At 70.7% G+C, this 57,382-nt stretch carries 45 protein-coding genes and 5 pseudogenes (1 of these 50 cut by a window edge); 27 read left to right on the plus strand and 23 right to left on the minus strand.

Annotation, left to right across the window (positions count from 1 at the left end; translation table 11 throughout):
• Nucleotides 1–98: 98 nt before the first annotated feature.
• Complete coding sequence (locus AB0D57_RS26930; RefSeq protein WP_362078214.1) at nt 99–518, plus strand: hypothetical protein; 420 nt, start codon at nt 99–101, stop codon at nt 516–518.
• Nucleotides 519–688: 170 nt separating this feature from the next.
• On the opposite strand, the gene AB0D57_RS26935 is transcribed toward AB0D57_RS26930, so the two are convergent.
• Complete coding sequence (locus AB0D57_RS26935) at nt 689–1,438, minus strand: methyltransferase domain-containing protein (RefSeq protein WP_362078082.1); 750 nt, start codon at nt 1,436–1,438, stop codon at nt 689–691.
• Between the two features lie 184 nt (nt 1,439–1,622).
• Between AB0D57_RS26935 and AB0D57_RS26940 the strand changes: the two genes are divergently transcribed.
• From AB0D57_RS26940 to AB0D57_RS26950, 3 genes are all read left to right on the plus strand, one after another.
• Complete coding sequence (locus AB0D57_RS26940) at nt 1,623–2,555, plus strand: glutaminase (RefSeq protein ID WP_362078217.1); 933 nt, start codon at nt 1,623–1,625, stop codon at nt 2,553–2,555.
• 199 nt (nt 2,556–2,754) lie between these two features.
• Entirely contained in the window at nt 2,755–4,143 is a 1,389-nt protein-coding gene (gene mptB, locus AB0D57_RS26945) for a polyprenol phosphomannose-dependent alpha 1,6 mannosyltransferase MptB (RefSeq protein ID WP_362078085.1), read from the plus strand.
• On the plus strand, nt 4,140–5,522 hold the full coding sequence (locus AB0D57_RS26950) for a glycosyltransferase 87 family protein (protein WP_362078088.1): 1,383 nt from the start codon (nt 4,140–4,142) through the stop codon (nt 5,520–5,522). The genes mptB and AB0D57_RS26950 overlap by 4 nt, the downstream gene beginning before the upstream one ends.
• 11 nt (nt 5,523–5,533) lie before the next feature.
• Here the strand turns inward: AB0D57_RS26950 and AB0D57_RS26955 are convergent.
• Together AB0D57_RS26955 and rho are read right to left on the minus strand one after the other, a co-directional pair.
• A pseudogene (locus AB0D57_RS26955) lies at nt 5,534–6,421 on the minus strand (serine hydrolase); the annotation flags it as partial.
• A 114-nt stretch (nt 6,422–6,535) separates the two neighbouring features.
• On the minus strand, nt 6,536–7,681 hold the full coding sequence (rho, locus tag AB0D57_RS26960; protein WP_362078091.1) for a transcription termination factor Rho: 1,146 nt from the start codon (nt 7,679–7,681) through the stop codon (nt 6,536–6,538).
• 578 nt (nt 7,682–8,259) lie between these two features.
• On the opposite strand from rho, the gene AB0D57_RS26965 reads away from it, so the two are divergent.
• Nucleotides 8,260–8,688: a hypothetical protein gene (locus AB0D57_RS26965; protein ID WP_362078094.1), complete on the plus strand. Its 429-nt coding sequence runs from the start codon at nt 8,260–8,262 to the stop codon at nt 8,686–8,688.
• 46 nt (nt 8,689–8,734) lie between these two features.
• Here AB0D57_RS26965 and AB0D57_RS26970 read toward each other — a convergent pair whose 3' ends face one another.
• Nucleotides 8,735–9,145, minus strand: a complete 411-nt coding sequence (locus tag AB0D57_RS26970; protein WP_362078097.1) for a Fur family transcriptional regulator — start codon at nt 9,143–9,145, stop codon at nt 8,735–8,737.
• A gap of 247 nt (nt 9,146–9,392) precedes the next feature.
• Here AB0D57_RS26970 and katG point away from each other — a divergent pair, with 247 nt between their 5' ends.
• The 6 genes and pseudogenes from katG (at nt 9,393) to AB0D57_RS27000 (ending at nt 18,137) form a co-directional block, all read left to right on the plus strand.
• Entirely contained in the window at nt 9,393–11,606 is a 2,214-nt protein-coding gene (katG, locus tag AB0D57_RS26975; RefSeq protein WP_362078100.1) for a catalase/peroxidase HPI, read from the plus strand.
• 142 nt (nt 11,607–11,748) lie between these two features.
• Nucleotides 11,749–12,027, plus strand: a pseudogene (locus AB0D57_RS26980) (cytochrome P450); the annotation flags it as partial.
• Between the two features lie 127 nt (nt 12,028–12,154).
• Complete coding sequence (locus AB0D57_RS26985; protein ID WP_362078104.1) at nt 12,155–12,925, plus strand: SDR family NAD(P)-dependent oxidoreductase; 771 nt, start codon at nt 12,155–12,157, stop codon at nt 12,923–12,925.
• Between the two features lie 6 nt (nt 12,926–12,931).
• Entirely contained in the window at nt 12,932–13,345 is a 414-nt protein-coding gene (locus AB0D57_RS26990) for a VOC family protein (protein ID WP_362078106.1), read from the plus strand.
• 11 nt (nt 13,346–13,356) lie between these two features.
• Nucleotides 13,357–15,147 (plus strand): MFS transporter, encoded by a 1,791-nt coding sequence (locus tag AB0D57_RS26995; protein ID WP_362078108.1) that lies wholly within the window; start codon nt 13,357–13,359, stop codon nt 15,145–15,147.
• A 185-nt stretch (nt 15,148–15,332) separates the two neighbouring features.
• On the plus strand, nt 15,333–18,137 hold the full coding sequence (locus AB0D57_RS27000) for a SpoIIE family protein phosphatase (RefSeq protein WP_362078110.1): 2,805 nt from the start codon (nt 15,333–15,335) through the stop codon (nt 18,135–18,137).
• 15 nt (nt 18,138–18,152) lie between these two features.
• On the opposite strand, the pseudogene AB0D57_RS27005 reads toward AB0D57_RS27000, so the two are convergent.
• Both AB0D57_RS27005 and AB0D57_RS27010 read right to left on the minus strand, forming a co-directional pair.
• A pseudogene (locus AB0D57_RS27005) lies at nt 18,153–18,921 on the minus strand (SDR family oxidoreductase).
• A gap of 36 nt (nt 18,922–18,957) precedes the next feature.
• Nucleotides 18,958–19,122 carry a hypothetical protein gene (locus AB0D57_RS27010; protein WP_362078113.1) on the minus strand — a complete coding sequence of 55 codons (165 nt, stop codon included), beginning with the start codon at nt 19,120–19,122 and terminating at the stop codon, nt 18,958–18,960.
• Here AB0D57_RS27010 and AB0D57_RS27015 point away from each other — a divergent pair.
• From AB0D57_RS27015 to AB0D57_RS27025, 3 genes and pseudogenes are all read left to right on the plus strand, one after another.
• Entirely contained in the window at nt 19,121–20,878 is a 1,758-nt protein-coding gene (locus AB0D57_RS27015; RefSeq protein ID WP_362078116.1) for a hypothetical protein, read from the plus strand. The two genes, AB0D57_RS27010 and AB0D57_RS27015, sit on opposite strands and share 2 nt — an antisense overlap.
• A 209-nt stretch (nt 20,879–21,087) precedes the next feature.
• Nucleotides 21,088–21,858: a class I SAM-dependent methyltransferase gene (locus tag AB0D57_RS27020; RefSeq protein WP_362078118.1), complete on the plus strand. Its 771-nt coding sequence runs from the start codon at nt 21,088–21,090 to the stop codon at nt 21,856–21,858.
• A gap of 8 nt (nt 21,859–21,866) precedes the next feature.
• A pseudogene (locus AB0D57_RS27025) lies at nt 21,867–22,149 on the plus strand (hypothetical protein); the annotation flags it as partial.
• A 12-nt stretch (nt 22,150–22,161) separates the two neighbouring features.
• Here the strand turns inward: AB0D57_RS27025 and AB0D57_RS27030 are convergent.
• The 6 genes from AB0D57_RS27030 to AB0D57_RS27055 form a co-directional block, all read right to left on the minus strand.
• A complete protein-coding gene (locus AB0D57_RS27030) occupies nt 22,162–23,328 on the minus strand; it encodes a serine hydrolase domain-containing protein (RefSeq protein WP_362078121.1) in 1,167 nt (388 codons plus the stop codon).
• A gap of 91 nt (nt 23,329–23,419) precedes the next feature.
• Nucleotides 23,420–24,385, minus strand: coding sequence for an acetylxylan esterase (locus tag AB0D57_RS27035; RefSeq protein WP_362078124.1), 966 nt, complete (start codon nt 24,383–24,385; stop codon nt 23,420–23,422).
• 356 nt (nt 24,386–24,741) lie between these two features.
• Nucleotides 24,742–26,613 carry a helix-turn-helix domain-containing protein gene (locus tag AB0D57_RS27040; protein ID WP_362078127.1) on the minus strand — a complete coding sequence of 624 codons (1,872 nt, stop codon included), beginning with the start codon at nt 26,611–26,613 and terminating at the stop codon, nt 24,742–24,744.
• 145 nt (nt 26,614–26,758) lie between these two features.
• On the minus strand, nt 26,759–27,385 hold the full coding sequence (locus tag AB0D57_RS27045; protein ID WP_362078130.1) for a hypothetical protein: 627 nt from the start codon (nt 27,383–27,385) through the stop codon (nt 26,759–26,761).
• A gap of 188 nt (nt 27,386–27,573) precedes the next feature.
• Nucleotides 27,574–28,341 (minus strand): ferredoxin reductase, encoded by a 768-nt coding sequence (locus AB0D57_RS27050; protein WP_362078133.1) that lies wholly within the window; start codon nt 28,339–28,341, stop codon nt 27,574–27,576.
• Nucleotides 28,342–28,345: 4 nt separating this feature from the next.
• Nucleotides 28,346–28,951 carry a sulfite oxidase-like oxidoreductase gene (locus AB0D57_RS27055; protein ID WP_362078136.1) on the minus strand — a complete coding sequence of 202 codons (606 nt, stop codon included), beginning with the start codon at nt 28,949–28,951 and terminating at the stop codon, nt 28,346–28,348.
• A gap of 194 nt (nt 28,952–29,145) precedes the next feature.
• Here AB0D57_RS27055 and AB0D57_RS27060 point away from each other — a divergent pair, with 194 nt between their 5' ends.
• Together AB0D57_RS27060 and AB0D57_RS27065 are read left to right on the plus strand one after the other, a co-directional pair.
• On the plus strand, nt 29,146–30,066 hold the full coding sequence (locus tag AB0D57_RS27060; protein WP_362078139.1) for an NADP-dependent oxidoreductase: 921 nt from the start codon (nt 29,146–29,148) through the stop codon (nt 30,064–30,066).
• Nucleotides 30,067–30,077: 11 nt separating this feature from the next.
• Nucleotides 30,078–30,824, plus strand: coding sequence for a GNAT family N-acetyltransferase (locus AB0D57_RS27065; RefSeq protein ID WP_362078220.1), 747 nt, complete (start codon nt 30,078–30,080; stop codon nt 30,822–30,824).
• Nucleotides 30,825–30,836: 12 nt separating this feature from the next.
• On the opposite strand, the gene AB0D57_RS27070 is transcribed toward AB0D57_RS27065, so the two are convergent.
• The gene (locus AB0D57_RS27070) at nt 30,837–31,304 is read right to left on the minus strand and encodes a MarR family winged helix-turn-helix transcriptional regulator (protein WP_362078223.1); all 468 of its coding nucleotides are present in this window, start codon (nt 31,302–31,304) and stop codon (nt 30,837–30,839) included.
• Between the two features lie 274 nt (nt 31,305–31,578).
• Between AB0D57_RS27070 and AB0D57_RS27075 the strand changes: the two genes are divergently transcribed.
• The 3 genes from AB0D57_RS27075 (at nt 31,579) to AB0D57_RS27085 (ending at nt 35,241) form a co-directional block, all read left to right on the plus strand.
• Nucleotides 31,579–32,358: a putative protein N(5)-glutamine methyltransferase gene (locus AB0D57_RS27075; protein ID WP_362078142.1), complete on the plus strand. Its 780-nt coding sequence runs from the start codon at nt 31,579–31,581 to the stop codon at nt 32,356–32,358.
• A 207-nt stretch (nt 32,359–32,565) separates the two neighbouring features.
• Nucleotides 32,566–34,581 (plus strand): NADPH-dependent 2,4-dienoyl-CoA reductase, encoded by a 2,016-nt coding sequence (locus tag AB0D57_RS27080; RefSeq protein ID WP_362078145.1) that lies wholly within the window; start codon nt 32,566–32,568, stop codon nt 34,579–34,581.
• Nucleotides 34,582–34,671: 90 nt separating this feature from the next.
• Nucleotides 34,672–35,241: a helix-turn-helix transcriptional regulator gene (locus AB0D57_RS27085; RefSeq protein WP_362078148.1), complete on the plus strand. Its 570-nt coding sequence runs from the start codon at nt 34,672–34,674 to the stop codon at nt 35,239–35,241.
• Between the two features lie 64 nt (nt 35,242–35,305).
• Here the strand turns inward: AB0D57_RS27085 and AB0D57_RS27090 are convergent, their stop codons facing one another.
• From AB0D57_RS27090 to AB0D57_RS27100, 3 genes are all read right to left on the minus strand, one after another.
• Nucleotides 35,306–35,845, minus strand: a complete 540-nt coding sequence (locus tag AB0D57_RS27090) for a hypothetical protein (RefSeq protein ID WP_362078151.1) — start codon at nt 35,843–35,845, stop codon at nt 35,306–35,308.
• A 177-nt stretch (nt 35,846–36,022) separates the two neighbouring features.
• Nucleotides 36,023–36,952, minus strand: a complete 930-nt coding sequence (locus tag AB0D57_RS27095) for a LysR family transcriptional regulator (protein ID WP_362078154.1) — start codon at nt 36,950–36,952, stop codon at nt 36,023–36,025.
• 21 nt (nt 36,953–36,973) lie between these two features.
• Complete coding sequence (locus AB0D57_RS27100; protein ID WP_362078226.1) at nt 36,974–37,927, minus strand: fibronectin type III domain-containing protein; 954 nt, start codon at nt 37,925–37,927, stop codon at nt 36,974–36,976.
• 391 nt (nt 37,928–38,318) lie between these two features.
• Between AB0D57_RS27100 and AB0D57_RS27105 the strand changes: the two genes are divergently transcribed.
• Nucleotides 38,319–39,077: a glycoside hydrolase family 75 protein gene (locus AB0D57_RS27105; RefSeq protein ID WP_362078229.1), complete on the plus strand. Its 759-nt coding sequence runs from the start codon at nt 38,319–38,321 to the stop codon at nt 39,075–39,077.
• Between the two features lie 12 nt (nt 39,078–39,089).
• Here the strand turns inward: AB0D57_RS27105 and AB0D57_RS27110 are convergent, their stop codons facing one another.
• On the minus strand, nt 39,090–39,854 hold the full coding sequence (locus AB0D57_RS27110; RefSeq protein WP_362078157.1) for a glucose 1-dehydrogenase: 765 nt from the start codon (nt 39,852–39,854) through the stop codon (nt 39,090–39,092).
• 159 nt (nt 39,855–40,013) lie between these two features.
• Between AB0D57_RS27110 and AB0D57_RS27115 the strand changes: the two genes are divergently transcribed.
• Nucleotides 40,014–40,709 carry a helix-turn-helix domain-containing protein gene (locus tag AB0D57_RS27115; RefSeq protein WP_362078160.1) on the plus strand — a complete coding sequence of 232 codons (696 nt, stop codon included), beginning with the start codon at nt 40,014–40,016 and terminating at the stop codon, nt 40,707–40,709.
• A 67-nt stretch (nt 40,710–40,776) separates the two neighbouring features.
• On the opposite strand, the gene AB0D57_RS27120 is transcribed toward AB0D57_RS27115, so the two are convergent.
• From AB0D57_RS27120 to AB0D57_RS27135, 4 genes are all read right to left on the minus strand, one after another.
• Nucleotides 40,777–41,217: a PTS fructose transporter subunit IIA gene (locus tag AB0D57_RS27120; protein ID WP_362078163.1), complete on the minus strand. Its 441-nt coding sequence runs from the start codon at nt 41,215–41,217 to the stop codon at nt 40,777–40,779.
• Entirely contained in the window at nt 41,210–41,809 is a 600-nt protein-coding gene (gene dhaL / locus AB0D57_RS27125) for a dihydroxyacetone kinase subunit DhaL (protein WP_362078166.1), read from the minus strand. The genes AB0D57_RS27120 and dhaL overlap by 8 nt, the downstream gene beginning before the upstream one ends.
• A 99-nt stretch (nt 41,810–41,908) precedes the next feature.
• A complete protein-coding gene (dhaK, locus tag AB0D57_RS27130; protein ID WP_362078169.1) occupies nt 41,909–42,901 on the minus strand; it encodes a dihydroxyacetone kinase subunit DhaK in 993 nt (330 codons plus the stop codon).
• A gap of 1,220 nt (nt 42,902–44,121) precedes the next feature.
• Nucleotides 44,122–45,159 (minus strand): LacI family DNA-binding transcriptional regulator, encoded by a 1,038-nt coding sequence (locus AB0D57_RS27135; protein WP_362078172.1) that lies wholly within the window; start codon nt 45,157–45,159, stop codon nt 44,122–44,124.
• 320 nt (nt 45,160–45,479) lie between these two features.
• On the opposite strand from AB0D57_RS27135, the gene AB0D57_RS27140 reads away from it, so the two are divergent.
• From AB0D57_RS27140 to AB0D57_RS27160, 5 genes are read left to right on the plus strand one after another with little or no spacing between them, the layout of a single operon-like run.
• Nucleotides 45,480–46,427, plus strand: coding sequence for a sugar ABC transporter permease (locus AB0D57_RS27140; protein ID WP_362078175.1), 948 nt, complete (start codon nt 45,480–45,482; stop codon nt 46,425–46,427).
• A complete protein-coding gene (locus tag AB0D57_RS27145) occupies nt 46,424–47,245 on the plus strand; it encodes a carbohydrate ABC transporter permease (protein ID WP_362078178.1) in 822 nt (273 codons plus the stop codon). Before AB0D57_RS27140 ends, AB0D57_RS27145 begins: the two co-directional genes overlap by 4 nt.
• Before the next feature lie 54 nt (nt 47,246–47,299).
• Nucleotides 47,300–48,565, plus strand: a complete 1,266-nt coding sequence (locus AB0D57_RS27150; protein ID WP_362078181.1) for an extracellular solute-binding protein — start codon at nt 47,300–47,302, stop codon at nt 48,563–48,565.
• Nucleotides 48,566–48,567: 2 nt separating this feature from the next.
• Entirely contained in the window at nt 48,568–51,690 is a 3,123-nt protein-coding gene (locus AB0D57_RS27155; protein ID WP_362078184.1) for a family 78 glycoside hydrolase catalytic domain, read from the plus strand.
• 44 nt (nt 51,691–51,734) lie between these two features.
• A complete protein-coding gene (locus tag AB0D57_RS27160; RefSeq protein WP_362078231.1) occupies nt 51,735–54,794 on the plus strand; it encodes a family 78 glycoside hydrolase catalytic domain in 3,060 nt (1,019 codons plus the stop codon).
• Nucleotides 54,795–54,880: 86 nt separating this feature from the next.
• On the opposite strand, the gene AB0D57_RS27165 is transcribed toward AB0D57_RS27160, so the two are convergent.
• Nucleotides 54,881–55,210 (minus strand): helix-turn-helix domain-containing protein, encoded by a 330-nt coding sequence (locus AB0D57_RS27165; protein WP_362078187.1) that lies wholly within the window; start codon nt 55,208–55,210, stop codon nt 54,881–54,883.
• 209 nt (nt 55,211–55,419) lie between these two features.
• Between AB0D57_RS27165 and AB0D57_RS27170 the strand changes: the two genes are divergently transcribed.
• On the plus strand, nt 55,420–56,418 hold the full coding sequence (locus AB0D57_RS27170) for a zinc-binding dehydrogenase (RefSeq protein ID WP_362078190.1): 999 nt from the start codon (nt 55,420–55,422) through the stop codon (nt 56,416–56,418).
• 439 nt (nt 56,419–56,857) lie between these two features.
• On the opposite strand, the pseudogene AB0D57_RS27175 reads toward AB0D57_RS27170, so the two are convergent.
• Nucleotides 56,858–57,382: pseudogene (locus tag AB0D57_RS27175) on the minus strand (metallophosphoesterase) (its annotated part continues 309 nt past the right edge of the window); the annotation flags it as partial.

The following is a 57,382-nucleotide window of genomic DNA, read 5'->3' on the forward strand; positions in this document are numbered from 1 at the left end:
CGTGCCGGCGAGTGCGTTGTTGCCGTCCGGCTCCAGGGCGAGTGGCGGGACCCGGTCCGGATCGGTGTCGATCAGCGCCTTCTCGCGACCCGGCCGCGCTGCGCCGGCACGTCGCGGGACACGTGCAGCGCGGGCTGGTCGGCAGCCTGGGCGACCACACCACGCTGGCGGTCGGCATCACGGGCGAGGACGGCCGCACCCTGGTGCTGCGGGACGGGGCGGACGTGCAGGTCGATCCGGGGGTGGTCCGGCTGTTCCTCGACACCGGCCGCATCCCGGTGGTGTCGAGCGTCGCATACGACTCCGGCGGGGGCATCCAGTACCTCGGTGCGGTCCCCGCGGCCGTCGCACTCGCCGCCGCGCTGCAGGCCGACCTGGTGCTCCCGGCGGGAGCCGAGGGCACATTCCCCGCGACCGCGGCCGTCGTCGACATGTCGGTTCCGCACGCCGTGCTGAGGCATCTCTACCGCCTGGACGACTCCGGCGAGTCCGGCCCCGGGACGGCGCTCGGCGGGTGACGCGGAGGCGGTCGGCCCGCCTCACGCGGTGCGCCGGTCCCGCGGCTGCGGGGGCCGGCCCACCGACCCGTCCTCGTCGCCCTACGACGGGCCGGAGGCCGGCAGGTCCCGCAAGACCGCGTAGGGCGGCCTGGGCTCCCTGCCGCTCGCCCGGTCCCGGCGGTGGGCCCTCAGGGCCGGGGCTCCCTGCCCAGGAGGAGGGTGACGAACCCGAGCGTGCCCCGGTAGCCGTGGAGCCAGGCGGCGCGGTGCTCGGCCGCGGCCTTGAGGGCCTGGACGTGGTCCGGGTCACCGGGGTGGTCCAGGGCCCACCGGGAGAGGGAGCCGGTCCAGGACCACTCGTAGTCGTCCCACTCCTGGAGGGTGCTCACGTGTCCGTACAGGGGCACCCAGCCCTCGGCCACCACCTGGTCGACGGTCGTCGCGAGGTCGTCGTACTCGTCCGCGGCGAAACCGGCGTCGAGGGTGCCGCGGTCGGGCTCGTGCTCCCAGAAGCAGTCGCCGACCAGCACGCTGCCGCCCGGGACGAGGTGGCTCTCGGCTGCCTTCAAGGTGGGCAGCAGGCCGCCGAAGGCGTGGCTGGCACCGATGCTCAAGACCAGGTCGTAGCGGTGCGGTGAGCTGAACTCGGCGGCGTCCTGCGCGTAGAAGGCGACCCGGTCGCCGAGTCCGGCCGCGTCGGCCGCGGCACGGGCCGCCGCGAGGGCGTCGGCGTCGCTGTCGACGCCGTCGGCACGCAGGTCCGGGCGACCGGCCTGCGCGCGCAGCAGCCAGGCGCCCGATCCGCAGCCGAGATCGAGGAGCCGGGCGTCGCCGTCGGGGACGGCCCGGTCGAGCAGTGTCCGCACGGACGCATCGCTCAGCGGCGCGGCGATGGGGTGACGGGTGTGGGCGATGGAACTGATCTGTCGACGGTGCATGGCAGCATCCTGCCTGCCGCCCGCCCCGGGGCTGCCGAGGCCGCCCGCGGACGCGCGTCGGTCGACCCGATGGAGGCTCGAGGCTCTGCTGCGCCCCGAGGTGCTCGCCGGCAGCGGCACCCCGCAGGCGGTCCGAACCCAGGAGGTCCGAACCGATGAGCACCGGGGCCGGACGGGCGGCAGAATGATGATCATGTCCCCGTCCCTGCCCTTCGAGCCGGTCCTGGAGCGCATCGCCACCGAGATCGAGCAGACACCCGGCCGCGGGCGGCCCGCCGACTACATCCCGGCGCTGGCCGCCTGCGACCCGCGCCGCTTCGGCATGGCCGTGGCCGAACTCGACGGCACGGTGTACGGCGTGGGGGACTGGCGGCAACCGTTCTCCACGCAGTCCATCACCAAGGTCTTCACCCTCGCCCTCGACCTGGCCCGCGAGGGCGACGAGCTGTGGGAGCACGTCGGCCGCGAGCCCTCCGGCAACCCCTTCAACTCGCTGGTCCAACTGGAGTACGAGAACGGCATCCCGCGCAATCCCTTCATCAACGCGGGCGCCCTCGTCGTCACCGACCGACTGCAGACCCGTACCGGGGACGCGGCCGGCACGCTGCTGGAGTTCCTGCGTGCCGAGAGCGGCAACCCTTCGCTGACGTTCGACAAGGACGTCGCCGCCTCCGAGGCCTTGCACGGCGACCGCAACGCGGCCCTCGGCCATTTCATGGCGTCGTACGGCAACATCGACAACCCGGTGCCGGTGCTCCTCGACCAGTACTTCCGCCAGTGCTCGATAGCGGCGTCCTGCGCCGACCTCGCGCTCGCCACCGGTTTCCTGGCCCGGCACGGCATCCGCGCCGACGGCTCCCGGCTGCTCACCCGCAGCCAGGCCAAGCAGGTCAACGCGGTCATGCTGACCTGCGGCACATACGACGCGGCGGGCGACTTCGCCTACCGGGTCGGCCTGCCCGGCAAGAGCGGCGTCGGCGGCGGCATCATCGCCGTCGTACCGGGCCGCTGCACGCTGTGCGTATGGAGCCCCGGCCTCGACGAACGCGGCAACTCGGTCACGGGGGTGACGGCCTTGGACCGCTTCACGACACTGACGGGGCTGTCGGTGTTCTAGCCGGTGTTCCAGTGGGGCTCGTCCGTGCCCCGCCAGGGACACGGGGCTGTGCCATGGGCGGCTCCCCCGCGTGGGCGCGAGCAGCTACGACGATCCCGCATCCGACGCCCCACCCGCAGGTCACCCCACAGCCCCCGCCCGGAGGGCATCGCGTCGCTTTCCGGCCACCCGTCGTTGACACACTTCCCGAGTGTTGGCCATGGCTTTTCCCATCGATCTCCGTCGTTGCCAGGCCCTGGGCCTGGCCGGCACGGCCTTCCTCGCACTCGGCGGCGAGACGGCCGGAGCCCTGCCCGCGCGGGACGTCCTCGCCCCCGGCTCCGGCCGCGCCGTACTCGGCCTGGTCGGCGTGTACTTCGGCGTCGTCCTGCTGATCGCCGCGTGGGCGCTGCTCGGCACCGTCGTACGGGGTCCCGAGCCGCCCACCCCGCGCGCCCTGCTCCTGGTGCTGGCCGCGTGGGCGGCGCCGCTGCTGCTCGCGCCGCCGTTGTTCAGCCGGGACGTGTACAGCTATCTCGCGCAGGGCGCCATGGTCGACGCGCACATCGACGTGTACGCGTACGGGCCCGCCCAGTTGGGCGGGCCACTCGCCGACGAGGTGGCGCCCGTGTGGCAACAGACCACCACGCCGTACGGACCGGTCTTCCTCGCCGTCGCCTCCGCGCTGTCCGGGCTGACGCGCGGGGAGATCCCGGCCGGGCTGCTCGGCATGCGGCTGGTCGCCCTGCTCGGCGTCGCGTTGATGGCGGCGGCGCTGCCCCGCCTCGCTCGGCACAGCGGCGCCGATCCGGCCGCCGCGCTGTGGCTGGGGGTGCTCAATCCCCTCGTCCTCCTGCACCTGGTGGCCGGTGCGCACAATGACGCCATCATGCTCGGGCTGCTCGGCGTCGGCCTGGTCGCCGCGCGCGGCCGCCTGCACCTGCTGGGCGTCGTCCTCATCACCCTCGCCGCGCTGGTCAAGGCGCCCGCCGTGCTCGGTCTGCTGGCGGTCGTGGCGCTGCGCGGACGCCGCGGGGCGGTGCGGACCGTCCTGACCACGACCGCGGTCGCGCTCGCCACCACCGTCGCGGCCACCGCGGCGGCGGGCACCGGCTACGGCTGGATGGCGGCTCTGAAGACCCCCATCTCCCCGCACAACTGGTCGCCCACCAGCGTGCTCGGCCGCGTCACAGGCTCCCTGCTCAAGGAACTCGGCAGCGGCCTCGCCCCGCTCGCGCTGCCCGTCTGGCACGCGACCGGGCTGGTGGTGACCGTGATCGTCGTCCTGTTCATATGGCTGCGCCTGAAGCCCGGCCCGATCTACGCGCTGGGCCTGAGCCTGGCGGCGGTCGCCGTGTTCGGTCCGGCGATCCGCCCCTGGTACGCCCTGTGGGGCCTGTTCCTCATCGCCGCGGCGGCGCCGAGCGGTTCGGTGCGCCACCGGGTCGCGGCCGCCAGCGGAGTCCTCGCCCTCGCCGTGCTGCCGAGTGGAGCCCCACCGGACGCCGATCAGGTGATCCTGGCTGTCTCCGGGGGAGTGCTCGCCCTCGTCGTGCTCTGGCAGGCACATCAGGCGGCGCAGGCACCGGTACTGGGGCGGACGGCGTGAAGGGGCCCGCCACGAATGGCCGACGCCTGCTCCTCGTGTGCGGACTGGCCGTCGCCATCGGTGTGTTCACCGCCACCGTGCCGCTGCTCCGTGACTGGTTCGACCTGCGCGTCTACTACGGCACCGTCGACGCCTGGGCCCATCACGACGGCCGGATCTACGACTATCAGCTGCCGGGAACGACGTACGGCTTCACATACCCGCCGTTCGCCGCCGTCGGCATGCTGCCGATGACGCTGGTCGGGCTGCACACCGCGATCGCCATCGCGCTGCTGCTCAACCTCGCTGCGCTGGCCGCCGTGGTGTGGATCCTGGTCGGGCCCGCGCTGCGCCGCTACGGGTGGTTCGGTTTCGCGCTCGCGGGCTGTCTGCCGGCCCTGCTCGAACCGGTCCGTGACACCTTCAGCTTCGGGCAGGTCAACCTCCTGCTGCTGGCCCTCGTGCTGAGCGACGCGTGGCTGCTGTCGACCGGCCGGAGCCGCTGGGCGGGCGTCGGCATCGGCCTGGCCGCCGCGATCAAGCTGACTCCCGCGATCTTCATCGCCCTGCTGCTGCTCGCCGGCCGCCGACGCGCCGCGGGGGTCGCCACGGCCGTCGTCGCGGCGGCCACCGCGCTGGCGGCCTGGGTGGCACCGGAGGCGTCGCGCTTCTACTGGACCGAGGCGTTGTGGGACACGGACCGCATCGGACGCCTGGCCTATGTCTCCAACCAGTCCTTGCAGGGCGTCCTGGCCCGGCTCGCGGCACCGGGTGAGCCGAGCAGGGCAGCCTGGGCGTCGGCTGCCGTGGTGGTCCTGGGCGTGTGGGCGTGGCGGACGTCCCGTGCCCTGGCCGACGAGGACTGGACGGCCGCGTTCGCCCTGACCGGACTCGCCGCCTGCCTGGTCAGCCCGATCACCTGGGTGCATCACCTGGTCTGGCTGCTGCCGTCCTTCGCCGTGCTGCTGCACCGGCACCGGCTGCGCGTCGCCGCCGCCCTGTACGCGGTGCTGTGCAGCAGCGTGGTGTGGCTGTGGTTCGACGACTCGTCCGGCCTCGACGGATTCCTCGGCAGCAACACGTATACGTGGATCACGCTGGGGCTGCTGCTGTGGCTGCCGGCCGGTCAGTCGCGCGTGAACCGCCCGGCCTTGAGGCGCAGAGCGAGGGCCACTCCTGCCGCTCCCAGAGCGGCCGCGCCCACGATGCCGGCAGCCTCGGGCCAGCCGGGGGCGTCGCTCTTGGAGGGCGGGGCCACGGGCTCGCCGCCGGGTCCCGCTGCCGGTACGGCCCGGGTATCGAGGATCGACCCGACGGGATGGACGCGCCCGGCCGCCGCGAAGCCCCAGTCGAGCAGCTCGCGCGCCTCCTCGTACACCGTGACTCCGCCGCCCGCCTGAGGGTTCATCACCGTGACGATGAGGGTGCGCCCGTCTCGCCGCGCGGCGGCGACGAGCGTGTTGCCGGCCTCGGTGGTGTAGCCGTTCTTGACGCCGATCAGGCCCGGGTACTCCTCCACTCCGTCGGCGCCGGTCAGCAGTCGGTTGGTGTTGTGGATCTCGTAGGCGTAGCCGTCGCCGGGGAAGGTGGACACGGCGGTCGAGCAGTACCGCGCGAATTCCGGGTTGCGCAGCCCGGCCCGCGCGAAGACCGCGAGGTCGTACGCCGACGAGACCTGGCCGGGTGCGTCGTATCCGTCGGGTGAGACGACATGGGTGTCGAGGGCGCCGAGTGCACGGGCCTTGGCCTGCATCCGGGTGGCCGTGGACTTCCAGCCGCCGTTCATCGCGGCCAGTACGTGCACGGCGTCGTTGCCGGAGTTGAGGAAGACACCGCGCCACAGGTCGGCCACGCGGTAGGTGTGCCCCTCGCGGACGCCCACCAGGCTGCTGCCTTCGCCGATCCCTTCGAGCTCCTCCTCGGTGACGGTGTGGGGGATGCCGCCGGGCAGCGCCGGGAGCACCGTGAGCGCGAACAGGGTCTTCAGGGTACTGGCGGGCGGCAGCTCGCGGTGTGCGTTGTGCGCGGCGAGCACCGCGCCGGTGCGGGCATCGGCCACCAGCCACGACAGCGCGGAGAGGTCCGGGACCTCGGGCGCCTCGGTGCGTGGCCGTACCTGTGTCCCGGGCCGATGGAGCGACGGCTCCTGGGAGGTCACGGGTCTCGGCAGATCCGGGTCCGCGCTGATACGGGCGACGGCCGCACCTGGCGCGAGGGCCAGGGCGCCGACCACGCAGACGGCGGAGCAGGAGAGGGTGACGCGGGAGACTGCGACGCGGGATGAGAATCCGATAGTCATACCGCAAACGTAGGAACGGAGTCGCTGTATGGCGGGGTGCCAGGCCCGGGTGAGGGGATCGAGCACCCGGATGCCACACGCGAAAGGGGTGCCGACAGGGGTTCCTGGGAGGGTTCAGGCGGCCGGCAGGGTCGGCTGGACCTGGCGCAGGAAGGTCGCGTTGTCCCGCGTGGTGCGCATCCGCTCCAGGAGGGGTTCCAGGTTCGCCTGGCCGTCCCGCGTCTGCAGGGCACGACGCAGACCTCGTACGGCGGCCAACTCGGTGGTGGGCAGGAGAAGTTCCTCGCGGCGGGTGCCCGACGGGGTGATGTCGACGGCCGGGAACACCCGGCGGGAGGCGAGGGTCCGGTCGAGGCGGAGTTCCATGTTGCCGGTGCTTTTGAGCTCCTCGAAGAAGAAGTCGTCGGCGCGGGAGCCGGTGTCCACCAGGGCGGTGGCGAGGATGGTGAGCGAGCCGCCCTCCTCGGCGAGGCGCGCGGCACCGAAGAACCGCTTGGGGCCGTGCAGCGCGGCGGCGTCGACGCCGCCGCTGAGGGTGCGGCCACCGGCGGCGGCGGCGTTGTTGTGCGCCCGGCACAGCCGGGTGAGGGAGTCCATCAGGATGACGACGTCCTCGCCCTGCTCGACGAGCCGCTTGGCGCGCTCGATGACGAGGTCGGCGAGCGCGATGTGCTGCTTCGGCGTCTTGTCGAAGGTCGAGGCGAAGACCTCGCCCCGGACGGAGCGCCGCATGTCGGTGACTTCTTCGGGCCGCTCGTCGAGCAGCACCACCATCAGGTGGCATTCCGGGTGGTTGCCCGCGACGGCGGCGGCGATCTGCTGGAGCAGCACCGTCTTGCCGGTCTTGGGCGGGGCGACGATCAGGCCACGCTGGCCCTTGCCGACGGGCGAGACCAGGTCGACGACGCGTCCGGCCATGCCGCTCGCCGGGTGTTCCAGGCGGAGCCGGTCGCGAGGGTGCAGCGGGGTGAGGTCGCGGAAGTGCGGGCGGCGGCGCAGCTCTTCGGGCGTACGTCCGTTGATCCGCTCGACATCGGCGAGGGCGCGCGGCCCGCCGCGTACACCTTCGACGATGTCGCCCTTGCGCAGGCCGTGACGGCGGATCAGCGCGGCGGAGACCTGGACGTCGGCCGGTGTGGGCAACAGGCTCTCGGCGGCACGCAGGTACCCCTGCCCGTTGTGCGCGATGTCGAGGACACCGGTGGCGGCCTGGGCCGGGAGCTTCTGCTGTACGGGAGGGTGTTCGAGTGTGGTGGTCATGAGAGGGGTCCTTTCGAGGACGGTTTCATGAAGTCATGAGGAGGGGGATGTGCCGGGGGAGGCGGCGTGCTCACGCCTCGCTGCGGCGGGGAACATCACTTCGGGTACGGCGGAGACCGCACTCGATCTCGAGAGGTGATGTGGAGAAGCTGGTCCACCGGTCGGACAACGACGGGCGTATCAGCGAAAAGAGGTGGAAACCGCACCGGCGCCCGAGACCGGGCGTACACAAGTGCTGACCGCAGCATACCACCCGACGGGCGGGCCGGGCTGTGATGTGCGCCTCAGCGGCGAGACGCGGGGTGGTGGCTCGCCGGGGCGGGAAGAACCTGGGAGGACTCGGACCGTTGAAACGGTTCCCCCGTGGAACGATGCCGCAGGTGTCCGGCAACGCCACCGCCTCCGGCCGGTGCGGCCGACAGGGCGAACATCGCAAGGTGGTGCTGCCGAGATGTGCGGGTCATGGGAATCTCTCCCCAGTAGGGGTGCATGCGTGTCTCAAGTAGGCCCTTGGAGGTGAGGCGCGGCAGGCCCCGATATTTCGTGACTTGGCAGAAAGGTCCTAGGGGGTCTTGAGTGTGAGCGGCGGCTACGGGACGCATCCCGAGGCGATCGCGGAGGTTGTGGCCGCGGTGGGTGATGCGGCGGTCGTGCTCTCGTACGAGGAAGACCGAGCGTTTGCCGCAGTCAGCTTGAGCCGGTTCGGTGCGGTGGGGTCGACTCGGCTGGACTGGCACGGTGTTGAAGTTCTTGAGCGATCCACTGCGTTCGACGGTGCGCAGCTGCGCAGGATGGTGCACGACCACGGGGACGGGACCGAGCTCGCAGTCGTGTTCTGGAGCAATCTCGCAGTGCCCTCCGTCGCTCTGGAGGCCGGCACGGTGGCGACCCACGCCGAGACGCTGTTGGACTGCTCTCCGGAATGCTGGGTCTACCTGGCTGACAGTCGGATGCTGATCGAGTTCCAGGACGGTGAGGGAGCCACCGTGGGCCGAGTGCCGGACTGACCCACCCGCCCGATCGTGGACGCCGGCGTCGGTGCTCGGCGATTGCCTAGGCGCAGGAGCGGCACAGTCCGCGGTACGTGACCTCGACCTCGGACACCGTGAAGCCGAACCGCTCCTCCGGTGGGAGGTCGGCCAGCGGGTTGCCGGTCGGGTGGACGTCGCGGATGGTGCCGCAGCTGGAGCACACCAGGTGCTGGTGCGGGTGGTGTGCGTTGGGGTCGTAGCGCTTGGCGCGGCCTTCGGTGGAGACCTCTATGACCTCACCGAGGGAGACCAGCTCGCCCAGGGTGTTGTAGACGGTCGCCCGGGAGATCTCGGGCAGCCGCTGTGCCGCGCGGGCGTGTACCTCGTCGGCCGTGAGATGCACGTGGTCGCCGTCGAGGACCTCCGCAACGACACGCCGCTGGGAGGTCATCCGCCAGCCACGCCCTCGCAGTCGCTCCAGCAGGTCACTCATATCGGTTCACCTATTCGGGTTCGGCGGGGTGTACGAAGTTTACCAGCGGATGTCCGAGTTCCGATTGAGTGTGGGTATGGCGCGCTTCTTGACTTGGACTCTGTCCATCGTAGGATCAGTTCCGGCGATAGCCAAGGGACAGGAAGACTCCAGTACGGCATGAAACAGAGACGTGACCCGTGTGTGAGGCCCTCCCGCCGCCCGCAGTGCCTGAGCACCGTGATCCACCAAATCCAGAAGGATTGCCATGTCTGAGAACCCCGATGCAATCGTCACAGACGCGAAAACGGAGGGCGCGGGTGGCTGCCCCGTCGCGCACGGGCGCGCTTCGCACCCGACTCAGGGCGGCGGAAACCGCCAGTGGTGGCCCGAGCGGCTCAACCTGAAGATCCTCGCCAAGGACCCCGCCGTGGCGAACCCGCTCGGTGAGCAGTTCGACTACGCCGAGGCCTTCAAGAACCTCGACCTCGCGGCCGTCAAACAGGACATCGCCGAGGTGCTGACGACCTCGCAGGACTGGTGGCCCGCCGACTTCGGCAACTACGGCCCGCTGATGATCCGTATGGCCTGGCACAGCGCGGGCACCTACCGCATCAGCGACGGCCGCGGCGGTGGCGGCCGCGGGCAGCAGCGCTTCGCGCCGCTGAACAGCTGGCCGGACAACGGCAACCTCGACAAGGCCCGCCGTCTGCTGTGGCCGGTCAAGAAGAAGTACGGCCAGTCCATCTCCTGGGCCGACCTCATGATCCTCACCGGCAATGTCGCCCTGGAGCAGATGGGCTTCGAGACCTTCGGCTTCGGCGGCGGCCGCGCCGACGTCTGGGAGGCCGACGAGGACGTCTACTGGGGTCCCGAGACCACCTGGCTCGACGACCAGCGCTACACCGGCGACCGAGAGCTGGAGAACCCGCTCGGCGCCGTCCAGATGGGCCTCATCTACGTCAACCCCGAGGGCCCCAACGGCAACCCGGACCCGATCGCCGCGGCCCGTGACATCCGTGAGACGTTCCGCCGCATGGCGATGAACGACGAGGAGACCGTCGCCCTCATCGCCGGTGGCCACACCTTCGGCAAGACCCACGGCGCCGGCCCGGCGGAGAGCGTCGGCAACGACCCCGAGGCCGCCACCATGGAGGAACAGGGCCTGGGCTGGAAGTCCACCTACGGCACCGGCAAGGGCGGCGACGCCATCACCTCCGGTCTCGAGGTCACCTGGACCACCAAGCCCACCCAGTGGAGCAACGACTTCTTCGACATCCTCTTCGGCTACGAGTGGGAGCTGACCCAGAGCCCTGCCGGCGCCAACCAGTGGGTGGCCAAGGACGCCGAGGCGATCATCCCCGACGCGCACGACCCGTCGAAGAAGCGTCTGCCCACGATGCTCACCACCGACCTCTCGCTTCGCTTCGACCCGATCTACGGTCCGATCTCGCGCCGCTTCCACGAGAACCCGGCCGAGTTCGCGGACGCGTTCGCCCGCGCCTGGTACAAGCTGACCCACCGTGACCTGGGCCCGAAGTCCCTGTACCTCGGCCCGGAGATCCCGCAGGAGACGCTGCTGTGGCAGGACCCGCTGCCGGCCGCCGAGGGCGAGGCCATCGACGCCGCCGACGTCGCGGCTCTGAAGGCCAAGCTGCTCGACTCGAGCCTGACGGTCTCGCAGCTGGTCTCCACCGCGTGGGCCTCGGCGTCCACCTTCCGCGGCAGCGACAAGCGCGGCGGCGCCAACGGTGCCCGCATCCGCCTGGAGCCGCAGCGCGGCTGGGAGGTCAACAACCCCGACGAGCTCGCCCAGGTCCTGCGCGTCCTGGAGAGCGTCCGGTCGGAGTTCAACTCCGGTGCCAAGAAGGTCTCCCTGGCCGACCTGATCGTCCTGGGCGGTGCCGCCGCGGTCGAGAAGGCCGCCAAGGACGCCGGCTTCGACGTGGAGGTCCCCTTCACGCCGGGCCGGGTGGACGCGACCGAGGAGCACACCGACGCGGAGTCCTTCGCCGCGCTGGAGCCGACCTCGGACGGCTTCCGCAACTACCTGGGCAAGGGCAACCGCCTGCCGGCCGAGTACCTGCTGCTCGACCGCGCCAACCTGCTCACCCTGAGCGCCCCCGAGCTGACCGTCCTCGTCGGCGGCCTGCGCGTCCTGGGCGCCAACCAGGGCGGCTCGTCGCACGGCGTCTTCACCGACACCCCGGGCACGCTGAGCAACGACTTCTTCGTCAACCTGCTCGACCTGGGCACGACGTGGAAGTCGACCTCCGAGGACCAGACCACCTTCGAGGGCCGCGACGCCTCGGGCGGAGTCAAGTGGACCGGCACCCGTGCCGACCTCGTCTTCGGCTCCAACTCCGAGCTGCGCGCGCTCGCGGAGGTCTACGCGAGCGACGACGCGAAGGCGAAGTTCGTGAACGACTTCGTCGCGGCGTGGAACAAGGTCATGGACCTGGACCGGTTCGACCTCGTCTGATCATGACGGTCTGATCAGGACGTCCAGGCCGGCCCACGTGGGCCGGCCTGGACGTCTTCTCGTTTCTGTGCTGTGCCCATGGCGGATCTGATCCAGCTGTGAGTAGGCGGAAACGATCGTCGTACGGCCTTCAACTCGGCCCGGCAGCAACGCCGTGCACGGGCCGGACGCCGACCACTTCGACGTCACCCGGCCCGGCAGGCCCGACACCGCCCGACACCTCTCGCTCGGGCACGGCGCCCATTACTGCCTCGGCGCCCCGCTGGCGCGCATGGAGTCGACCATCGCCCTGGAGCGGCTGTTCACCCGCTTCCCCGACCTCGACCTCGCCGTGCCCGAGGCGGAACTCTCCCGTCACTCCGGCTTCGTGGGCAACAGCGTGCGGGCGCTTCCGGTACGGCCGGGGGCCGCCCGCGGCTGACTTGGCGCATACCAGCCATACGACACCGCGATGGCCCTGAGCTGACCCTTTTCTTGTTCTCGCCTAACGCCGTACCTACGCTTCCACCACCGCACACCGGCGGTACGGGACAAGGGGTGCGGAAATCATGGGTCGACTGGCCGGGAAAATCGCTTTCATCAGCGGCACGGGTGCTGGAATAGGGCGGGCCGCGGCTCAGATATTCGCGGCGGAGGGCGCCACCGTATTCGGCAGCGACATTGATTCCGAAGCCGCCGCCGAAACGGTCGAACTCGTCGAGAAGGCCGGCGGCGTCATGCGGTCCCTGGCTCCGGTGGACCTGTCCACCGAGGCGGGCGCCCGGGAGTGGATCGACGCGGGGATCGCGGCGTTCGGTGGGCTCGACATCCTCTACAACAACGCCTCCGCCCTGCGGAACGGGCCGTTCGAGACCATGCCGGCCGAGGACTGGTACTTCACCATCAAGAACGAGCTCGACATCCCGTACTTCTGTACGCAGGCGGCCTGGCCGCATCTGATCGCCCGCGGCGGCGGAGCCGTCCTCAACGTCGCCTCGGTGGCCGCCGTTCGGGGCGCACCCTTCATGCCGATGGTGCCGCACGGCGCCGCCAAGGGCGGGGTGCTGGCGATGAGCAAGCACCTGTGCGCGGCCGGCGCCCCGCACCGCATCCGCGTCAACACCATCGCCCCCGGCATGACCCGTACGTCCGCGACCGCGCCCTTCCTCGACGATCCCGACGGGCCGAAGGCGCAGTTGGAGGCACGCATCCCGGTCGGCCGGGTGGGCGAGCCCGAGGACATCGCGCGCGCCGCGGTCTTCCTGTGCTCCGACGAGGCCGCGTTCGTCAACGGCGCCAACCTCATGGTCGACGGCGGCGACAGCGCGATGGCCGGCTGAGCGCCGGTGAACACACGACTCGACCACGTGGGCGTCAACGTACGCGATCTGCCCGCGCTCACCGCCTGGTACAAGGACGCCTTCGGGCTGACGGAGGTCTTCGCGTTCACCCTCGACGGGCCCGGGCTGAGCGCCGTGGTCCTGGAGCATCCGCACGGCTGGCGGATCGAACTCCTCGCCCGGGCCGGGTCCGGGCCCGGGCTGCGGGCGCCGGACCCGCTGACCGCCGCCCTCACCGAGGGATACGGGCACTTCGCGGTCACCACCCCCGAGTTCGACCCCGTCTACGCGGCCCTGGTGGCCCACGGAGCGGGCGAGGCCATGAAGCCGGGGCCGTCCCCCGAGCCCGGCGTTCGCATGGCCTGGGTCACCGACCCCGAGGGAAATCTCATCGAACTCATAGAGAAAAACGCAGAGTGAGGGCACGCACGATGACGGATTCGATCTCCACGAAATCCTTGAAAAGGCTGGACCTCGGAACACTCATAGCCTGCTGTCTCGCCGTGGCCGCGGCGCAGTTGTGCATTACCGTCCCCTCGCCCATCAACGGCGAAATTCAGGCCGCTTTCGGGGCATCGGGTTCCCAGGTGGCCTGGGTGACCTCCGCCTTCATTCTGCCCACCGCGATTCTCGAGCTGAATTTCGGTGTGGTGGGAGACCTGTTCGGCCGCAAGCGCCTGCTGGTGCTCGGCGGACTGGTCCTGGCGCTCGGTGAACTCCTCAATGCCACCTCGCAGAACATCACCATGATGTGGACCGGTCAGGCCCTCGCGGGCATCGGTGCCGCCGCGCTCTTCCCCAGCTCCCTCGCGGTCATCGCGGCCGCCACGCCCGACGGGAAGGACCGCGCCAAGGCGGTCTCCACCTGGGCGCTCAGCATCTCCCTCGCCTCCGCCGTGGGGCCGCTGTCCTCCGGAGTGCTCGCCACGGTCGCCGACTTCCGCTGGGCGTTCGTGCCGCCGGTCGTCCTCGGTCTGGTGGTCGCGGTCACGTCCTGGAAGCTGGTCACCGACTCCGAGGCTCCCGAAGGGCGCAGCCTGGACTGGCCCGGCCAGATCACCATCGCCGTCGGCCTCACCGCGCTGCTCTGGGGCATCATCGAGGGTGGCGAACGCGGCTGGAGCAGCGCGGCGATCGTGGGCTCGCTGGCCCTGGCGGCGGTGGCCCTCGTCGGATTCATCGTCGCGGAGACCCGCTCCGCCTCGCCCATGTTCAACCTGGACCTGCTGAAGATCCCGTCGTTCGCGGCGGCGGCCGTCGTTGCCCTGGCCGGCATGTTCGGCTTCATCGGCACCGCGTACTGCGTCTCGATCCGCCTCGGTGCCGTGATGCACCTGAGTGCGCTGCGGGCCAGCATGCCCTTTGTGATCCTGCAGCTGATCCCGCTGCTGCTGGCACCGGTGCTGAGCAAGATGCTCACCCGCGTCGACGCCCGCTGGCTCCTGATGGGCGGTCTGCTGCCGATGGCCGCGGGACAGTTCTGGATCGCTGCGCTCCCCATCACCACGACCTCCCTCGCCGCCTTCATCGGGCCCGGTGCTGCTGCTCGGCATCGGCTTCATCTGCGTGGTGTCCTCGCTGACCTCGGCGGCCGTGAACGCCGTGCCGATCCACATGACGGGTATGGCCAGCGGCGCCACCAGCCTGGTCCGCGAGTTCGGCCAGGGGCTCGGCCCGGCCGTGATCAGCACGATCGCGATGAGCGCCGCGTCCTCGGCGCTGGTGGGCAAGCTCAGCGGAGCGGACGCGGGCATGGAGGCCGCGGCCGGTCCCCTCGCCGTCGTGAACGCGGGCAGCGACAGCGCCAGGGCGGCGGCCCAGACCGCCCTCGGCCACGGCATGGCCCTGGGTGTGGTGATCTGCGGCTGCGCCTCGCTGCTCGGCGCGGTGGTCACCCTGCTGCTGGTACGGAAGAACACCGCCCGGTCGGCGGTCGGCGCGACGGACGAGGCGGCCGCGCAGACCGCGACCGCGTAGCGCGTACCTCGCGACGGAGAGGCCGGGGGCGAAAGCCCCGGCCTTGTCGCGTACCGGATGTCGTACGCGGCGGCGAGGTGCTGCGGACGGACGGGTCGTTCACGGAGACGAAGGAGTACGTCGCCGGCCTCGACATCCTGGAGCGCGACAGCCTGGAGGGGGGGCGATCGAGGCGGCCCGGGAGCAGGACGTCGAGCGGGCGCTCGCCTGCTACGCGCCGGGCGCCGAGGTTGTTCGTCCCGTGAACAGCCCGGCGCCCCGGACGTCCGGCTCGCGGGCCTTCGCCTGGCCGACGGGCGGCCGCCCTGGCCCCGGAGGGCCCGATGTTGTGACGTGTGTCACGGAAGGTCTAGGGTGAAGTGTCTGGAGGTCGCCGCCGGTCGGCGAGCCGACGGCGGCGCGCGATCGGGCCGGTCTCCGGGCGAGGGAAGTGATCCGGTTGTCCGTCGCCTGGGACGACATCGGCGGGCTCGTCGATGCACATGAGCGCTTCCTGACCGGTGCGCTGGTAGACACCGATGTCCGGGACTCCGTGCTCGACTCCTGGAAGCGATGCCGGTACGCCGGGCTGGAGCCGCGCGGGCTGCTGCTCCCGCATGCGCCGGACCTGGCACTGGACGACCACTTCCTGCTCGCGGCCGAGCCGGTGCTGAAGGACCTGACCGCCTCACTCGCCGAAGTGGGCATGACGATCGCGCTCTGCGACGCCCAGGGCCGCATGGTCCAGCGGCTCGGCGGTGACCGGCAGCTGCGCGAGCGCCTCGACGAGGTGCGGTTCGCCCCCGGATTCGACGCCTCCGAACCCGTCGCCGGCACCAATGGCGTCGGCACCGCCCTGGCCGAGCGCAGGCCGATCTACATCGTCGGCCGTGAGCACTTCGCCGACTGCATGCAGCCGTTCGCCTGTGCCGGCGCACCCGTCCGCGACCCCCTCAGCGGCCGGATCGAAGCCGTCCTCGATCTGACCTGCCTGCGCGACGACGGCGACCCCGCGATGCTGCGGCTGGTCCGCGAGGCCGCCCATGCCGTGGAGGCGCGGTTGCTGGAGCAGTCCACGGAACGGGAGCGGGCCCTGCTCGCCGCGTACCGGCGGGCCGACCGTGACACGGGTGGATGGCCGTGGCAGCGCGAGTCCGCGGCGCCGGGCCGCGGGAACGCCCACAGTGGCGGCGACCTGGGCCGGATCGACCTTGCCGTGCTGCGGGAGAAGGCCGAGGAGCTTCTCGCCTCGCCGCGGCGTACGTTCGACGAGGTACTCCTTTCCGGCGGTCGGATCGCCACCCTGTTGCGCCGCCCGGTCATCGGCGCGGCCGGCGAGACCGGCGTGGCCGTCGAGGCCCGTGTCTTCGGCGGCCCCCGGCTGCACCATGTCGTACCGGCCGTGGCTGCGGCGCCGGTCGCCGTACGGGCCGTGACCATGCCGTCCGCGCCGGTACCACCGTCCACCGCGACCGGGCCGCAGCCGGCGGCGCCGACCGGAACCGACGAGGGTGACGGCGAGGCCGGTGCCCGCGACTGGCTGCTGCTCGTGGGCGAGCCCGGTGTCGGCCGACTGGCCGTGCTGGCCCGCAGGCGCCTGGAGCTGCTGCACGACGCCGGCGTCAGGATCGGCACCACCCTGGACGTCACTCGCACCGCCGAGGAACTGGCGGAGGTGACCGTCCCCCGGTTCGCCGACTTCACCGCCGTCGACCTGCCCGATCCGGTGCTGCACGGCGACGAGCCGGGCCCGCTCGGCGGGGGCTCCCCGCTGCGCAGGGTCGCGATGGGCGCCGTTCATGAGGGCTCCCACCTGTACGGCGTCGGAGATCTGGTCCAGTTTGTGCCGTCCACGCCGCAGGCCCGCAGCCTGGAGAGCACGCGGTCCGTGCTCGAACCCGTGCTGATCGAGGCCGGCGGCTGGCTCGCCCAGGATCCGGAACGCCGCGAACGGGTGCTCGCGGCCGGGATCCATTCCCTGATCACGGTGCCCCTGCGGGCCCGAGGCACGACCCTCGGCGTGGTGAGCTTCTACCGCTCCCGCAAGCCCGCCCCCTTCGAGGACGACGACCTGTCGCTGGCCCAGGAGCTGGCCGGGCGCGCGGCGATCTGCGTCGACAACGCCCGGCGCTACACGCGTGAGCACGAGACCGCCCTCGCCCTGCAGCGCAGCCTGCTGCCGCGGGGCCGGTCCGAGCAGAACGCCGTCGAGGTGGCCTACCGCTATCTGCCCGCGCAGGCCGGCGTGGGCGGCGACTGGTTCGACGTCATCCCGCTGTCCGGCGCCCGGGTGGCGCTGGTCGTCGGCGACGTGGTGGGCCACGGTCTGCACGCCGCCGCCACCATGGGCCGACTGCGCACCGCCGTGCACAACTTCTGCTCCCTGGACCTGCCGCCCGAAGACCTCCTGACCCACCTCGACGACCTGGTCGGACGGCTCGACCGGGGCGAGGGCTGGGCGGTGGAGAACACCCAGACGGACTCCGGAATCGTCGGAGCCACCTGCTTGTACGCCGTCTACGACCCGGTGTCCCGACACTGCACCCTCACCCGCGCCGGGCACCCCCTGCCCGCGATCGTGGGACCCGACGCAACGGTGGACTTCGTCGATCTGCCCCCGGGGCCCCCGCTCGGCCTCGGTGGGATGCCCTTCGAGACCGTCGAACTGGAGCTGGCCGAGGGCAGCCAGCTGGTCCTCTACACCGACGGACTGATCGAGGACCGGCACCGGGACATCGACTCCGGCCTGGACAAGCTCCGCACCGTCCTGGCCCGCGCAGACCGGGCACCGGAGGACACCTGCGAGGCGGTTCTCGACGCACTGCTGCCGACCCGGAAGAGCGACGACGTGGCCCTGCTCGTGGCCCGTACGCACACGCTGGGACCCGAACGGGTCGCGCAGTGGGACCTGCCCAGTGACCCGGCGGTCGTCTCCCGGTCCCGAGCGGCGGTCATCGGTCAGCTGGCCGCCTGGGGCCTGGACGAACTCGCTTTCACCACCGAGCTGATCGCCAGCGAGCTGGTCACCAACGCCATTCGGCACGCGACCGGCCCGGTCCAGCTGCGGCTGCTTCGCGACCGTGCGCTGATCTGCGAGGTGTCCGACGGCAGCAGCACCTCGCCCCGGCTGCGCCGCGCCAGGAACGAGGACGAGGGCGGCCGCGGCCTCTTCCTCGTAGCCCAGCTCACCGAGCGCTGGGGGACCCGCTACACACCCCATGGAAAGATCATCTGGACCGAGCAGCCGCTCCCGTGACCGCCGCGCGGGTCGTCACGGCGCGTCGAGCGCGTTCGTGATCGCCTTCACCCCGCCGTGCGCCGCGTAACCGCCGTCGACCGTGATCTCCGCGCCGTTGACGTACGACGCCTCGTCGGAGAGGAGGTAGACGACCAGCGGCGCCACCTCGTCGACCGTGCCCGCGCGGCCCTGCGGGGTCATCGCCAGATGTGCCGCGACGAACACCGGGTCGGCGGTCGCCATCAGAGGGGTCTCGATGTAGCCGGGGTGGATGACGTTCGTACGGATGCCGCGGGGGGCCAGCTCCAGGGAGGCCACCTTCGACAGGCCCCGCAACGCCCACTTGCTCGCCGTGTAGGCGACGGCGTGGTGGGCGGTGAGGCCGGCGACCGAGCCGACGTTCACGATCGAGGCACCGGAGGGCATGAGCGGGGAGAGAGCCTGGATGCCCAGCATCGGGCCGGTGGTGTTCACGGCGAACGCCCGGTTCCAGTCGGTGAGTTCGACCGAGCCGAGGCGGGCGCGCAGGGGGATTCCGGCGTTGTTGACGAGCCCGTGCACTGCGCAGAGCGACGACGCCAGTTTCGCCCAGTCCTCCGGGGACGACACGTCCAGGTGCTGGAAGCGCACGTCCAGGCCTTCGGCGCGCAGGGAGGCGGCCAGCTTCTCGCCCAGTTCGTCGAGGACGTCCGTCGCGACGACGGCGGCGCTCGCGGGCCGCGGCCGCCACCTCGGCGGCTCCCTGGCCCTGCGCGGCTCCGGTGATGACGACGGTGCGACCGGTCAGGCGTGTGCGGCTCACGGCTTCCTCCATGGGGGCGTGGGTTCGCTCCCCACGCTAGGAAGCCGGGGCCAGCTCCGGAAACGCGCGTTCCTCATGGGTGGCATCCACGCCGGTGATCTCCAGGGGCACGGGTTCGTCCAGCGACGCGCCCACCTTCCGCACGGTCTCGCGCAGCCATCGGTGCGCCGGGTCGGCGTGCCGGTTGTGGTGCCAGTACATGGCCTCCACCAGGGGTACGTCGGGGAACGGCGCCGGCACAGTCACACAGCGGGCGAAGCCCTCGTACCGCCGGGCGAGCCGCTCCGACGGGGTCGAGACGGGCCAACTCCTCACCGAGACAGGAGGAACGGCGACCCTGATCTCCGCCGGCGTCTACCGGGGCGACGTCGTCCTCACCGTGGCGCAGGCCAACGCGGTGACGTACGAGACCCTCACCTTCCCGTTCCGGCAGGCGCTGTACGTCGACTCCGACGGTGTCGTGACCGCGAAGTCGGTCCTCGCGGGCGTGCTCGGCGGCAAGGTCACCCACACCCTCGCCAAGAACGTCGCGATCACCTCCACCGGCGAGTGCTTCGACGGCGTCTATGTGCGGGACGGCAGCTACACGCTCCAGCGGCCGACCATCTCCCTGACCGGCAACGGCCGTTGTGACTTCGCCGGCTACGGCGCGGCCGTCGTGGGCGACGGGGCATCGACCACACTGGTGGTGGACGGCGCCCGGATCGCGACCAAGGGTGTCGTACGCACCGGCGTCATCTCCAACGGCGGCGCGAACGTCATCGTCAAGAACTCCTCCGTCCACACACGCAACGGAGTCCTGCCCGCCGACTACCATGCCACCGTCGAGACGCCCTACATGGAGTCGGTGCCCTGGATGCTCGGCCTCGACGGAAACGTCCGCGCCGCCAACCTCATCGGCGAGAAAAGCAGGGCGACGTACCTCAACTCCACGGTCTTCTCCGAGACATGGGGCGCGTTGTCGGTCGAGGGCGGCAGCGGACTCAAGCTGACGACGATCAACAGCCAGGTCGGGAACACGGGGGAGTACGGCTACGGCACCTACGCCATCGGTGACGCGGTCGTGCGCGTGCTCGGCTCGCAGTTCGACGTCGGCAGCTACGCGACCATCATCGCGGGCCCGGCCGCCTCGGTGCACTACGGCGACAGCACGCGGGAGGCGGTGGCCGCGCTCAACACCGAGCTGGAACTCGGGCTGAGCGACACCGAGTTGGCGGCGGTACCGGTCCGGAACACGGTCGTCGACTCCGGCCACTTCGGCTACATGTTCTTCGGCGCCGGGACCCTGAAGCTCGACGGCGGCACGGTCGTCAACTCCGAGAGGTCGACCTTCCTCAACAAGGGTCAGCAGACGTCGATCACCGTGGACGGCTCCCAGGGCGTCCGACTCAATCCGCGCAACGGGGTCATCCTGCAGATGATCGAGCTGGACGACCCGGGCCCGGTGAACGTCGACGGCAAGATGATGAACGTCGGCGTCTACACCGAGCCCACGGACGACCCGGCCAAGGACACGGCCTTCGACCCGACCGCCGTCCACCCGGCCGACGGCGCCGCCACCTTCACCTCCATCGCGCTCAAGGGCGACTTCTACAACGGCATGCGCAACGGCAAGAACATGGTTCTCACCTTCGAGGAGTCGACCGTGCGGGGCGTCCTCTCGGCCTCGAAGGCCCAGCACCGCGTCAGCACGATCGACTCCTCCAACTTCTACGAGCTGGGCCAGGTCACCAACACCGTCCAGGCCGCGGTGAACAACGGCGTGATCGTCCAGCTGAACAGCGGCTCGGCCTGGACGGTGACCGGCACCTCGCACCTGACCCGGCTGATCGTCGCCGCCGACGCGGCCGTGAAGGCACCGAGCGGCAAGTCCGTGACCATGACGGTCGACGGCACGGCGACGGCCATCGAGGCGGGCGGCACGTACTCCGGCGCGATCGTCCTGACGATCGGCTGAGCCGCGGATCGGCCGCCACGCGTTCGCGTGGCGGCCCCGACCGGGCGTCGGCGGCACGCTGTACGAGCGCTACCACGGGGTCGACCGGCCCGGAGCGAAGTCATGAAGAGGACCTTGGGCCAGCGCCTGCGGTACGCGCTGCCCTAAGACCGACCGGCAATGGGAGGGGACGCCGCCCTCCAATTGCCGGTCGGTCTAAACTCAACGTGATGTTCACCCCGCACGGTCCCACCCTCCGCGAACTGGCCGTTCAGGCCCTGTCGTCCGTCGAGCACGGCTACGACCTGCTCGCGCCGAAGTTCGACCACACACCGTTCCGGACACCGGACTCGATTCTCGACGCGGTCGGCCGGGCACTTGGACCGCTGGGCCCGTTCGACCACGGGCTCGACCTGTGCTGCGGCACCGGGGCGGGCATGGACGTCCTGGTGAAGCTCTGCCGGGAGAGCGTCACAGGGATCGACATCAGTGCCGGGATGCTCGCTGTGGGGCGGGAGCGGGCAGAGCTCGCGGAGGGGCACCTCACCGCACCGCGCACCGGCGCGCCGCGCGTCGCACGGGTGCGTGGTGATGCCCGCGCCCTGCCCTTCCGGCCCGCCTTCGACCTCGTGGTGAGCTTCGGCGCGTTCGGACACTTCCTGCCGCGCGAACTGCCGAGTCTGTTCGCCGAGGTCCACTCCGCGCTGCGGCCGGGCGGGCGCTTCGCGTTCCCCGTCATGGCCCCGCCGCGGCCCAGCTCGCCGTGGTACTGGGCCCTGCTGGGATTCGACGCGGTGATGCGGGTGCGCAACGCGGTCTGGCGTCCGCCGTTCGTCATGTACTACCGGGCGTTCCGGCTCGGCGACGTACAGCGGGAGCTGGCCCTGGCCGGGTTCGAGGTGGAGCTCCACGCGCTGCCCGAGTTCGGGCTCAGGCCGGACGGCAGCCCGCGGTGCCGGATGGTCGTGGCCACGCGAGGGAGGGGGACGGTGCCCGCCTGAGCGATGCCGTGTTCGCGTGTGCGGGGTGCGGCGCCGTGCTGACCGCCCCCGTGTCGCAGACCGCGCTTCCCGGCCATGCCCACCACAAGTGCGGACACCAACTGCTCCCCGCGCTGATGGAACCGGGGACGTACGCCGTCGACCCGGAGCCTTTCGGGGCCGCCATGGCGACCGTGGAGCGAGATCGGCTTGGACGGAGCGGCAGCCCGCGGTGTGTTCGCGCCGGTCCACTCACCCTCCTTCGGGCCACCGGGAGCGATCGTCGTCGCGCCGGGTGACACCTGCGGCACCGGCCCGGACAGGTCAGAGGGCGCTGTACAGGGCGTCCACCAGGGCCATCTTCCGCGGGTCGTCGGCGATGTGCGGCCCCATGCGGTTCATGACGTATCCCAGGGAGAGGCCCGTCTCCGGGTCGGCGAGGCCGCAGGAGCCGCCGAAGCCGTCGTGGCCGACAGCCCTCGGGTTGGGACCGTACGAGCCACCCGGGCCGCTCAGCCACAGCCCGAGCCCGATCTCCGTCTCGTGCTCGAACCCGGCGCCCAGCACTACATCGCGGCAGGCGCCCTGGCCCTCGCGCACCCGCTCGGCGGCCTCCGGCGACAGCACCCGCCGGGAGCCGAAGGATCCGCGCCCGGCGAAGATCCCGTACAGTGCGGCGACCGCGCGGGCGGTGCCGTGACCGTTGGCGGCAGGGACCTCGGCGGCCCGCCACACCGGAGAGTTGGCCTCGGCGGCGCCGAGCGGCGGATTGGCGAGGGCGGCGACGGCGGCGGGCGCCAACCGGGCGAAGGCCGCCGCCTGTTCACTGCTCGGAGCGGCCGACGACCGCACCAGCTCGGCCGCCCGGTCGGCCTCCTTCTCCGGCAGCCCGATGGTGAAGTCGATCCCCAGCGGCCCGGTCACCTCCCGCTCCAGGAACGCACCCGGCAACAGCCCCGAGACGCGCCGCACCACCTCACCGACCAGATGGCCGAACGTGAGCGCGTGATAGCCGGACCGGGTCCCCGGCTCCCACCAGGGCTCCTGCGCCGCGAGTCGCGCGACCGTCAACTCCCAGTCGAAGAGCTGGGCGAGCGTGTGCGGCTCGCGCAGCCCGGCCAGCCCCGCGCGGTGCGACAGCAGATGGCGTACGAGGACGGTCTCCTTGCCGGCCGCCGCGAACTCCGGCCAGTACGCGGCCACCGGGGCGTCGAAGTCGAGCAGCCCGCGATCGGCCAGGATGTGCGCGCACAGCGACGTCGGGCCCTTCGACGTCGACCACACGTTGACCAGCGTCTCGCGCTCCCAGCGGTGGGTGCGCGCCGCGTCGGCCCAGCCGCCCCACAGATCCACGACGGTCTCGCCGTCGAGCGTGACCGCCACGGCAGCGCCCAGCTCACCCCGATCGTGGAAGTTCTCCTCGAACGCCGCGCGCACCGCCGTGAAGCGTGCGTCGCAGTGGCCCTGCACATGAGGCTCGGGGTGAGACATGGGACCTCCATCATGCGTCAGCTGTCAGTCGCTGACCGTACCGACTGGTCGGGCTGGAAGGAAGTCGTGGCTGTCGGGCTTCTGGGTGCTCTCAGAAGTATGCGGGCAGCCAGTCCAGCTTGGCCGCCTCCTGGTAGGGGCCGCCGCCCTCGTGGTCGTTGAAGTCGTAGACCTCTATCTTCTTGTCCTCGTGGTCCCACGCGTTGAAGGCCGCGAAGATCGTGGACGGCGGGCAGGTCTGGTCTTCCAGGGCGACCGAGAAGAGGGCCGGTGCGCTGCCGCGCGCCGCGAAGTGCACCCCGTCGAAGTAGGACAGCGTGCGCAGCACGTCCGCGGTGCGACCGCGGTGGGTCTTGAGGTAGCTGCCGATCTCCCGGTACGGCTGGCGGTCCGTCAGCGTCGTCGCGCGCGGGAAGTCACACAGGAACGGCACGTCGGGTGCGATCGCGGCCAGGTCGGGGACCAGGCCGCCCACCGCGATGGTGATGCCGCCGCCCTGGCTCCCGCCGACGGCCGCGGTGCGCGCCGGGTCGACCAGCGGATGCGAGCGGGCCGCCTCCACGGCGCGCACGCCGTCCGTGAACACACGGCGGTAGTAGTAGTTCTCGGGCGCGTCGATGCCACGGGTCATGTAACCGGGGAACGCGGGCGCGCTGCCCACCGGGTCCGGCGTCTCGCCGCCGCCCCAGGCGCTGCCCTGGCCGCGCGTGTCCATCACGAAATGCGCGAAGCCCGCCGACGCCCACAGCAGATGCGTGTGCGGAAGGCCGCGCCCGCCGCCGTACCCGACGAACTCGACGACCGCGGGAAGCGGCGCGTTCGCCCAGGCCGGCAGGGTGAGCCAGCCCTTGACCGGGTGCCCGCCGAACCCCGCGAACGTGACGTCGTACACCTTGATCGTCTTGAGATGCGTCTCGACGGGCTCGAAGCGGGCGTCGAGGTCGTGCTCGCGGGTCTCCTGGAGGGTCTTGGCCCAGAAGGCGTCGAAGTCCTCGGGTTCGGCGGAGGCACTGCGATACTCGCGCAGCTCGTCGAGGGGGAGGTCGAACAGGGCCATGAAGGACCACCTTTGACGTCATGGGTGCGGATGATCACACCGTACGTGTACGGCCGGACGGCCGCCAGGTTCAGTCCTCGGACAGCCCCGCCCACCGGCCGACGTTGGCCAGTCGCAGACCCGGTGCGGGCACCGCGGTGGTGTGGTGCATGGTGTGGTGCGCCGTTCTGCTGCTCAACACGTTCCGCTCCCGTGAATAGGTGTCGGGTGGACCGGCATCACGCTAGGGAGCGCGGTTCGTCCGTGCCATGTCACACGTGCACAGTCTCCCGGTCCGGTGGGCCGGCGACGCGGAGTGGGCCCCTCCCGGTGCACAAGGGGGACGGAGTTTCGTGTCGCCGGTGCACAGTCCGGCGTCAGGCGACCGGCAGGGAGGGGCGGCCGGTGCTGGCGTGCAGGGCGAAGGCCAAGGGGCGTACACCGCTGAGCACCTGCTCGTGTTCGCCGGGCACGCCCGTCTCGTCCGGGCCCACGAGCAGATCGCGCTGGATCAGGGGAGTGGCGGCCCGCAGATGGCTGCGGACCGTCACCGGCGCCAGATCCAGCGCGGCGGCCGTGCGCTGCGTGTGGGTGTCGTTCTCCAGCCAGACGCACAGCGTGCGCAGCAGATCGCGGCGGTCGGTCCGCAGCGGCTGGAGGAACGAGTCGGCCCACGCGCGGACCTCCGGAGCGGACACCATCGCGCTGAAGTCGGCCGCCGGGTCGGCCGAGCGCGCGTCGTGCCCGTACTTGACGACGACCTGGAGTGCCGTCGAGACGACCACCCGGTTGAGGACCTGGCCGCGGTCGAGGCCGAGCAGATCGAAACCCTTGTTGACGCGGTGCGTCACCGTGTTGCGGTGGACGCCGAGGAGGCGGCTGACGGCCGTGTGCTGCGCCCACAGACCCAACTCCAGTGTCCTTACGAGCTGCTCACGCTGCCCGGTCGGCAGCGTGAGCACGGGGCGCAGCAGCGTGCCCGCCCAGCGTCGTGCCGTGTCCGGCGGGAGCACGTCCACAAAGTCGGTCCGCTCCTCGGCGAGCGCGACCCTGCCGGGCACCTGACGTGCCGTCACCAAGGTGTTGGCCGCCTGCGTGTAGGCATCCGCCACGCTGCTGAGCGCGTTCAACCGGCTGCCGCCCATATGGTGCCGGGGGAGTTCGGCCACGATCCTTCCCAGCGCGTCGCGGACGCTTCCGGGAGCGTCCGCGACGGCCGGCAGCGGATCGACCACGATCAAGTGGTTGAAGACCGGGCACCGAGCCAGCAGCGCGCGTCCGGTCAGCGCGTCCTCGGCTTGCAGGGCCGCCACTTCACGGTCCTCCCGCCCGCAGTCGATCACATAGACATGCACCGACTCGGTCGCCAACAGCCCCGGGGCCAACCCGGCCATGACACGCTGCGCGGCCACCTCCTCACCCACCATCAGCAGTTGAAAGACGCTCAACTGCACTTCACGCCGGGCCTCCATCACTTGGTCCTGCAACTGGGCCTGGTCGATCAGGCCCAGTGCCTTCGCCGCGTGCCGCAGGAGATCGGTGCGCACGTCGTCGAGCGGACGGCGGCTGGTCACGGACAGCACCGCGGCCGAACCGGTCGCGCTCAGCGGGACCGACTCCTGGTGCGGATGGACGAGTTGGGCGCCCTGCCGCACGAGCGGCGGAGCGAGGGTGCCCGGCGCCGCGGCCAGGACACCGCGCGAGGGATCACTGACCAGTACGTCCGCCTCCACGGCCGCCGCCAGCCAGTCCGCGATCCGCTGCATCGCGCCTGCGTCCGCTTCCCAGAGACGGTCCGGAAGCCGGTTCAGCAGGGCCGTGAGCTGATCGGCGTGCCACTCGGCTTGCCGATAGCGGAACTCGCGCAGCCGCGGGATCAGTTCATGCCAGTCACGCAGCGTCTTCGTCGTGGTCAGCAGCGGTACGTCGAGACGGGCGGCCGAGCTGCGAATGGTCACCGGAACGGCCTCCGCCCCGTGCCGCGGGACCACCACGGCGAGGCCGGCGGCCCGCTGCCGCGACAGTTGGCGCAACAACGGCTCGACCTCCTCACGGACGGACTTCCGCCCGGAGTCCCAGAAGTCACCGATCACCACCAGCGCGTCCCTGACGTCTTCCGGCGGGCTGCCCGTGGACGCGGTCATGGAGAGGGCACGTACAGAATCCACCACTCGGTCGGCCGTCGTGCCCCCAAGGGCGAGGCGAAGGCAGAAGTCGGGCTCCTCGCACAGGCTGTTCAGCGTGGGCATGGCGTCCTCTCCGTGTCGATTGCTCAGCCGGCCGATATCGACACCGTAGAGGGTGTTCGGTGGTGGGCGGCGAGCAGGTCAGCGGCTGTTCGGTCCAGGGCGGGGTGCGACGGCCGGCCGCGACGGTTTGTCCGCCACCCGACCGTCATGCCGTGTGCCGCCTCCACTGCGGTCCCGTACGCGCCCAGTCCCGCTCCCATTCGGCCAGACGCCGGCGTGCGGTGACGCGCCGTACGGCGAAGTGAGCGCCGAGGACGGCGGCCGAGGAGCCGCCGACGGTGAACACACCGGTCGTCAGTGTGTGTTGCCAGATCGCGCTGTCGTTCACCGGAGGACCGACGCTCCGGCCGTGGGAGTCCAGCCAGATGTCGGCGCGGTCGCCGCGTCCCGTGCCCGCGGGAACCCGGGCCTCTCCGATCCGGGGTCCCTTGCCCGGCTCGGTCCAGCGCACCTTCACCCGGTATGGGGGCTGCGGGCCGCCCTGCAGCGATATCGCCGCGGGCGCGGCGACGATCACGGCGCGCACCTGATGCCGCTCGGCTCGCTGCGCCGCGGCCCGCGCCTGCGCGCCGTCGTACACCCGCCATCCCACGGCCGCCCCGGCGAGGGGCGCACCGACGAACAACAGGAAGGCGACCGTCAGCACCGTCCACGCCTCGATGACGTCCGAGCGGCGGCGCAGCGCGTTGCGGCGCCAGCGCCAGCCCGGTAACCGGGTGCGCATCTCCACCTCCTCGCCACCGAGGCCCCGCCCGCGGCTGCGAGCGTCCATCGGGAACCCCCGAGCCCCCGGCGGAACCGGTGAACCCGTCCACGCGGCAAACAGGAGCCCACCCTGACCGATGCCCACCCAGCGGCACTCGACGCGTACTGGCGTGCCACCGATTCCCGCCGCGAGGCCGGCTGCCCGGACGATCACCGTGGGCATCGATGACGCTCTCGTCGGCGTCGGCGTCGGCGTCAGCCGAAGCGCTCGATGCGGATCCGGTCCACAGGCTGCCCGGCCTCGACCAGCAGCCGCGACGCGTGCTCCGCGAACCCGTTGGAGCCGCACACGTAGGCCTCCCACCCACCGGAAGGCTCCTGGGCCAGGAGCGGCGCCACCTGCGCGGTCGTCATACGGCCCACGGCGACACCCTTCGGCGCGCTGCGCGTGAAGACGAGCGTGGTCTCCTCGCCGTACTCCCGCGCGTAGATGAGTTCTTCGGGACCGCGCGCGGAGACGAGCAGGCGCAGCGGTACGTCCAGTCCGCGGGCGCGGTGGTGGCGCAGCATCGACATCAGCGGTACGACGCCGGAGCCGGCGCCGATGAGGAGCGCCGGCCGGTCGCCGGGCCAGGCGAAGAAGCCGCTGAGCGGCCCCCGCACCTCGACCGAGTCACCCGGCTGGGCCACGGTGTGGAACCAGCCGGAGACCTCGCCGTCCTCGACACGGTCCAGGGTCAGCTCGATGTGTCCGGCGTCGTCGGGCGGCGACGCGATGGAGTAGTGGCGCTGCGCCACGTACCCGTCCCCGGCGGTCAGCCGCAGCATCAGGTGCTGGCCGGGCAGGTGACCCGCCCACTCCGGCACCGCGAACCGGAAGGTGGCGGCGTGCGGCGTCTCGCGGCGGATCTCGGTGAGTGTGGCGGTCTGCCAGGTGGCGGCGGCCCGGTTGCTCACGGCGATCCGCCCGGGCACGGCGAAGCGTGTCGGCGGCAGGAAGGCCTTGGTCGTCGTCTCGGTCATGGTCTCAGTCACCGGAGTAGCGCTGCTCTTCCCAGGGGTTGCCGCGTGCGTGGTAGCCGTTCTGCTCCCAGAAGCCCGGCTCGTCGTGGTCGAGGAGGCGCAGTCCCGCGATCCACTTGGCGCTCTTCCAGAAGTACAGGTGTGGCACGATCAGCCGTGCCGGGCCACCGTGTTCCGCGGGGAGCGGCTTCCCGTCGTACTCCCAGACGATCCAGGCACGACCGCCGGTGAGGTCGGCGAGCGGGAGATTCGTGGTGTACCCGGTGTGCGCGTAGGCGACCGCGTGGGTGGCGGACCCGTCGGGGTGCACCACATCGAGGAACGCGTCCAGGGACACGCCGCCGAACCGCACCCCGAACTTCGACCAGCTCGTCACACAGTGGATGTCGCCTTCGTACGCCGAGGCGGGCAGCGCGTGCGCCTGTTCCCAGTTCCAGGTGCGGGGCTCGGCCACCAGACCGTCGATCCGGAAGGTCCAGTCGGCGGGCGCCAGGTCGGGGGTGACCTCGGCGGACAGGACGGGCCAGTCGTCGCCCGCGTCGTACTGGCCGGGTGGCAGTCCGGCGTTGTCGGTGCGCGGGCGCCCGGTGAAGCCTCGGGTGACGTTCATGACGGGTGGTGCCTCCAGACGGTGCTTACGCATTCAACCGTACGTGGCGGTCGACGGTGCTCCGTCCCCGCGTGGGGCGCTGATCATTGCGGACGTATGAACTCTCCGGCGGCCCGGGAATAGCCGCCTCGCGATCTTCCTTGCCTCTGGTGGCGACCGGCGGTGACGCCGAAGGAGAGAGAGGGAGCGGACAGATGCCCAAGGCGTACGTCTTCACGCGGTACGGCGGCCCGGAGACCGAGGCCCTGGTGGACTGGGACCGGCCGCGTCCGGGGCCCGGCCAGGTGCTCGTCGCGGTGCGCGCGGCGGGCGTGAACCCCGTCGACTGGAAGCTGCGGTCGGGCTTTCGCCGTCCCGGTGCCGAGGCCGGCGAGCTGCCGGCCGTCTTCGGCAGCGAGGTCGCGGGAGTCGTCGAGGAGGTCGGCCCCGATGTGACCGGGTTCACGGTGGGGGACGAGGTCTTCGGCAATCCGGTGGCCGGCGGATACAGCGAGTACGCCCTGCTGCCCACGACGGTGACCGCGCGCAAGCCCGCCGAGCTCTCCTTCACGGACGCGGCCGCGCTGCCCGTGGCGGCGGCGACCGCGTACGACGGGATCCGCCAGCTCGCTCTGCCCGCCGGGGCGACGCTACTGATCACCGGCGCGGGCGGCGGTGTGGGCGTCGCGGCGACGCAGATCGCGCGCGCCTTCGGGCTGCGTGTCGTCGGGATCGCGAGCGACGGCAAGAAGGACTTCGTGGAGTCGCTCGGGGCCGTGCACGTGCCGTCGGGCCCCGACCTCGCGGAGCGGGCGGGGGCGGCGGCGCCGGACGGAGTCGACGCGGTCTTCGACCTCGTCGGGGGCGAGGTGCTGGAAGCCGCGGCGACGCTGGTGGCCGACCGTACGAAGCTGATCACCGGCGCGGACCGGGAGACGGTCGCGCGACTCGGCGGCGTACTGGTCGAGCGGGCCCGTACCGCGGCCGTCCTCGACGAGGTGGCGCGGCTCGTGGCCGAGGGCAGCCTTCGGCCCTTCGTCACACAGACCTTCCCGCTCGACCGGGCAGGCGAGGCGCTCGCCACGGTCGAGAACGGCCACGCGCGCGGCAAGATCGTGATCGAGGTCGCCGCGTGAGCGAGATCCGCATGAGCGCGAGCGAGGTGAGCCTGAGCGAGGCGAGCGCGTCCCACCCGTTGGACAGCCCTGCCTTCGGCGCGCTGACCGGCCCGCACGCCCACTTCGCCGAGCGGCGCGGCCGCGTCCTGCGCTATCCCGTCGACGTATCGCCGTGGCTGGCCCTGCCCGACGATCCGGACGCCGACGACTGGGCGGACCTCGCGGCCCTCGTGGGCCCCGGCGGCGAGGCCGCGCTGGCCGGGTTCGGCGGGCGGACACCGGACGGCTGGGAGGTGACCTTCAACCTCGAGGGCGTGCAACTCGTCGACGACGGGCTCGCCGCGGCACCGGACGCCGAGGCGGTGCCGCTCGGTCCGGCCGATGTACCGGAGATGCTGGACCTGGTCGAGCGCACCAGGCCCGGCCCCTTCCTGCCGCGCACCGTCGAGCTCGGCACCTATCTCGGGATCCGCCGGGGCGGCGCGCTGATCGCCATGGCGGGGGAGCGACTGCACCCGCCGGGGTGGACCGAGATCAGCGCGGTGTGCACCGACCCGGACTTCCGGGGCCAGGGCCTCGCGTCCCGGCTGATCCTGGCCGTCGCGCACGGCATACGCGAGCGCGGCGAGACCCCGTTCCTGCACACCGCCGCGGGCAACACCAACGCCATCCGGCTTTACGAGTCCCTCGGCTTCAAGCTGCGCCGCACCACCCGCTTCCTGGCGGCACGGGTGCCCGAACACCTGGCGAACGGGCAGCCGGCCGGGGCCCGGTGACGGAGGATCTCCTCAGCGCGCGGAGGTCTTCCCGACGGGTGCTTGGGATGCCCTGTTGTACCGCACGAGATACCCGGCGAACCGCTCCAGGTCCTCCTCCGGCCAGTCCGTGAGCCGTTCGCGGAACGCGATCCGGCGGCTCTCGGTGACCTGGGCGAGGATCCGGGTGCCCGCCTCCGTCAGGTGCAGCACCTGCACCCGGTGGTCCTCGGGGGCGAGTCGGCGCTCGATCAGCCCGGCCCGCTCCAGCGCCGCCACCTGCCGGCTCACGGTGGACTTGTCCAGCGCGTAGTGCGCGGCCAGATCGGTGGCCCGACAGCCGTCGCGCTCCTCCAGATGACCCAGCAGGGTGTACGAGACCAGGGACAGCTCCGGATGCATGCGCCCCGCCGAGGCCCTGGCCCGGCGGGCGAACGCCGTCATCTCGCGATGAATGGTCTCGACGGCCGCCTCTGCGGCTGATGTTCCGGTGGTGACCATGGTCGCATCGGAACCTTCGGCTGCTGTCACGAGACCTCCCTTCGATCCCCTGGTTGCATAGTACAACTCGACCTGGAGGTACCGGTCGGCCTCCGGCCCGTTCCTGTAAGGTGGCCGTCCCGGCTGTGGACCGCCCCAGCCGAGGAGTTGCCGAGGAGGTGGGACCCATTACCGCTAGGTCAAGTCGGGTGCTCTCACCTCGAGGCGATGCGGCTCACCGCCTGTAGGTGACCGCGAGAGCGCCCTTCGGCTCATCGAAAGGCTCTCGGCTTCCATGCCCCCTTTTTCTTCCGCTGATTTTCTTGTCGCCGCGCTCCGCTCCGCGGGCTGTGTCTTCGCCGAGGACGAGGCGGAGTTGATCCTCTCCACCGCCCGCACCCCGGACGAGGCCACCGCGATGCTGGAGCGGCGCGTCTCGGGACTGCCCCTCGAACACGTCCTCGGCTGGGCCGGGTTCCACGGTCTGCGCGTCGCCGTGGAGCAAGGTGTCTTCGTGCCCCGCCGCCGCACCGAGTTCCTCGTCGACCTGGCCGTGGCCCAAGCGCCGCACGCATCCCTCGTCGTGGACCTGTGCTGCGGTTCCGGCGCGGTGGGCGCCGCGCTGGCCGCCTCCCTCGACGGGCCCGAACTGCACGCCGCCGACATCGACCCGGCCGCGGTGCGCTGCGCCCGCCGCAATGTCGCGCCCTTCGGCGGCCACGTCCACGAGGGCGACCTGTTCGCGGCCCTGCCCGAGACGTTGCGCGGCCGCATCGACGTCCTCGCCGCCAATGTGCCGTACGTCCCCACGGGCGAGGTCGACCTGCTGCCCGCGGAAGCCCGTGACCACGAACCGCTCGTCGCGCTCGACGGCGGCGTGGACGGCCTCGACATCCTGCGCCGGGTCACCGCCGAGGCGCCCCGCTGGCTGGCCACCGGTGGCTGCCTCCTGGTGGAGACGAGCGAGCGTCAGGCACCCCTGGCGGTCGAGGCCTTCGCCCGCAGCGGCCTGACCGCCAGGCTGGCCGTCTGCGACGAGCTGTACGCCAACGTCGTGATCGGCACCAGTCCCTGAGCGCTCGGGCCTCGTCCGGCATGCCGCGACCCCGGCCCCATCCCGTCACGCCGCCCCGGCCCGTGACCGGATGGGGCCGACGGCTGCGGGCCGGGCCGTACCCGACACCGACCCCGTCCTCGACCGGACCCCGCTTTATGCAACTAGTTGCACAACGCGGGGTCCGTCGTCTACAACAGACACACGACACCGCGCACGGAGGGCCCGATGAGCCGTTACCCGCACCTGCTGAACCCGCTCGACCTGGGCTTCACCACCCTGCCCAACCGCGTGCTGATGGGCTCCATGCACGTGGGCCTGGAGGAGGCCGAGCGCGGCTTCGAGCGGATGGCGGAGTTCTACGCGACCCGGGCCCGCGGCGGCGTCGGTCTCATCGTCACCGGCGGGATCGCGCCCAACGAGGCGGGGCGGCCGTACGAGGGCGGCGCGAAACTCACCACGGAGGCGGAGGCCGAGCAGCACGCGGAGATCACGGCCGCGGTGCATCGCGAGGGCGGCCGGATCGCGATGCAGATCCTGCACTTCGGGCGGTACGCCTACCACCGGGACCTGGTCGCACCGAGCGCCCTGCAGGCGCCGATCAGCCCCTTCCCGCCGCACGCGCTCACCGACGCCGAGATCGAGCGGACCATCGACGACTACGCGCGTGCCGCCCGGCTGGCGCGGCAGGCCGGGTACGACGGCGTCGAGATCATGGGCTCCGAGGGCTATCTGATCAACGAGTTCGTCGCCGCCGAGACCAACAAACGCGAGGACCGCTGGGGCGGCTCGTACGAGAACCGCACGCGCTTCCCCCTCGAGATCGTCCGGCGTGTCCGTGAGGCCGCCGGTGAGGACTTCATCATCATCTACCGCCTCTCCATGCTGGACCTGGTGCCGGGCGGCTCCTCCCTGGAGGAGGTCGTCACGCTCGCCCAGGCCGTCGAGGCGGCCGGAGCGACGATCATCAACACCGGCATCGGCTGGCACGAGGCCCGTATCCCCACCATCGCGACCTCCGTGCCGCGCGGCGCGTACGCCTGGGTGACCAAGAAGGTCATGGGCGCCGTCTCGATCCCCCTCGTGACCACCAACCGCATCAACACCCCCGACATCGCGGAGCAGTTGCTGGCGGAGGGCCACGCCGACATGGTGTCGCTGGCCCGCCCGATGCTCGCCGACCCCGACTTCGTCGCCAAGGCGGCGGCCGGGCGCCCCGAGGCCATCAACACCTGCATCGGCTGCAACCAGGCCTGTCTCGACCACACCTTCAGCGGCAAGATCACCTCCTGCCTGGTCAACCCGCGCGCCTGCCACGAGACGGAACTCGTCCTCTCCCCGACCCGGTTGCGCAAGCGCGTCGCCGTGGTGGGCGCGGGCCCCGCCGGCCTGGCCTGCGCGGTCTCCGCGGCCGAGCGCGGCCACGACGTCACGCTCTACGACGCCGCGAGCGAGATCGGCGGCCAGCTCAACGTGGCCCGCAAGGTCCCCGGCAAGCAGGAGTTCGACGAGACGATCCGCTACTTCCGCACCCAGCTCGAACTGCACGGCGTGGACGTCCGGTTGAACACCCGCGTCGCCGCCGAGGACGTTTCCGCCTACGACGAGGTCGTCGTCGCCACCGGCGTCCGCCCGCGCACCCCCGAGATCCCCGGGGTCGACCACCCGAGCGTCGTCGGCTACCTCGACGTGCTGCGCGACGGCGCCCCCGTCGGCGACAGGGTCGCGATCCTCGGCGCCGGCGGCATCGGCTTCGACGTCGCCGAGTACCTGACCGACGGCGGCGACAAGGCGAGCGAGGACCCGGCGACGTACTTCCGGCACTGGGGCGTAGACATGGACTACCGGGCACCCGGCGGCCTCGCCGCGCCCGAGCGGCCCGCCCCGCCGCGCACCGTCCACCTCCTCCAGCGCAAGACCTCCAAGGTCGGCGCCGGCCTGGGCAAGACCACCGGCTGGATCCACCGCGCCGAGCTCAAGCACCGGGGCGTCACCATGGTCCCGGGTGTCCAGTACGACCTGATCGACGATGCCGGACTCCATGTCACCGTCGACGGGCACAGCCAGGTCCTGGAGGTGGACACTGTCGTCCTCTGCACCGGGCAGGATCCGCGCCGCGACGTGTACGAGGAGCTGTCCGCCGCGGGTCACAGCGTGCACCTCATCGGCGGTGCCGACGTGGCCGCCGAACTGGACGCCAAGCGCGCCATCAAGCAGGGCACGGAGCTGGCGGCGACCCTGTAGGCGCCGGACGGCGGGTCCACCGCAGGACCACCGCACGGGTCCGTCCACCGCACGGCCCGTTCGCCGTGCGGCCGTCCCTAGGATGACTCCATGTCACTCCCGCACGCGATCCTCACCGCCCTGCTCGAGAGGCCGTCGTCGGGCCTCGAGCTGACCCGGCGGTTCGACAAGTCGATCGGCTACTTCTGGTCGGCCACGCATCAGCAGATCTATCGCGAGCTGGGAAAACTCGAGGCCGAGGGATACATCCGCGCCCTGCCGTCCGAGCAGCCGGCCCGGGGGCAGAAGAAGAGCTACGAAGTGCTGCCCGCGGGCCGCGACGAACTGGCCCGCTGGACGGCCGCGTCCCAGGACCCGAAGCCGCTGCGCGACACGATGCTGCTGCGGCTGCGCGCCGCGGCCGTCGTCGGCACCGCGGGCATCGGGGCGGACCTGCGTCACCATCTCACCTTGCACCAGCGACAGCTCGCCGAGTACGAGGAAATCCAGCAGCGCGATTTCCCGCCCGGCAAGGACACTCCCCAGGACCGCCTACGGCACCTCGTACTGCGCGCCGGAATCGACCTGGAGACCTTCTGGACGCAGTGGCTGACGCACGCGCTGGAGGAGTTCGAGCAACTGCCCGAGCCTGAGCCGCTGCCCGAGCCCGAGCGCCGGTAGTGCCCGCCCACGGCCGCCCCACGACCCGAGTCGGGCGGACGGCCGCCGTGCGACGGACCCCGGATCAGAGCCGGTTGGGCTTCGTGCGGCGGCGCAGGAACCAGGCCGCCGCCCCGACGCCCGTGGCGACCAGCACTCCGCCGCCCACGAGGGTGAGGGTGCCGTAGTGCCTGGTGGTGCCGCCGAGACCGCCCAGCACGCCGAGCGTCGGCGAGGGCTTAGCGGAGATTCCGGGGGTCGAGGGGGCGGCCACGATGATGGCCTGGGTGCCCGCCGTCGTCCCGTCCTGACAGACCACGATGACGGTATAGGTGCCGGCGCCGACGCTTTGCCAGGCCGCAGTCTGACTGGTGCTCGTCCCGGTCAACGGCATTTGGCGGCCCTGGGCGAAGTTCGCCTGTCCGCTGGAGAGCAGCGAGGCGTTGCCGAAACTGCTGCCGTTGCTCGGACAGGCGCCGGTGGTGACCGAAACCGTGGATCCCGTGGTGCTGACGGAGATGCCGGAACCCAGTGCGACGGCTGACGGGGCGGCCAGGGTGAGCGGCAGCGCAGCGGTGGCGGCCACGGTCAGGCCGGAGCGGAGAAGAATCTGAGTAGTACGCATAGGACTGGCCTCCAGCGGCACGGTTGGCGGTACATCCCATGCGCCGCCGAGGATTGGAAAGGCCCGTGCTGCCTCAGGGAGAGCCAACGTGCATCGGGTCCGGCCCGCATGCGGACGGGGACCGGGCAGGTGACGTATTCCTTCGTCCGGCGGACGAAGGGGTGGCGAAGGAGCCCGTCACCAGGTGCGGCCCGCTTGCAGCAGCCGCTCCCGGACGAGCGCCACGTGCGGATTGTCCGAGGCCCCGGGCCGCTGGGTGAGATACCCGGTGTTGATCGGCGGATCCTCGGGGACCAACAGGGGGACCAGGGCTCCGGAAGCCAGTTCGGCGAGGCACAGATAGCGAGGGAGCACGGTGATGCCGGCGCCGGCGACGACCGCCGCGAGGACGCCGCGCAGATCGGGCACCGTGATCGCGGCCTGCCCGGTCAGCCGTACCCCGAACACGTGGCGCCAGTAGCGCCGCGCGATGGGCAGATCCTCGGCGTACGTCACCAGGGGCACCCCGTGCAGCGCGGCGGGTCCCTCGGCGGCCACCCGGGCGGGTCCGATGCGCTCGGCCCATGAGGGCGCGGCGACGAGCACGAACTCCTCGTCCATCAACGGCACGGACGTCAGGGTGCGACCGCGCGGCCGGGTAGTGGCGATCACCAGGTCGAAGCGGCCGCCGCGCAGCCCGTCCAGGAGTTCCTCGGTCAGACCGGTGCTGACCCTCAGGCGTACGCCCCGCGCGGCCAGCGGCGCCAGCGCGGGCAGCGCGCGCGTGCACAGCAGCTCGGCCGGGCCCGCCACATGGACCGGGTCCGGCGGCTGGTCGGCGCCGAACCCGCCGCGGTCCGCGATCACCGCGAGCGCGTCCAGCGGAGCCGAGACCTGCGCGGCCAGGTCGTCCGCCACCGATGTGGGCACCACACCCCGCGGCTGCCGCTCGAACAGTTCCCGCCCCACCTGTTCCTCCAGCGACCGCATCTGCGTCGTCACCGTCGGCTGGGACAGGCCGAGCAGCCGCGCGGCCGCCGTGAACGACCCCGCGCGATGGACGGCGAGGAAGGTACGCAGCAAGGAGAGATCGAGGGAAGCAGTGGCATTGGATTCACTATGGGCCATACGGGTAAGACTATGTTTCCCCTATCGCTGAGCGCCCGTCGTCACCGTCCGCTCCGCCGACAACCCGCCCCACGTGCCGTCCGGCAGCTTCGCCCTGATCCGCACGCGGTGCGCGACCCCGGCCTCCCGTCCGACGTAGAAGCTGTACGTGGCACGGCCGCGGGGAGGTGCGCCGCCCCAGACGAGCGAGGTCACCGGGTGTCCGTCCAGATGGATCCGGTACTCCGTGATCACTCCGTCCGTCCGCGGCGGGAGCCAGGAGAGGTCGAGGAAATACGAGCCGTCCTCGCGGTGGGTGCTCGCGCGGAAGGCGGTCGGCGCCGTGCCCCGGTCGTCGGCCGCGCCCGGTGCGGTGGCGAGCCGGACCGCGTCGCTCGCGGGGGAGACGTTGTCCGCCGCGTCGCGCGCCCTGACGGTGAAGGAGTAGTCCGTGCCGGGGCGCAGCCCGGTGACCACGGTCGCCGTCTGCCCGCCACCCACGCTGTGGATCTTCGAGGTGCCCTGGTAGATCTCGTACGAGGACACGCCTCGGTCGTCCGACGACGGCGACCACTCCAACTGGGCCGCCCGGCTCCCGGCCGCTCTGCCGTGCGGCCGGCCTGGGCGGGTCGGGGATGTGCGGTCCGCGGCGACCGCGGTCGGCGTGGTGGCGCGCACCTGCTTGCTGGGCGGTCCGGAGTTCCCGTCGGTGCCCACGGCGCGGACCGTGAAGACGTACGTCGTGGACGGGGCGAGCCTGTTGATGTCGGCCATGTGCTCCGCACCGGGAACCCGCTCGACCCTGGTGGCGCCGCGGTACACCTCATATCTGGCGACCTCCGGATCCCCCGACGTCCGGTTCCACATGACGTGCACGCTGGTCGCGCTGCCCGCCGCGGCGGTGACACCCAGCGGGGCCGGGGGCAGCCGCCCGCCCCCGTCGTCGTTGCGCGCGCCCCCTCCGCAGGACGTCAGGACGAGTAGCGAGCCACACATCAACGCAAGGGAGACGCGTCGCACGGGTCTGCCTTCCCTCGACAGGATTGGTCTGTACCTATAAGACACGGTTGACGCGACCGCATCAAGGGGGCGGTGGTCGTTCGCCGGACTGTCCCGGGGGTGCACGTATGCTGAACTCTGGCGCGGTGTGAACTCGCCCTTTTCCCAGGGGACTTCACATCCGCGGGCGCGGACCGCTGTCGTCGCTGATCCCGCGCCGGTGAAGGCGGTCGAGTGGCCCGGGCCCACTGCGGCTCGGGCCCTCGGCCGCATGGAGCCCGCCGACGCCGGCGTACGCCGTCCGGCCGCATCTCATTGGACGCACCGTCAGATACCCGCCACATTTGGGCGGATGATCGTCAATGACCCCAGGCGGGGGTCTCCCGTCGTGCGTGTCCGGTTGCTGGTGCTGGCCGCGGTCGGCACCGCCCTGCTCGCTTCCGTCATGCCTCCCGTTGCCGCCCACCCGAGTCGCCCCGCGGTGGCGGTGTACGGGGGAAGCGCCCACGCCGCTGAGGGAAACGTCCGCGCCGCCGACCTCCTCGCGAAGGTGCGCGACTGCGTTCCCGTCTCGAACGGGCGCTACCGCACCGACGGCGGAACCCGTGCCAAGGTCCCCGTCTGCGGGGCGCGGGGCGTCGTGTACTGGAAGGCCGACCTGGACATCGACTGCGACGGCCGTCCGGGCCGCCTGTGCAACGGGCGGACGGACCCGTTCTTCTCCGACTCCACCGCCTACACGCAGTCCGACGGGCGGTATCTGAGCGCCGAGACCCTCCCGTACGTCGTCGTGCCCACCCCCAGCCGCATCTGGAACCACCGCCACCACGGCATCCGCGGCGGTTCGGTGGTCGCCGTGATCCACCGGAACCGGGTCCAGTACGCGGTCGTCGGAGACGCCGGGCCGTACGACATCATCGGCGAGGCCTCGTACGCCACCGCCAAAGCGCTCGGTATCCGCCCCGACCCGCGTGGCGGTGGGGCACCTTCCGGGGTCACCTACATCGCCTTCAAGAACTCCCGGGTGTCGCCCATCGAGAAGCGCGCGGCCGCCGTGACGCTCGGCCGGCGACTGGCCCGGCAGTTCGTTCGCGGCGGCCGAACGGCCGTGGGGTCGGGGAACCAACGGCCTGGATCGGGCCGTTGATGCTTTCGGAGGTCAGACGGCGGCCCAGCCGTTGTCGACGGGCAGGATCACACCGTTGATGTTGCTCGCCGCGTCCGAGGCGAGGAACACGATGGCGGCGGCCTGCTCCTCGGCCTCGGCCGGGTGGCCGACGTTCCCCATGTACGAGGCGAGCACCGTGGGTCCGTGGGCGCCGTCCTTGACATCCACGGTGATGCCGGTCTTCGTGCCGCCCGGCGCGATGGCATTGGCGCGGATGCCCTGGTGACGGTAGGTCACGGCGAGGGACTTCGTGAGGCCCGCGATGCCGTGCTTCGAGGCGGTGTACGCGGCCCCCGCGGCGCTACCCCGCAGGCTCGCCTCGGAGGCGGTGTTCACTATGGCGCCCTTTCCGGCTTCCAGCATGTGTGGCAGCACCGCCCGGGTGAGCAGGAAGGGGGCGGTGAGGTTGACCCGGATGACCCGCTCCCACTCCGCGTCGTCGACCTCCGCCACCGCCGACATGCGGTCCATGATCCCGGCGTTGTTCACCAGCACGTCGACTCCGCCGAACCGCTCCACCGCGGTCGCGGCCACGCGGTCGACGACGGACTGCTCGCTCAGGTCGCCGGTGACGGCGACGGCCGTGCCACCGCCCGCCTCGATCTCCTTGACGACCGCGTGGGCGCCCTCGGCGTTGAGGTCGGCCACGACGACCCGCGCCCCCTCCGCTGCGAAGGCCAGGGCGGTGGCACGCCCGATGCCCGAGCTCGCGCCGGTGACGATGACGCTGCGGCCGGCCAGTCCCGTGGTGGTCATGACGTGCTCCAAAGATGCGTTTGAGGGGCAACGAGTTGCTGCGCTCCAGACGGTACGACTTAATGTCTCTGAATGACATAAAGCCTCGCGCCCTTTTCGAGATCGTTAGACTCACGCCGGTCCCGGGCGGCAGCCGCCCGCCGAATCGAGGAGGCACCAGTGCCGGACGGCGCGATCGCGCAACCCCCGGGTCGGGGCAGCGGCCGTACGGGGCGGCCGCCGCTGACCGAGGAGCGCAAGGCCGAGATCCGCCTCGAGATCGCCCGCGCCGCGGTGGAGCTGTTTGTCGCCCAAGGGGTGGCCGCGACCACCGGAGAGCAGATCGGACAGGCCGTCGGGGTCTCCGCGCGCACCGTGTGGCGCTACTTCCCGAGCAAGGAAATGTGCGTGAGCCCGCTGTTCGCGGCCGGGATCGACGCGATCGCCGCCGCTCTGCGCGCTTGGCGCCCCGGCCGGCCTCTGGACGAGGCCCTGGGACGGGCGGTCACGACCGGCGAACGGCCGATGGCGCGATCGCACCTTCCCCAGGTGCGGGCGCTGTTGAGGCTGACCCGTACCGAGCCGGGTCTGCGCGCGGTCTGGCTCCAGGCGCACGACGAGGCCGAGCCCGTCTTCGCCCGCGCCCTGGCCGACCGGGCCGGCCTTCCCGCCGTCGACCTGCGGTCGGAGATCCAGGCCGCCATGCTCAACGCGGCCCTGCGTACGGCGGTCGAGCACTATGCCTGGCGTGCTCCCGAGGCGGCGGGGGACGCCGCGACGGCGCGGGACGACGCGGGCGATGCCGCGACGGCGCAGGCCGAGCTGATGGCGACCATGTGCTCGGCCCTCGTCGTCGCGGCGGAAGGACTCGCCTGAGAAGACGCAGCGGCCGCTGGGCTACTGGATCCCGGGGTCCCGGGGTCCCGGGTTGCTGGGTCTGGTGTCACACCTTCCGGTAGGTGTACGCCTCCACGGCCGCCGCCTCGACCGCCGCGAGGTCGGCTCCCGCCGAGGCCGTGACGACCGCGGCCACCGCGCCCTCGACGAAGGGCGCGTCCACCAGCAGGGTGTTGTCGGGGAGTTCGTCGCCCTCCGCGAGGAGGGCCTTCACGGTGAGGACCGCGCTGCCCAGGTCGGTGAGGACGGCGACCCCCGCGCCGCGGTCCACGGAGGCGGCCGCGGCGGAGATCAGTTCCGCGCTGGTGCCGAGGCCTCCGTCCGCCGTGCCGCCGGCCGGGGCGACAGGAGCGGTCGTGCCGCCGCCCGCGAGTCCTGCCGCCAACTCGGCCACCGAGGCGGCGACGGCGGCACTGTGCGAGACGAGCACGATGCCGACGAGTTCGTCCTTGGCGTCGCTGGGCGCGTTGTTCCCGATGTCACTCACCGGACGCCTCCACGAGCGCCCCGATCAGCAGCGACGACGACGTTGCGCCGGGATCCTGGTGCCCGATGCTGCGCTCGCCCAGATAGCTCGCCCGGCCCTTGCGGGCCCGCAACGGCGTTGTCGCGACGGCGCCCTCCTCGGCGGCCGCCTTCGCCGCCGCGAAGGAGTCGGAGAGCGCGGCCACCGCGGGAACCAACGCGTCGATCATGGTCTTGTCGCCGGGTGCGGCACCGCCCAGCGTCATCACCGCGTCGACGCCCGTGCGCAGCGCGTCCGCGAGCTGTTCCTCGGTGACCTCGGCGGCGTCCCCGAGCGCCTTGCCCGTACGGCGCAGCAAGGTGCCGTACAACGGTCCCGACGCGCCGCCGACCGTGGAGATCAGCTGGCGTCCGGCGAGCGTGAGGACGGCGCCGGGGGTGTCCGGCGCCTCCTTCTCCAGCGTGGCCACCACGGCGGTGAAACCGCGCTGCATATTGGTGCCGTGGTCGGCGTCGCCGATGGGCGAGTCAAGGTCGGTGAGCCGCTGTGCCTCGCGGTTCACGGACGCGGCGGCCGCCGTCATCCAACGGCGGAAGAAGCCGGTGTCGAGCACAGAATCTCCTTGCGTGGTACGGACGTCGACCGGTGGTCGTCGCTCGGTGGCTGTCGATCGGTGACTGTCGACCGGACGGCGACCAAGTGCCGACCGGATTCACACACCCCAGCGCAGCCCTGGTGTCTTCACCGGCGCGTCCCACAGTCGCAGCAGCTCCTCGTCCACCCGGCACAGCGTCACCGAGGCACCGGCCATGTCCAGCGAGGTGACGTAGTTCCCGACCAGCGTGCGGGCCACCGGGACCCCGCGCTCGCCGAGCACCCGCTGCACCTCCGCGTTGAACCCGTACAGCTCCAGGAGCGGCGTGGCACCCATGCCGTTCACCAGGACGACGACGGGATCGCGCGGATCGAGATCCTCCAGGATCGCGTGCACCGAGAAGTCGGCGATCTCGCGTGAGGTCATCATCGCGCGCCGCTCCCGGCCCGGCTCGCCGTGGATACCGACGCCCAGTTCCAGCTCCCCGGGCGGCAGGTCGAAGGTCGGGCTGCCCTTGGCCGGAGTGGTGCAGGCACTCAGGGCGACACCGAAACTGCGGGCGCTCTCGTTGACCTGGCGGGCCAGCGACTCGACCCGCTCCAGCGGAGCACCCTCCTCGGCGGCGGCGCCCGCGATCTTCTCCACGAAGAGCGTCGCGCCCGTGCCGCGCCGCCCTGCCGTGTAGAGACTGTCGGTGACGGCGACATCGTCATTGACGAGGACCTTCGCGATCCGGATGCCCTCGTCCTCGGCGAGCTCGGCCGCCATGTCGAAGTTCAGCACGTCACCCGTGTAGTTCTTCACGATGAACAGCACGCCCGCGCCGCTGTCCACGGCGGCCGCGGCCCGCACCATCTGGTCCGGTACCGGAGACGTGAAGACCTCGCCAGGACAGGCCGCCGACAGCATCCCGGGACCCACGAAGCCGCCGTGCAGCGGCTCGTGCCCGGACCCGCCGCCGGAGACGAGGCCCACCTTTCCGGCCACCGGGGCGTCCCGCCGCACGATCACCCGGTTCTCCACGTCCACCGTGAGGTCCGGATGCGCGGCCGCCATACCCCGCAGCGCGTCCGCGACCACCGTCTCCGCCACGTTGATGAGCATCTTCATGGATACCTCCTGATGGGGCTAGCAGATGAGCCTCTGACCTCTATCTTTGCAGGTCAGACCGTGTTGGGCCAGCAAATGATCTTGGCGGTTCGTGTCGGTCGGAAGCGGGTTCCGGCGGTACTGATGCTGACCTGTTGCTGACTTTGGTGACAGGTTGTCAGATGTGGCCGGCGTGCGTATGGATCGGCCCGCGAAGCCTGCTCCGGGAAGTGCCGGCGCTGGGGATGTGGTGATCATCTGTGCCGATGCGAACGGGAGCGTCTGCGGCTGTCCGGCTGCCGGGCGCAGTCCGGCCTCGGGGCGGACTGCAGAGACACGGTCCGACGGAGTGTTCATCGGAGGCGCGGAGGGCCCCGGCGCGAGCGTAGTAAGCACTTCGTGTCTCGATCCCAAACTCGGGCGTGTTCCCCATTCCCTGCAAGCCTGGTGGTGGAGGACTGTCGCGGCCCGCTGAACCGAGCATCCCTGAAATTCTGGCTGGTTGCCAGATGTCGTCAAGGGGTTCGGAGGGCAGGACGGCCGCAGCCTTGGCGGGGTCTAGGAGTGGCGCCCCGCTGCCGGCGCCCGAAGTCCTGCCGCTGCCGCTGATGTCGCGGGGGCGAGTGCATCGACCTGTGGTCATGCTCTTGGAGCGGGCATCCGGGAGACGTGGTTGTTGCCCCCTGGATAGGAGCGCCCCACCAAAGCCGCCGTCGGTAAGACGAGGATCACCGACGGTGTAATCAGGGCACTGGCCTGGTCGCTCCGTACTGAGGTTCCCCCGAGACGCGGAGGTGGTTGACAGAGGGACAGATGGGGGTCGTGACAGGACCTTTGACCATGGCTGCTCCCGGAAAGGACCCGCTGGAGTTGCGTGAGCGTGCGGTGCGGATGTATCCACCACGGAGCCGGAGCCGCAGATCAAGCGGCTGGCCGTCGACCTCGGAGTCCATCCCGAGGCCCTGCGGACCTGGACCTGGTGCAGCGGAACTTCACCGCACTCGCGCCGAACCGGCCGTGGGTCACCGACCTCACCATGATCTCCACCGGCGAAGGCCGTTGTGGCTGTCCGCGGTCCGCGACGCGTTCTCCCGACGCGTCGTCGCGTGGGAGACCTCGGCCCGCGCGGACGCGGACCTCGTCCTGTCCACGCTGGAGTGCGCCCTGGCCAGCCGGGAGGTCGAGCCCGGACCGTTCATTCGAACGATTGAACGGTCCCTGCGCGGTTCGGCGTTGGCGTCCTACTCCGGAAGTCGTGCCGTGGACCGGCGCGGCGCGAGAGTGGGCGAGAGGGTGACCTGGGCCGACGGTCGGTCGCGGTCGGTGATCCGTTCCAGGAGGAGACGTACGGCGTTTCTGCCTAGCTCGCGGCCGGCTTGGTCGACGCTGGTGAGCGAGATCGGGCCGAACGCGGCGAACGTGGTGTTGTCGTAGCCGGCTACCGAGAGGTCGCCGGGCACGGACAGACCGGCCTCGGTGACCGCCTCGAGAACACCCATGGCCACGATGTCCGCTCCGGCGAAGACGGCCGTGGGCCGGACCGGACGTGCGAGCAGCTCCTTGGCGCCCCGGTAGCCGCCTTCCTGGGTGTAACTGGTGGAGACCACGTCGATCCATTCCTCCAGCCCGTGCTCCCGCATGGCCTGGCGATAACCGTCGGCGCGCCGGGCGTTGGGCATCTCCGTGAGGAGTGTCGGATCGGTCTCGTGATGTTCGATATGGGCGATCCGGCGGTGTCCGAGAGCGGCGAAGTGGCCGACGACCAGGGCTGCGCCCTCGACGTCGTCGTCGGCCACGGTGTCGTATGCGGGAGAGGACCCGTGCCGTCCGACGACGACGGTCGGCACCATGCTGCCGACGCGCTCCAGATGGGCACGTGACGACACCGGTGCGACCAGGATGATGCCGTCCATGCCGCGGTCGATCATCGCCTCGGTGACGTGGGCTTCTGCCATCTCCCCGTTGCAGCCCGGCCCCAGGAGTACCTGGTACTCGGTGTCCTCCAGCGAGGCAGTGATGCCGTCGAGGATCTCAGGGAAGAACGGGTTGCGGATGTCGGGCAGCATCACGCCGATGGTGTAGGTCTGTCCGCGCAGGCCCCTCGCGCCCGCATGGGGGCGGTACCCCAGCTCGTCGATCGCGCGGCGTACCTTCGCGCGCATCTCGGGGCTCGCCCCGTAGGCGTTGCGCAGCACCTTGGACACTGCGGTGGTGGACACCTGGGCGTGGCGGGCGACGTCGACGATGGTGACCCTGCGACGCGGTGCTGGCGGCTCCATCCGGTCCTTGCCTCTCCGGGAAACGTTGCCGCCGAGTGTAGGACGGATTCCCCGTTTCAAGAGCGTCTTCGTCAGGGGCTCTCGGCTTCGGCGCCGTAACAAAGACGCAGTGTGTGCGGCATCTTGACGGCACGCGGGAGGCTCTTTAAGGTCTGGCACACCTTGTGGGAAACGTTACCCACAGACACGCGGAATACGTCCCGTCCGGCACCCGGTACACGGCCCGCTCAAGACGAAGAGCTGACCGACATCTCTCAGATCACTCAAGTCGAGACCTGTTCCACGACTCGTATGAAACGTTTCAAGAACGGAGGTTGTAGATGACTCTCGCCCAGCATGAGCAGCTTCCGGACCACGACCGGCACCCGGACCCGGCACCGGCTGCCCGTGTCCGGCGGCCGCGCGCCGGACCGCCGTGGTGGTTCGCGCTGCCCGCGATGCTGCTGTTCGCCTTCGTGGTCCTGGTGCCGAGTGCTCGCGGCGTCTACTACGCCTTCACCGACTGGGACGGCCTCGACCCCGACTTCTCGTTCGTCGGTCTGGACAACTTCACCGCCATGTTCAGCGACTCGGACGCCACGCAGGCCATCTGGCACACGCTGCTGATCGCCGTCTCGATCACGGTCGTCCAGAACGCCGTGGGTCTGCTGCTGGCCCTGGGGGTCAACTCGGCCATCAAGTCCCGCAACGTGCTCCGGGTGTTCCTGTTCGCTCCGGCGGTGATCACCCCGATCGTCACCGCCTACCTCTGGCGCAACCTGCTGGGGCCCGACGGCGCGGTCAACAGCCTGCTGGGCGCGGTCGGCCTTGACGGCTCCCGGCAGGACTGGCTGGGCAGCCCGCGGCTCGCCCTGTGGGCGGTGATCGGCGTGATCGTCTGGCAGTACGCCGGCTATTCGATGGTCATCTTCCTCGCCGGGCTGCAGTCGGTGCCCAAGGAGATCCACGAGGCGGCGGCCATCGACGGGGCGGGCCCGGTGCGGCGCTTCTGGTCGGTCACACGCCCGCTGCTGGCCCCGGCCCTCACCATCAATCTGATGCTGTCGATCATCGGCGGCATCAAACTCTTCGACCAGGTCTACGCGTTGACGGGCGGCGGCCCCGGCCACGCCACCGACACCCTCTCCACCCTGATCTACAAGGACGCCTTCACGCTCGGCGAGTTCGGCTACAGCATCGCCCTCGCGGTCGTCCTCACGATCATCGTGGCGGTCGTCTCGACCGGTCAGTACCTCGTGCTGTCCCGCAACGAGAGGACCATGTCATGATCCGCTACCGCCGCCGCACCCTCGCGCTGGAACTGGCGATGATCGCCGCCGCCCTGGTCGTGGGGTTCCCGGTATATGTCCTGGTCAACCTGGCCGTACGGCCGGCGTCGGACGCCTCGTCGCCCATCAGCCCGACCACTTCGCCCACCCTCGACAACTTCACCCAGGCCTGGCAACAGGGCGCGCTGGGCGGGGCGTTGGCCAACAGCCTGCTGGTGACGGTCTGCAGCGTCGCCATCGTGCTGGCCGTCTCGTCGCTCGCGGCGTACCCCCTGGCCCGCGTGGCGGCCCGCTGGTCCCGGGGTACGTACCTGCTGTTCCTTCTGGGCCTGGTCCTGCCCTTCCAGCTTGCCGCGCTGCCGCTGTACCAGACCATGCGCGACATGGGACTCCTCGGCACCCCATGGGCGCTGATCCTCTTCTACTCCGGCCTGCAGGTGCCGTTCACCGTCTTCCTCTACGTCGGCTTCCTGCGCGCCCTGCCCCGCGACTTCGAGGACGCGGCCCTGATCGACGGCTGCACACCGCTGCAGGGCTTCCGGCACGTGGTCCTGCCGATGCTCAAACCGATCACGGTGACCGCCCTGGTGCTCAACACGGTCGCCGTCTGGAACGACTTCTTCACCCCGTTGCTGTACCTCAGCGGTAGCGCCCAGCAGACCATGCCGGTCGCGATCGCCGGGTTCGTCGGCCAGTACGTCACCGACTGGAACCTCATCTTCGCCGCACTGGTGATCAGCATCCTGCCCGTCCTGCTCGTCTACTTCCTGCTCCAGCGCAGCATCATCAACGGCTTCGCGGGAGGGCTGCGGGGATGACATCCGACGCCCGCCCGTCCCTCATGCCCGGTGGCTCTTCCCCGAGGGGACTTCATGAAGACACGCAAATTGCCCGTGCTGATCGCCGCGTTGACGGCCGGCGCCGTGCTGGCCGCCTGTAGCGGCGGCACCAAGGCGGGAGGCTCCGGCGGCGGTTCGAATACCCTGACGCTCGCCTCCATCGACCAGGGCTCCGTCGAGGACGTCGTCAAGGCGTTCGAGAAGGCCAACCCTGGCGTCAAGGTCCGCTACACCACCAGCGGCGCCGACCAGTACCAGCAGCAGATCCGCACCCAGCTGTCCTCGGGCACCGCACCCGACGTGATGTCCGTCTGGCCCGGCAACGGCAACCCGGGCGCCACGTACGTCCTGGCCAAACCCGGTTACCTGCGCGACCTCTCGGACCAGCCCTGGGCGGCCAAGATGCCCGACGCGATCAAGACCGTCGCCCAGTACGAGCGGAAGACGTACAACGCCATCTTCGGGCAGAACGGCATCGGTGCGGTCTACAACCAGCAGGCCCTGGCGAAGGCCGGCCTCACCCCACCCGACACCTGGACCGATCTGCTGGCCTTCTGCAAGGCCGCGAAGGCCAAGGGAACCCCCGCCTTCGCGCTCGGTAACCAGGACAACTGGGTGACCCAGCTCGTCCTGTACGCGCTGGTCGCCACGACCGTCTACGGCGAGGACCGTGACTTCGACCAGAAGATGCAGGCCGGCCAGGCCACGTTCGCCCAGTCGCAGTGGGCCACCGCTCTGGACAAGTACCTGACGATGGAGAAGTCCGGCTGCTTCCAGAAGAACCCGCTGGGCACCAACTACGAAGCCAGCCAGGCCCTCGCCGCCACCGGCAAGACCCTCGGCATCATCCAGGGCAACTGGGTGATCGCCCTCCTGAAGGGCAAGAACCCGCAGGGCACCTTCACACTCCGGGCGCTCCCCGCCACCGACGACCCGTCCGAGACCCTCATCCCGGCGGCGGCGGGTGCCGGCTACGGCGTCAACGCCAAGGCGAAGAACGAGGAACTCGCCCTGAAGTTCGTGAACTTCGTGATGTCGCCCGAGGGCATGAACCTGTTCGCCAAGAAGCAGGGCAGCCTGCCCTCCCTGCCCGACACGGGCTACTCCGTGGACCCGTCGCTGGTCGAACTGTCCAAGTTCATCGGGTCGGACCGCACCGTGCCGTTCATGGACCAGCTCTGGCCCAACGCCAAGGTCCAGCAGACCATGCTCAGCGGCCTCCAGGAGATCTTCAGCGGGCAGTCCACGCCCGAAAAGCTCCTCGACGAGATGGACACCGACTACAAGGCCGGGAGCTGACCATGAGCGACATCGTGAGAGGCGCGTTGAGCCGCAGACAGGTGGTCGGCACCATGGCGGCCTCCGCCGCAGGACTGGCCGTATCGCCTTCGCAGAAGGCCTACGCCGACGAGGAGGACCACAGACAGGGAGCGAGGGTCACCGGTCTCGCCGTGGACGGCCGTGAGGACGAGCCGCTCGGCGTCGACGACCCCGCCCCGAGACTGAGCTGGCGGGTGGTGGGTGCCGGAGCGGGATGGACCCAGTCCGCGTACCGGATTCTCGCCGCCCGCACGGAAGCGGAGCTCGACCGGGGCCGTCTGCTGTGGGACAGCGGCAAGGTCCACTCCTCGGCCCAGACCGATGTCATATGGCGCGGGCCCGCGTTGGCCTCGCGTGACCGGGTGGTCTGGCAGGTCCGGGTGTGGAGCACCGACGGCGACGCGACACCGTGGAGCGGGCCCGCCTCGTGGGAGATGGGCCTCCTCAAGCGCTCGGACTGGGGCGAGGCGCGCTGGATCGAGTACCCGGCCCGCACCGTCGACCAGCCGCTGCCCCTCTTCGCCCGCGCCTTCCGAACAGGCGGAAGGGTCGTCAGGGCGAGGCTGTACCTGTCCGGCGTCGGACTGCACGTGGCCCGGCTCAACGACCGGCCCGTCACCGACGAGGTGCTGGCCCCGGGCAACTCCAACTACCAACTCTCCATCGAATACCGGGTCTACGACGTCACGCGCCTCGTCCGCCCCGGCGACAACACCCTGGGTGTCGAACTCGGCCACGGCACCGCCCTCGTGACCCGGTCCGTCACCAATGCCGCGACCGGCCGCACCGCCCCGTACAGCTGGTGGCAGAGCCAGTTCAAGGGCAGCGGCAGTCTCGTCGCGCCCGCCGGGCAGGGTGCCACCACCATCCAGGTGAGCAGCGTGGCCAATTACCACGTCGGCGGCGCCGTCAACATCGACACAGGTGACGGCGGTGAGCGCCTGGAGTCATGCACCATCACCGCGATTGGCAGTGCCGACATCAGCTTCCGACCCGGTCTCACCTCGGGGCACGAGAGCGGGGCCACCATCACGGCCTCCGGCAACTCCCTTGCGAGCACCGACCCGAGTGCGGGCGCTGCCGTCTCCCCACGGCTGATCGCCCGCCTGGAACTCACGAAGGCCGATGGGACGGTCCAGACCGTCGTCAGCGACCGCTCGTGGAGGACGGCTTTCGGCCCGACTGCCATCGCCAACTGGTACTCCGGCTCCGACTACGACGCCCGCCGTGAGCAGCCCGCCTGGACCGTCCCCGGCGCGGACCTCGGCGAGTCGGCGAAGCGGCGTGACGGTACGGCCGTGGGCTGGGTCGACGCCGGGATCGCCCCGCCGCCCAACCTGACCACCGAGCTGGTGTGGCGGGTGGCCGAGCCGCTCAGGATTGTCGACCGGCTCCGCCCGGTCAGCGTCACCCAGCCACAACCCGGCGTGTGGGTCTTCGACTTCGGCCAGAACTTCGCCGGCTGGCCGCTGCTCCAGCTCGACGGCCCGCTGCCGGCCGCCACCACCGTCAAGCTGTCTCCCGCCGAGTCGCTGAACGCCGACGGCACCGTCAACCAGGCGTCGATCATGGGTGGCGGCGCCGCTCGCGGCACGAACGTCTTCGCCGCCTACACGACGTACGGCGACCGGCGAGGCGAGCGGTGGCATCCGGAGTTCCACTACTTCGGCATGCAGTGGCTGCAGCTGACCGGCCTGCCCGAGGGCTACGTACCGACCCGGGACACGGTGACCGGCCTGCAGATCCACGCGGACGTGCCGGCCGCGGGCTCGGTTCGCACCTCCGACGACCGGATCAACCGCATTCACCGCATGGCCCGTTACTCGATCATGAGCAACACCATGTCCACCCTCACGGACTGCCCAGGCCGCGAGAAGCTCGCCTACCCCGCCGACTACGTACAGCCCTTCGGGTCCATCCACCGCTCGTTCGGATACGCGGCCTATCTGCGCACCATGCAGCGCCACCTGGCGGAGGGCCAGTCCAGGGCCGGCGACAACATCGGCAACGTGGCGCTCAAGGCCCCGGTGTACGACTGGGGCTACACCGGCCGGTTCGGAGACGAGATCAACTGGGGCAACGGGATCATCTTCGTGCCGTGGCTGCTGTACAAAACGTACGGCGACACCCAGACGATGAGCCGCTACTACCCGCAGATGCAGGCCTTCCTCACCTACATCCGGACCAAGAAGGCCGGCACCGGGGCGGACGCCTACCTCGTGAACGCGGCCCTCGCCGACTGGATCGCCAGCGAGAACACCTCGGGCCGGATCACCGGCACGTGGGGCTACTACCAGATCGCCGACCGGATGGCCCGGATGGCGGCGCTGCTCGGACGTACCGCCGACGCGGCCGAGTACCGCAACCTCGCGGCCAACATCAAGGACGCCTTCAACGACGCCTTCTACAACCCTGCGCTCGGCCGCTACACCGCCGAGGGCGCTACCGGAGCGACGCAGGCCGCGCAGGCGCTTGCCCTGGACGAGGACCTCGTACCCGAAGGCGAGCGCGGGAGAGTCCTCGACGCGCTGGTCGAACTCGTCCACGCCCACCGGCCGTTCGGCGGGGGACCGCACTTCAGCGGCGGCACCATCGGCCTCGCCCCGATCGTCCGAGCCCTGCACGAAGGCGGCCGCGACGACGTCCTGTGGGACATCCTTCAGGAGGACACCCGCCCGAGCTACGGCTACTTCCTGGCACCCACCACGGCCAACCCCGACGGTCTGACGACCGTTCCCGAGCAGTGGGACATGGGCAACTCCAAGAACCACATGATCCTGCTGCAGATCGAGGAGTGGTTCCACAGCGGCCTGGTCGGCATCCGTCAGGCGCCCGGCAAGGCGGGCTACCGCGAGCTCGTGATCGACCCTCGCCCCGTCGGCGATCTCACCCACGCCGAGGGCGGCTACCGCACCCCGTACGGCGTGGTGTCCGCGAGGTGGACCCGCAAGAACGGCCGGTTCCGCCTCGACGTGGAGCTCCCGCCGAACACCACGGCCGAGATCCGCATGCCCACAGGCGACCGCACCACCCAAGTCGTCGGCTCGGGACGGCACACGTTCACCACCAGCGACATCCGGAACACCGAAAGGACCAAGGCGTGAGCCGTGTACGTCGTCGAACCGTGCTCGCCGCGACCGTGGGCGCCATGTCCATAGGGCCCGGCCTCATGACAGGCGGAACAAGCGTGGCGACGGAAGCCTCCCCCCGTTCGCAGGGCGGCCCGGTGTGGGGGCTGACCGTGGAACACCGCACCGACCCCCTCGGCGTGGACGCGAACCGGCCGCGCTTCGGCTGGCGCACACGGTCCGCCACCCGGGGATGGCGCCAGGGGGCGTACCAGATCCTCGTCGCGAGCTCCCCGGACAAGCTGACCCCTGCCCGTGCCGACGTCTGGAACAGCGGACGTGTCCGCTCCTCCGACTCCGTCGCCGTCCGCTACGCGGGCAAGCAACTCCACGCCTCGACCCGCTACCACTGGACCGTCACCGTCTGGGACCCCCAGGGCCGCCGGACGGGCACCGCCCCCGCAGCCTTCTTCGAGACGGGCCTCCAGAGCACCGACGGCGCCACCGGCTGGGACGGGGCACAGTGGATCGGGATGACGGGGAAGACCCCCAACTCGGCCGGGGCGCCGATGCTGCGGAAGCAGACAGCTCTGAAGAAGCGGATCCGCGAGGCCCGGCTGTACGTCTCGGCCCTCGGCGTGTACGAGGCCTACGTCAACGGGCGCCATGTGACCGTCCCGCAGGACGGCGGCATCACGACCGAACTGCTGCCCCCGGGCTGGACCAACTACGACGCCCGCGTCAACTACCTGACCTACGACGTCACGGACCTCGTGACGCGAGAGCGGGCGGGAGTGACCCTCGGCTTCGTTCTCGGCAACGGCTGGTACAACGGCCGCATATCCGACGGCAGTACGTACTACTCGCAGGACGGCAACGCCCTGGCGGTGAAGGGCAAGTTGCTGCTCCGGTACACCGACGGAACGTCAGAAACGGTGGTCACCAAGCCCGGTGGGGGCTGGAAGGCCACGGACACTGGCCCCTACCGGGCCGACGACATCTACGACGGTCAGACCTACGACGCCCGGATGGAGCTGCCGGGTTGGTCCTCGCCCGCCTTCGACGATGCCGCCTGGTCGGATGTGGAACGAGTCGCCTTCGAGGACAAGTACCCGGAGGCGCAGGTCCTCGCCTACCCGGGCGAGACCGCGCGCTTCATGCACCGCTGGGACCGCCGACCGCAGTCGATCACCCTCGCCACCGGCGTGACCGGACAGGACAGCAGCCCCAACGGCAGAGGCCACATCGTCGTGGACCAGGCCCGGACGGTGACCGATCCGGCCAAGGCGGCCTCCGCCTCGGTCACCCTCGATAGTGGAGAGACCGCGATCTTCGACCTCGGCCAGAACATGGTCGGCGTGGCCCGCTACAGCCTGCGCGGCCAGGCCGGAGCCAAGGTCGAGTTCAAGTTCGGCGAGATGCTCAACGACGACAGCGCCGGCGCGGACGGCCCCGAGGGCTCCGTCTACCGGGCCAACCTCCGCAGCGCCAAGGCCACCAGCACCTACATCCTCAAGGGAGACCGGCACGGCGAGACCCACCAGGACTCCCTGACCTTCTACGGCTTCCGCTATGTGTCCGTCACCACGACGGACACTGTCATGATCACCAGCCTGACCGGAAAGGTTGCCACGTCCGCGATCCGCGAGATCGGCACCGTCGCGACCGACGATCCCGACATCAACCAGTTGGCCGGCAACATCCGTTGGGGTCAGCGCGGCAACTACCTTTGGGTGCCCACCGACTGCCCACAGCGCGACGAACGCCTCGGCTGGACCGGCGACACCCAGGTCTTCTCCACCACCGGCCTCTACAACGCGGACGCCGGCGCCTTTCTCAGCCACTTCCAGGACACCGTCGTCGACTCCGCGGTCATCTACGGAGCGGACAAGGCCCAGTTCACCGGGGTCGCCCCCGGCGGACGGTACAACTTCCCCGGAGGCGGCAGCGGTTGGGCCGACTGCGGAGTAGTACTCCCGTGGACCGTGTGGCAGATGACCGGCGACGCGACCATCGTCGAGCGCAGCTGGCCCGCCATGACCCGCTACCTGGTCTGGATCCGGCAGCAGACCGGCGACACCTACGCCGGACAGGGCTCTTTGACCGGCGACTGGCTGGCGCCGCAGAAGACCAGCGCCCAGATGATGAGCGACATCTACTACGGCTATGTCGCCCGGCTGATGGCGCAGCTGGCCCGCTCGATCGGCCGGACGGGGGAGGGGGAGGAATACGACCGGCTCTTCGAACGCATCAAGCAGGCGTTCATCGCCAAGTACCTGAGCGCCGAGGGCGGCCGCGTCACCATCAAGTCCAGCCTGGGCGACGCCTCCCCGATCGAACCGGGCGCCGACCCCAACCAGAAGACGGAGGACAACAGCCAGACCGCCCTGCTGTGGGTCCTCAAGCTTGGCTTCTACGAGACGGAGGCCCAACGCCGTACGCTGGTCGGGCTGTTGGCGGACAACATCGGCAACGACGCGGCCTACAAGGCCGCGCACCCGAACAGCAGCCGGGTCCGGTACGCCGAAAACACGCTGTCCGTCGGCTTCCTCGGCGTCAACGTCCTCGCCCCCGTCCTCACCGACGAGGGCCGCGCGGACCTGGCGTACAAGCTGCTGCACCAGGACGCGCTGCCGTCCTGGCTGTTCTCGGTGCGGAACGGGGCGACCACGGTCTGGGAGCGCTGGAACTCGTACGCGAAGGAAGACGGGTTCGGCCCGGTCAGCATGAACTCCTTCAACCACTACGCCTACGGCGCGATCATGGAGTGGATGTACGCCTACATGGCCGGCATCGCCCGCGACCCCGACAGCCCCGGCTTCAAGCACTTTGTCCTGCAACCCCACCCGGATCCGACGGGCGGGATCACACAGGTATCGGGCTCGTACGAGTCGCCGTACGGCGAGATCCGGAGCGAGTGGGCGGTCCGTGACGGAGGCCGGACCCTGGTGTACGACGCGGTCGTGCCCGCCAACAGCGAGGCGACCCTGCGCCTTCCGGTCACCTCCGCCGACGCCGTTCGTGAGGGGCGTACCCCGTTGGCGCGGGTGGACGGCGTGCGGTTCCTCGGTCACACGGACGGGGTGGCCTCGTACCGGATCCCGTCCGGTCACTACCACCTGACCGCCCGGCTTCACTGATCGGTGGACGTCTACTTCACGAAGCGGCCGTGTCCGCGGTGCCCAGGGGGCATCGTGGGCACGGTCATCGACAGCGCGAACTCGGTTCAGGCTTGCGCCTGTTCGTCATAGCGGACGCGGGCCGCGTCGATGGCGTCGGCATGTTCGTCGGCCCACGCGGCGAGGGTGTGCAGGACGCGTTGCATGTCGTAACCGACAGCGGTGAGCGCGTACTCGACTGCCGGGGGAGTCGTGGGGAACACTCTGCGCGACACGATGCCGTCCCGCTCCAATGCCCGGAGCGTTGAGGTGAGCATCCGCTGGGTGATGCCGTCGACGGTTCGCCGCAGTTCGTTGAACCGCCGTGGACGCTCTCCGAGTGAGCAGATGACGCTCACGCTCCACTTGTCGCCGATCCGCGACAGGATGCCGCGCACGAGCGCCGTACGTTCCGTGTTGCTGCGGCGTGCGGACCCTGGCCGATCTCTGGCGGTTCTCTCAAGGGAACTTACGCACTTTGCACTGCCTTCTTGCTGGTACACCGTTTCCGAGCTGATGATCATCGGGAGGTTTCCCTTGTGTTCCTGAGTGCCGCCCAGCCGCCCAACTACGGTGTGAGCTGGGCTGCATGTGAGATGGGAGTGGCATGAAGGCAGTCGTGGTCTCGGAGTTCGGCGGGCCGGAAGTCCTGCGGTTGGTGGACGTTCCCGAGCCGCATGCGGGCCCCGGTCAGATCCGCATCCGTGTGCATGCGGCAACGGTGAATCCGGCCGACATCGTGGTGCGGATGGGGCTCGCGGAGTCGCTGTTCGCCGACAACGTCGCCCGTCCGTACCGGCTGGGGAGCGAGGCAGCAGGCGTTGTGGATGAGATTGGTCCCGGCACCGATACCGATCTGAAGATCGGGGACCATGCGATGGCGATCTTGGTGGCCTTCATGCCCCCTGGAGGCGCTTACGCCGAGTACCTCGTCCTCGATCCGCGGCAAGTCGTCCGTGCGCCGGCGGGCAGCAGCCACGCGGAAGCCGCGACTCTTCCGGTGAATGGGATGACGGCGCAGCAGGGCCTCGATCTTCTGTCGCTGGGTTCCGGGGACTGGCTGGCAGTTACCGGCGCCGCCGGTGCGGTAGGCGGCTATGCCGTTCAGCTGGCCAAGGCCATCGGTCTGCGCGTGGTCGCCGATGCGGCTCCGGACGATGCAGACCTGTTGCGGTCCCTGGGGGTCGATTGCGTCATTGCCCGCGGAACGGGGGTTGCCGAGCGTATCCGCGGAGCCGTCCCCGGCGGCGTTTCCGGCGTGTTCGACGCCGCTCTCATCGGGGCCGAGGTGCTGCCGGCCATCCGCACGGGTGGGCAACTGGTAGTTGCCAGGAGGTCCGATCTGCACGGAGCTCCCTCCCTGGGTGATACCAGGGACATCACGGTGCACGAGGTCTTCGTACCGGAATACCTCTACGAGCGCGACAAGCTCGACGCCCTCCGCGTGTTCGCCGAGAAGGGGCAACTCTCCTTGCGCCCTCGGTGCGTCACCGTCGGTGGCGAAGAAGCAGACCTTGTTTGCCCTGGTCGGGTTTGGGTCCTGGGCCTGGAGGGGCCGCATGGTGCCGGCCTTGTCCATCGGCCGAAGTGGGCCGAGCCTGGATGAATACCTGGGCACTTCGTCCGGCGGCGTCGGGCCATGTCCGTGGCTTCGGATGATGACCACGGTCGTCCGGCGACGGGCGTCCTGTGTTTCCGACGGCGCCGGGCGTTGAGGTTGATTCAATCAGCGTGTCCATCGGGGTGGGAGGGCGTGCTGTGCCAGGCAATGGCAGTACCCCTCACGCCCGGACAGAGTGCTCCTGACATGATGTGCTGTGGAAGCGCGGAACAGAACAACAGCCAGGCCCGAGAAGGAAGTTGGCCTCATCGCGGTGGCACCCAGGGCCTGGGAGCCACCACATACGCAAGAGCACCGGGTATGACTCCTCAGCTTTGCGACGCAAGGCCGTTGGCGATCAGCGTTTTGCGCCCTTGTTGACACGAACGTGAGCCGGAAGATTCCCCATCAGGGGGCTTCTGGTCGCCGCGCGCTCGGCCGGAGGCTATGCCTGCTCAGATACGAGTTCGACGATGGTGATGTCGGACGGTGCGCCCACGCGGACGGGCGGGCCCCAGACGCCGGCGCCGCGGCTCACGTACAGCTGGGTGTCGCCGTAACGTTCCAGGCCCGCGACGGTGGGGTTGGCCAGTTCGGCGAGGAAACTGCCGGGCCAGAGTTGACCTCCGTGGGTGTGGCCGGAGAGCTGGAGGTCGACGCCATGACGGACGGCTTCCTGGATGACGACGGGTTGGTGAGCGAGGAGGACGGCGGCGCGGGAGCGGTCGCGGTCGCCGAGCGCCTTGCCGAAGTGCGGGCCCTGGCCCTCTTCTTCGCCTCGGACGTCGTTGACGCCCGCCGGATCGAAGCCGGGCAACTCCGTACGGGCGTTCTCCAGCGGGCGCAGCCCCAGCTCCCGTACCTTCTCGATCCACGGCTCGGCACCGGAGATGTACTCGTGGTTGCCCGTGACGACGTACGTGCCGTGTCGTGCCCGGAGCTGAGCGAGTGGTTCGACGGCCGGGGCGAG

The organism is Streptomyces sp. NPDC048275 (genome assembly GCF_040652275.1).
In the GTDB taxonomy this organism is placed as follows: domain Bacteria; phylum Actinomycetota; class Actinomycetes; order Streptomycetales; family Streptomycetaceae; genus Streptomyces.

Excerpts from the sequence above, each read along its gene's own strand:
- AB0D57_RS26935 (WP_362078082.1), bottom strand. The coding sequence starts at position 1,438 with ATGCACCGTCGACAGATCAGTTCCATCGCCCACACCCGTCACCCCATC.
- AB0D57_RS26940 (WP_362078217.1), top strand. The coding sequence starts at position 1,623 with ATGATGATCATGTCCCCGTCCCTGCCCTTCGAGCCGGTCCTGGAGCGC.
- mptB (WP_362078085.1), top strand. The coding sequence starts at position 2,755 with ATGGCTTTTCCCATCGATCTCCGTCGTTGCCAGGCCCTGGGCCTGGCC.
- rho (WP_362078091.1), bottom strand. The coding sequence starts at position 7,681 with ATGACCACCACACTCGAACACCCTCCCGTACAGCAGAAGCTCCCGGCC.
- AB0D57_RS26970 (WP_362078097.1), bottom strand. The coding sequence starts at position 9,145 with ATGAGTGACCTGCTGGAGCGACTGCGAGGGCGTGGCTGGCGGATGACC.
- katG (WP_362078100.1), top strand. The coding sequence starts at position 9,393 with ATGTCTGAGAACCCCGATGCAATCGTCACAGACGCGAAAACGGAGGGC.
- AB0D57_RS26985 (WP_362078104.1), top strand. The coding sequence starts at position 12,155 with ATGGGTCGACTGGCCGGGAAAATCGCTTTCATCAGCGGCACGGGTGCT.
- AB0D57_RS26995 (WP_362078108.1), top strand. The coding sequence starts at position 13,357 with ATGACGGATTCGATCTCCACGAAATCCTTGAAAAGGCTGGACCTCGGA.
- AB0D57_RS27015 (WP_362078116.1), top strand. The coding sequence starts at position 19,121 with ATGGCCTCCACCAGGGGTACGTCGGGGAACGGCGCCGGCACAGTCACA.
- AB0D57_RS27010 (WP_362078113.1), bottom strand. The coding sequence starts at position 19,122 with ATGTACTGGCACCACAACCGGCACGCCGACCCGGCGCACCGATGGCTG.
- AB0D57_RS27020 (WP_362078118.1), top strand. The coding sequence starts at position 21,088 with ATGTTCACCCCGCACGGTCCCACCCTCCGCGAACTGGCCGTTCAGGCC.
- AB0D57_RS27030 (WP_362078121.1), bottom strand. The coding sequence starts at position 23,328 with ATGTCTCACCCCGAGCCTCATGTGCAGGGCCACTGCGACGCACGCTTC.
- AB0D57_RS27035 (WP_362078124.1), bottom strand. The coding sequence starts at position 24,385 with ATGGCCCTGTTCGACCTCCCCCTCGACGAGCTGCGCGAGTATCGCAGT.
- AB0D57_RS27040 (WP_362078127.1), bottom strand. The coding sequence starts at position 26,613 with ATGCCCACGCTGAACAGCCTGTGCGAGGAGCCCGACTTCTGCCTTCGC.
- AB0D57_RS27045 (WP_362078130.1), bottom strand. The coding sequence starts at position 27,385 with ATGGACGCTCGCAGCCGCGGGCGGGGCCTCGGTGGCGAGGAGGTGGAG.
- AB0D57_RS27050 (WP_362078133.1), bottom strand. The coding sequence starts at position 28,341 with ATGACCGAGACGACGACCAAGGCCTTCCTGCCGCCGACACGCTTCGCC.
- AB0D57_RS27055 (WP_362078136.1), bottom strand. The coding sequence starts at position 28,951 with ATGAACGTCACCCGAGGCTTCACCGGGCGCCCGCGCACCGACAACGCC.
- AB0D57_RS27060 (WP_362078139.1), top strand. The coding sequence starts at position 29,146 with ATGCCCAAGGCGTACGTCTTCACGCGGTACGGCGGCCCGGAGACCGAG.
- AB0D57_RS27065 (WP_362078220.1), top strand. The coding sequence starts at position 30,078 with ATGAGCGCGAGCGAGGTGAGCCTGAGCGAGGCGAGCGCGTCCCACCCG.
- AB0D57_RS27070 (WP_362078223.1), bottom strand. The coding sequence starts at position 31,304 with ATGGTCACCACCGGAACATCAGCCGCAGAGGCGGCCGTCGAGACCATT.
- AB0D57_RS27075 (WP_362078142.1), top strand. The coding sequence starts at position 31,579 with ATGCCCCCTTTTTCTTCCGCTGATTTTCTTGTCGCCGCGCTCCGCTCC.
- AB0D57_RS27080 (WP_362078145.1), top strand. The coding sequence starts at position 32,566 with ATGAGCCGTTACCCGCACCTGCTGAACCCGCTCGACCTGGGCTTCACC.
- AB0D57_RS27085 (WP_362078148.1), top strand. The coding sequence starts at position 34,672 with ATGTCACTCCCGCACGCGATCCTCACCGCCCTGCTCGAGAGGCCGTCG.
- AB0D57_RS27090 (WP_362078151.1), bottom strand. The coding sequence starts at position 35,845 with ATGCGTACTACTCAGATTCTTCTCCGCTCCGGCCTGACCGTGGCCGCC.
- AB0D57_RS27095 (WP_362078154.1), bottom strand. The coding sequence starts at position 36,952 with ATGGCCCATAGTGAATCCAATGCCACTGCTTCCCTCGATCTCTCCTTG.
- AB0D57_RS27100 (WP_362078226.1), bottom strand. The coding sequence starts at position 37,927 with ATGTGTGGCTCGCTACTCGTCCTGACGTCCTGCGGAGGGGGCGCGCGC.
- AB0D57_RS27110 (WP_362078157.1), bottom strand. The coding sequence starts at position 39,854 with ATGACCACCACGGGACTGGCCGGCCGCAGCGTCATCGTCACCGGCGCG.
- dhaK (WP_362078169.1), bottom strand. The coding sequence starts at position 42,901 with ATGAAGATGCTCATCAACGTGGCGGAGACGGTGGTCGCGGACGCGCTG.
- AB0D57_RS27135 (WP_362078172.1), bottom strand. The coding sequence starts at position 45,159 with ATGGAGCCGCCAGCACCGCGTCGCAGGGTCACCATCGTCGACGTCGCC.
- AB0D57_RS27140 (WP_362078175.1), top strand. The coding sequence starts at position 45,480 with ATGACTCTCGCCCAGCATGAGCAGCTTCCGGACCACGACCGGCACCCG.
- AB0D57_RS27145 (WP_362078178.1), top strand. The coding sequence starts at position 46,424 with ATGATCCGCTACCGCCGCCGCACCCTCGCGCTGGAACTGGCGATGATC.
- AB0D57_RS27150 (WP_362078181.1), top strand. The coding sequence starts at position 47,300 with ATGAAGACACGCAAATTGCCCGTGCTGATCGCCGCGTTGACGGCCGGC.
- AB0D57_RS27155 (WP_362078184.1), top strand. The coding sequence starts at position 48,568 with ATGAGCGACATCGTGAGAGGCGCGTTGAGCCGCAGACAGGTGGTCGGC.
- AB0D57_RS27160 (WP_362078231.1), top strand. The coding sequence starts at position 51,735 with ATGTCCATAGGGCCCGGCCTCATGACAGGCGGAACAAGCGTGGCGACG.
- AB0D57_RS27170 (WP_362078190.1), top strand. The coding sequence starts at position 55,420 with ATGAAGGCAGTCGTGGTCTCGGAGTTCGGCGGGCCGGAAGTCCTGCGG.